Below are 54,696 nucleotides of genomic sequence, written 5' to 3'. Positions count from 1 at the left end.
AAAATTACTGGGGATCCCTCTCCCGGTGGGAGAGGGTTAGGGTGAGGGCATCAGGCCGCAGAGCCTGATTGTCGGGTGGCGGCTTCGCCTTACCCGACCTACAAAACCTACTTCCGGTGAATGAATTCGACCGCTTTATCCGGGAAATCCGTAAACAATCCGTCCACATCCGCCTGGTTATACAGCACGTCGTAAAGCTGATTCACGTCCGTCGCATAATCCGGCAGCTGGTCTGCACGCACGGTATACGGATGCACCTGCATCTTGTTCGCATGCGCCTCTTTCACCATCGCCGTCAGCTTCACGTGGCCCGGCGTTGAGCCTTCCGCCACCAGCATGTGGTAATCCGGCCCGATGCCGTCGGCGTACTGCGCAATCTGCTTCATCGCGCCCGGCTTAAACATCCAGTCGTAGCTGTAGTTCACCCACTTCCCGTCCGGCTGTTTTTCCTGAGTTTCATTCCAGTCGGTATAGGCAATCAGCTGCACCAGATTGAGATCCATCCCCATCTTCGGCTCCAGCTCAGTTTTGATGCGCTTCAGTTCCGCGGCATCGAAACATTGCAGGAAAATCTTATCCTTCTTGCTGGTGTAGCCGTACTTTTTCAGTACCTCCAGCGTCTTCGCGGCAATGTCTTTTCCTTCCTGATGGTGGAACCACGGCGCTTTGATTTCCGGGTAGATACCGATATTTTTGCCCGTCGAGTGGTTCAGCCCCTGAACAAACTCGATCTCCTCTTCGAAGGTGTGAATACGGAAGTCAGACTTGCCCATCGGGAAACGCCCCGGATAGACCTGCACCTTCTTACCGTTCTCAATCTCGAAGCCCTCGGTAAACTTCAGCGAGCGGATCTCCGCCAGCGTGAAGTCGATGGCGTAGTAGCGGCCATCTTTACGGGCGCGGTTCGGGAAACGCTCCGCCACGTCCGTCACGCGGTCAAGATAGTGGTCATGCAGAACGACCAGCTGGTCGTCCTTCGTCATCACCAGATCCTGCTCCAGATAATCCGCGCCCTGGGCATAGGCCATCGCTTTTGCCGGCAGCGTATGCTCCGGCAGATAACCGCTGGCGCCACGGTGGGCGATCACGATTTTATCCGCCGCCAGCGCGGAGCCTGTCATCAGACCCGCCAGCAGCAGGCCTGTCGCTAACTGAGTTAATTTCATCGCAATGCTCCTTACTGACGACGCGCCAGCACCTCGGCATGGTGACGTTTTTCACCAATCATCACGACGATCAACAGCAGAACCGCCAGCACGCTGCCGCCAATCATCACCATAAAGCCACCGTCCCAGCCGAAGAAATCGACGGTGTAACCGACGATGGCACTTGCCGCCACTGAACCGCCGAGGTAGCCAAACAGACCGGTAAAGCCTGCCGCCGTGCCTGCCGCTTTCTTCGGCGCCAGCTCCAGCGCGTGCAGGCCGATCAGCATAACCGGACCATAAATCAGGAAGCCGATTACGATCATACAGGCCATATCCACACCCGGATTACCCGGTGGGTTAAGCCAGTAAACGACCGTCGCGATGGTAACCAGCGTCATAAAGAACACGCCTGTCGCCCCACGGTTGCCCTTAAACACTTTGTCCGACATCCAGCCGCAGATCAGCGTGCCGGGAATGCCCGCGTATTCATACAGGAAATAGGCCCAGGAGGATTTATCCAGCGCGAAGTGCTTCACCTCTTTCAGGTAAGTCGGGGACCAGTCGAGGATGCCGTAACGCAGCAGGTAGACAAACACGTTCGCCACCGCGATGTACCACAGCAGCTTGTTTGGCAGCACATACTTCATGAAGATCTGTTTCGCGGTCAGCTCTTCTTCGTGCTTCTCGCTGTAATCATCCGGGTAGTCGTTTTTGTACTCTTCAATCGGCGGCAGGCCGCAGGACTGCGGCGTGTCGCGCATCAGGGCGAAGGCGATAATCGCCACCAGAATGGCGCCAAAGGCAGGCATATAGAGCGCCGCGTGCCAGTCGTTGAACCAGGCCATCCCCAGCAGGAACAGCAGCGGCGGAAGCCCGCCCCCGACGTTATGCGCGCAGTTCCAGACCGATACAATCCCACCGCGCTCTTTCTGTGACCACCAGTGCACCATGGTACGTCCGCATGGCGGCCACCCCATCCCCTGGAACCAGCCGCAGAGGAACAGCAGTACGAACATGACGGCAATGCTGGAGGTCGCCCATGGCACAAAGCCCATGAACAGCATCACCGCTGCCGCGAGGATCAGACCGGCGGGCAGGAACACGCGCGGATTCGAGCGATCCGACACCGACCCCATAATGAACTTCGAAAAACCGTACGCGATGGAGATCCCCGACAGCGCAAAGCCCAGATCGCCGCGGGAGAAGCCTTGTTCCACCAGGTACGGCATGGCGAGCGCAAAGTTTTTACGTACCAGATAGTACGCCGCATACCCGAAGAAGATCCCGAGGAAGATTTGCCAACGCAGACGGCGGTAGAGAGGATCAATCTCTGCCTCTGGCAGTCGCGCCCGGTGTGGCGCAGGTTTAAAGATACTGAGCATAACAGCCTCCGTGGCCTTTCAAAAAATGACCGGGCATCTCGCGCCCGGCTACAGAGGCGGCGATGTTAAGAAATCACGGTGAATGTTACTGTGAATCAACGCACAGATTGTTACAGAAATATGACAGAATGCGCAAAAAAGCGCATGAAATCACGTTTCACTTTCGAATTTCGCGCGTTTATGTTCGAAATCAAACAAACCACACGATCAATGTGGCTAAATGCTAAAAAACGAACATAGAGGAAAGGCAATGACAATTCACGATCCACGCTTCAGCGATGTGATTATCATTGGCGGTGGCGCGACGGGTGCCGGCATCGCACGCGACTGCGCCCTGCGGGGATTGAGCGTCACGCTTCTGGAACGCCACGACATCGCCACCGGCGCAACGGGGCGTAACCACGGTCTGTTGCACAGCGGTGCCCGCTATGCGGTCACTGACGCTGAGTCCGCGCGCGAGTGTATTGCTGAAAACCAGATCCTCAGGCGCATCGCCCGCCACTGCGTTGAACCGACCAACGGCCTTTTTATCACCCTTCCCGAAGATGATTTCGGCTTTCAGCAAACCTTTATCACCGCCTGCACGGCGGCAGGCATTCAGGCCGAGGCGCTCGATCCTGCACAGGCGCGCCGTCTTGAACCCTCGGTAAACCCGGCGTTACTGGGCGCGGTAAAAGTGCCTGACGGAACCGTTGATCCTTTCCGCCTGACCGCCGCCAATATGCTCGACGCGCGGGAACACGGCGCACAGATCCTGACCGGGCATCACGTCACCGGGCTTATTCGTGAAGGTAATACCGTGCGCGGGGTGCGCGTGTGTGATACGCAGTACAATGAACACCGCGAGCTGTATGCCACCGTCGTGGTCAACGCGGCGGGGATCTGGGGCCAGCGCATCGCGGAATACGCCGATTTATCCGTCCGCATGTTCCCGGCCAAAGGCTCGCTGCTGATCCTCGACCATCGCATCAATAACCATGTCATCAACCGCTGCCGTAAACCGTCTGACGCCGACATCCTCGTGCCGGGGGACACCATTTCGTTGATCGGCACGACCTCAATGCATGTGGACTACAGCGAAATTGATTACAACCGCGTTACCGCCGAAGAGGTGGATATCCTGCTGCGCGAAGGGGAAAAGCTGGCCCCGGTGATGGCGCAGACGCGTATTCTGCGTGCCTACGCGGGCGTGCGTCCCCTCGTCGCCAGCGACAACGATCCGAGCGGGCGTAACGTCAGCCGCGGCATCGTGCTGCTCGATCACGCCGAACGCGACGGCATGGACGGGTTTATCACCATTACCGGCGGCAAGCTGATGACCTACCGGCTGATGGCGGAGTGGGCCACCGATGCCGTCTGCCGTAAGCTCGGTAACACCGCGCCGTGCGTGACGGCGGAGCGGGCCCTGCCCGGCTCGCAGCAATCGACAGAAAAAACGCTGCACAAAATCATTTCACTTCCTGCCCCGCTTCGCGGTTCGGCGATTTACCGCCACGGCGACCGCACCCCGACCTGGCTTGGTGAAGGGCGACTCAGCCGCAGCCTGGTGTGCGAATGCGAAGCCGTGACCGCAGGCGAGGTGCAATATGCCGTGGAAAACCTGACGGTGAACAACCTGCTTGATTTACGCCGCCGCACGCGAGTCGGGATGGGCACCTGTCAGGGGGAGCTGTGCGCCTGCCGTGCCGCCGGGCTGCTGCAACGTTTTCATGCCACCTCCTCAACCCAGTCGCTCGCCCAGCTCAGCGATTTTTTAAATGAGCGCTGGAAAGGCATTCAGCCCGTCGCCTGGGGCGATGCCCTGCGCGAAAGTGAGTTTACCCGCTGGGTCTATCAGGGACTTTGCGGTCTGGAGAAGGAGCACAACCATGAAATTTGATACCGTGATTGTGGGTGGAGGGCTGGCGGGCCTGCTGTGCGGTCTCAAACTGACGCAGCGGGGTCTGCGCTGCGCCATTGTCACTCGCGGTCAAAGTGCCCTGCACTTCTCCTCCGGCTCGCTGGATTTACTGGGCGCGCTATCGTTCGCCGATCTGCCGCCTGAACATCCCTACCGCCTGACGGGCGCAGAGAATATGGCCCGCTTTGCCTGCGAAACCGAACACCTGCTGACCGCCTGCGGCGCACGCATGCAGGGTGACGCCGAGCAAAATCATCAGCGCGTCACGCCGCTCGGCACTCTGCGCGCCGCCTGGCTTAGCCCGGAAGAGGTGCCTGTCGCCCCCATCGCTGTCGGGCACGTGCGGGTGGTGGGGATCAGCGGTTTCCTTGATTTCCAGCCGCATCTTGCCGCCGCGTCTCTCAGACAGCAGGGCATTCAGGTGGATACGGCGGAGATTGATCTCCCCGAGCTCGACGTGCTGCGCGAAAACCCCAGCGAGTTTCGTGCGGTGAACATTGCCCGCCTGCTGGATAATGAACGCTACTGGCCGCAGCTGTACGCGGCGCTTCAACCGCTCGGCGAGAGCTGCGACGCCCTGTTTATGCCCGCCTGTTTTGGCTTAACGGACAACCGGCTCTGGCGCTGGCTCTCGGCGCGCCTGCCCTGTACGCTCGGTTTACTGCCGACGCTCCCCCCTTCCGTGCCCGGCATTCGTCTGCATACCCAGCTTCAACGTCAGTTTGTCGCCCAGGGTGGCGTCTGGTTGGCAGGCGACGAGGTGAAAAAAATCACCCTGGCAGAGGGCGCGGTAAGCGAAATCTGGACCCGCAACCACGGCGACATCCCGCTTCGTGCACGCTATACGGTGCTGGCAAGCGGCAGCTTCTTCAGTAACGGTCTGCTGAGCAGCCGGGATGGCGTGCGTGAGGCAATTCTCGGGCTGGATGTCCGGCAAAGCGCTTCCCGCGCGGACTGGTATCAAAGCGATTTCTTCACCCCGCAGCCCTGGCAGCAGTTCGGCGTGATCGTCGATACCCAGCTGCGCCCGCAGCTGGGCGGGGAACCGGTTGAAAATCTTTACGCCATCGGCTCGGTTCTGGGCGGGTACGATCCCGTGGCACAGGGCTGCGGTGGCGGCGTCTGCGCCGTCACCGCGCTGCATGTCGCGGAGCAGATTATCCAGCGCAGGGAGGGAGCACAATGAACGACACCCGATTTGAAAGCTGTATCAAATGCACGGTCTGCACCACGGTTTGCCCGGTCAGCGGCGTCGATCCGCGCTATCCCGGCCCGAAACAGGCCGGCCCCGACGGGGAGCGTCTGCGCCTGAAGGACGGCGCGCTCTACGACGAGGCGCTGAAATACTGTATCAACTGTAAACGCTGCGAAGTTGCCTGCCCGTCGGACGTGAAAATAGGCGATATCATCCAGCGCGCCCGCGCCCGCTACAGTACGCAAAAACCGACGCTGCGCGACGCGATACTGAGCCACACCGATCTGATGGGCAGCCTCTCGACGCCTTTCGCGCCGGTCGTCAATGCCGCCACCGCCCTGAAGCCGGTGCGCAGGCTGCTGGATGCGACGCTCAAAATCGACCATCACCGCAGTCTGCCGAAATATTCTCACGGCACCTTCCGCCGCTGGTATAAATCCGTGGCGGCAGAACAGGCGCAGTTCGCTGAGCAGGTTGCCTTCTTCCACGGCTGCTACGTGAACTACAACCATCCGCAGCTGGGGAAAGACCTGCTGAAAGTGCTGAACGCCATGGGGACGGGCGTTCAGCTGCTGAGCAAAGAGAAGTGCTGCGGCGTTCCGCTGATTGCCAACGGTTTTACTGACAAAGCGCGCAGGCAGGCGAAAAGCAACGTCACCTCTTTGCGCGAGGCGATCGTCGACAACGGGATCCCGGTACTGGCGACGTCGTCAACCTGTACCTTCACGCTGCGCGATGAATATCCGCATCTGCTGGATGTGGATAACACCGGCCTGCGCGAGCACATTGAGCTGGCGACCCGTTTTCTCTGGCGCAAACTTGACAGTGGGCAGACGTTACCGCTGGGCAAATTGCCGCTGAAGGTGGTGTATCACACGCCATGTCATATGGAGAAGATGGGCTGGTCGATCTATACGCTGGAGCTGCTGCGGCTGATCCCGGGGCTGGAGCTGACGGTGCTGGACTCACGCTGCTGCGGCATCGCTGGCACCTACGGATTCAAGCGTGAAAACTACCCAACGTCACAGGCCATTGGCGCGCCGCTGTTCCGGCAGATTGAAGAGAGCGGCGCAAATATCGTGGTGACGGATTGTGAAACCTGCAAGTGGCAGATCGAGATGTCCACCAGCAAACGCTGTGAACATCCCATTACCTTGCTGGCAAACGCACTGGCGTAACCGTTGCCGGGGACACTCCCCCGGCACATTCTCACTCTACAAACAGCGATTCCACGACGTTGATCCAGCCGTGCTCGCTGGCGACCTCTTTCCCGTTCAGCCAGCGGCGCAGCATGTTCAGCGCCATCATCGCGCACACCTCCTGACGCACGGCCAGGCTGTGGCGGGTAATACTCATCTTCACCCGCAGGGCGTGGGTCCCTTCCGGCGTTGCCAGGGCAAAGTTGAGGTGCTCCTCATCCAGCCCGCCCACAAACAGCGCCAGTCCGGCGAAATGCTTCACTCTGCGCTCGGATGCCCAGCGCGCCGTCTGCGCCAGCGTCTCCTGCTGGAACGGCACCACTTCACTGGCCAGCAGCGGCGCACCCGCCCGGGTAAGCTGAAGCGCCAGAAGCCCACCGGTAAACTGCTCGCTTAACGTCACGCTTAGCTGGCGGGACTGCAAATGCGCTGCGATCTGCGCCGGCAGCCCTTCCGTTCCTTCGAAAATCAGGCTTTCCCCGGCGACGCGCTGCACTTCCGGCCACAGTGCCAGCATAGCGGCTTTCTCTGACGCCGGTCCGGTCAGCTTCAGTTCAATAATCGGCATGGAGGAGCGATAGCCCATCGACACGCCGGGAGGCAGTTGCAGGTGATCGAGGCTCTGAGCCAGATCGCTTTCCGAGCGGCCAAAGGTGGTCAGACGCAGGCACAGCGGCGGTTCAGGCAGCGTGAAGCGCGCGCGCAGGCGCGGCAGGATCTGCTGCTCGACCATCACTTTAAATTCCGACGGCACGCCCGGGGTGAAGAACATCAGGCAGCGGTTCAGCTGAACGGCAAACCCGCAGGCGGTGCCGACCGGGTTATCAATCAGTTCCGCGCTGGCGGGAATTTCAGCCTGCTTGCGGTTGCTGGGGGCCATCATGCGGCCACGCTCGGAGAAAAATCGCTCCATCTGTGCCAGCCACGCCTCGTGCAGGACCAGGCCTTCACCTCTGGCCGTGGCGGCGGCCAGCGCGCTGAGATCGTCGCTGGTGGGCCCAAGCCCGCCGTTCACAATCAGCACGTCGCAGCGTTCGCTGCGCTCGCGCAGAACGTTGACCAGCGACTCAAGATTGTCACCCACGGTGTTGCGGCGCGTTAACGGTAATCCTTGCTCAAAGAAGAGATCGGCGAGCCAGGCGGCATTGGTATCAATGATTTGCCCATGCAGCACTTCGTCGCCAGTGGATAACATTTCCACGTTTATCATTGTGTTCTCCCATTTCAATGGTCAAAACACTATAGCGCAATCGAAGACCGGGGGAAGAGAGAAACTGGCGCGACTGAACGCCGCGCCGAAAGGATTAGAAACCTGCGCTCACACCGATGTAGGGACCATCTGCCAGCGCGTTGTCGCGGTGGCCGTCTTTACCCGCCAGGTTCAGATAACGATAACCCGCTTCGATGGTGACAGGACGGATGATGGTCCAGCGTCCACCCACGTTGGCTTCCTCATAGCTATCGATACCGCTGGAGAGGGAATCCGGAGAGTAGTAGTACTCACCGAACAGGCCAAAGCTGTCGCCGATTTTCCACTGCAAACCGCCGCCCACTGCCGCCGCGTAACCTTCGTCGCCGTCGTTCGGGTTGGTGTAAATCCCTTTACCGCCGACTGTCGCCAGGAAAGGACCCAAAGGTACGTTGAAGCCCAGCCCCAGGCTTGCCGCATCCCCATCGTCGTCGTTATGCGTCCAGCCGCCGGTCATCGCCAGGCCTGCGCTATCCGTGCCAAGACCAAAGCCCAGGTGGGTATAATCTTCGCCCGCCGAGCCGTTGAAGGAAATAGCGTTGGCTGCTGCCGATACAAACATCAGGCCTAAGCCCATTAATGCCACTTTTTTCATTGTCGTGATCCCGCACAATATATTCAGAGATGTCCAAAAACCGCGAGATTTTAACCTGACTGTCTGTGGGATCAATGCGCTCAGTGGACATCGGGCAATTAGTTTGTAACGATTTGATAATATCGGTATTTATATCATCAATAAAAAACGCATTTTTACGCACAGGCCGCCCAGATTTTCACTGGGCATCAGCTGAAGATGGCTGCGGTGCAGGCGGGCAATATCGTTGGCCAGCGCCAGGCCAATGCCGGACCCGGCGGCATCGCCCACGTTATCCAGCCGATGAAACGGCAGCATGGCCTGGGAGATCTGGTCTTCGGCAATACCCGGTCCGCTGTCCTCCACGCTCAGCTCAACGGCATCGTTATCCATGCGCAGGTATACCGTCACGATGCCCTGCTCCGGCGTGTATTTGATCGCGTTCTCCAGCAGGTTAGCGCAGAGTTCGCCCAGCAGAACGTCATCCCCCTCAATCATTACCGGCTGTTGTACGCCGTCATAACCGAGATCGATACCCTTGCTGCGCGCCTGTGCCAGCCGCGAAAAGCAGCAGTTTTGCACCACCTGCACCAGATCGACAGGGGCAAACTGTCGCTCCCCCTGCTCTTTCCGCTTCACCGCCGAAAGCTGTAACAGCCTTTCCGTCAGCACGATGGTGTTATCCAGCGTAACGTTCATTGCCCGTAAGCTCTCCTGCCACAGCGCCGGATCGTTACGCGTCAGAGCAACGGATACCTGCGTTTTTAGCACCGCCAGCGGCGTTTTGAGCTGGTGTGAGGCATCGGCATTGAAGCGCTCCTGCCGCGAAAGTACGCCGCGCAACCGGTCGATGTAACGGTTAAACGCCACAATCAGCAGCCGCGTTTCCGACCAGGGCAGCAGCTCCGGCAGCGGGGCCAGCAGCCCGGGCTCACGGCGCACCATCAGCGAAGAGAGTTGCCGCATTGGGCGCAGCACGCGGCGCAGCAGCCAGGCGGTCAGGACCAGCGTCAGCAGCACCAGCAGCCCCTGCGACACGAGTGAGGAAAACAGCAGCTGTGTGGCCAGATAGCGCCGCGACTGCAACGTTTCTGCGACGTAAATTTCCGCCATCCCGAACACGTTATCTTCGTTAACCGGCTGGAGCAGCTTCGCCACGCGGATCGCCTGCCCGCGATACTCGGTATGATAAAACCACGCCAGCGCCGGATAGTGAGTGGTGCGCGACGTGGAGGGAGGCATATTTGGCAGATCGTCATAGCCGGAGATCGTCCGCCCGTCAGGGTCAACCACCTTGTAGTAGAGGCGATCGTTCATGTTCAGCTCAAAGCTGTCGAGCACGACCCAGGGCACGTTCACCAGCAGCTTGCCCTTGTGCACCACCAGCCGCTCAGACACGGTGCGCGCCGAGGATAACAGCGTACGGTCATAGGCCTGCGTCGCCGCCTGTAGCGCGCTAACGTAGCTGTTAAAGGCTGACAGCCCCCATAACAGCAGCAGCGGCAAACCCAGAAAGAGCAAAAGTTGCAGGTAAAGCGACTGCGGCTTAACCCACTTCATCGCCGCACTCCAGCACGTAGCCCAGTCCCCGGAGGGTGGTGATCCGCACGCCGCTGCCGGTCAGCTTCTTACGCAGGCGGTGAATATAGAGATCGATACTCTCGGGGCTGACGTCGTCGTTCAGGCTGAACACCTGGTCGAAGAGCTGTTGCCGGGAGACGGGACGGGTCCGGCGGTGCATCAGCACCTTCAGTAAAGAGAGCTCGCGCGGCGTGAGGGAAAGAGGTTCATCGCGCAGCAGAAAAAAGCCTTCATCATCGTACTCCAGCTCTCCCAGCCGCTGGCGCTCCTGGGTTCGTCCTTCACTGCGGCGCAGCAGCGCACGCAGGCGGGCATCAAGCTCCTCCAGCTCGAACGGCTTCGGCAGATAGTCATCCGCCCCGGCATTCAGCCCTTTCACCCTGTCTGCCACGTTGCTGCGGGCGGTGAGAAACAGCACCGGCAGCGTCTGCCCGCGCTTTCTCAGACGATGCACCACTTCCAGCCCGTCGAAGCCGGGCATGCCGATATCAAGGATCGCGACGGCATAGTTTTCCCCCTGTAAAAGGTGATCGGCCGCCCGTCCATCGTTGACGCAATCCACGGCAAATCCGTTTTGTACCAGCGCTTTTTCCAGCCAGTGAGCCAGCTCACGATTATCTTCCGCCAGTAAGAGACGCATATCACATCCTGTAAAGTTGGTGTCGCAGTGAAAGGGAAATGAAAGGTTATTGTTTTAACAATCACGCAACGGAACCGCTACAAGGTGGTTCACATAATCAGAAAAAAGACACCCGTACCCGTACTCCCGGTTCTCCGGCGTGAGGATAAACGATGAAAAAACAACTACTTTCTACCCTTGCTGCAAGCGTATTGCTGTTGAGTGCCTCTGTCGTCCAGGCGCAGGACACCCCGTCCCGCACCGAGTGTATCGCCCCGGCCAAACCCGGCGGCGGCTTTGACCTGACCTGTAAGCTGATTCAGGTCAGCCTGCTGGAGACGAAGGCCATTGAGAAACCGATGCGCGTCACCTACATGCCCGGCGGCGTGGGCGCGGTAGCCTATAACGCCATCGTCGCCCAGCGCCCTGCTGAACCCGGCACCGTGGTGGCCTTCTCCGGCGGCTCGCTGCTGAACCTGTCGCAGGGGAAATTTGGTCGTTATGACGTAAATGACGTGCGCTGGCTCGCCACCGTAGGCACCGATTACGGCATGATCGCCGTTCGCGCGGACTCCCCGTGGAAATCCCTGAAAGATCTGCTGACCGCCATGGAAAAAGATCCGAACAGCGTGGTGATTGGCGCAGGCGCCTCTATCGGCAGCCAGGACTGGATGAAAGCCGCGCTGCTGGCGCAGCAGGCCAAAGTGGATCCGCACAAAATGCGTTACGTGGCCTTTGAAGGCGGCGGTGAGCCGGTGACGGCGCTGATGGGCAATCACGTGCAGGCAGTATCGGGCGATCTCAGCGAAATGGTGCCCTACCTGAGCGGGGATAAGATCCGCGTGCTGGCGGTCTTCTCGGAAAACCGTCTGCCGGGCCAGCTTGCAGACGTCCCAACCGCCAAAGAGCAGGGTTATAACCTGGTCTGGCCGATCATCCGTGGCTTCTTCGTCGGGCCAAAAGTGACCGACGCCGAGTACCAGTGGTGGGTGGATACCTTCGCAAAACTTCAGCAAACCGAGGAGTTCAAAAAACAGCGCGATCTGCGCGGGCTGTTTGAGTTCAACCTGAACGGCAAGCAGCTGGACGAGTATGTGAAAAAACAGGTGAATGACTACCGCGAACAGGCGAAAGCCTTTGGTCTGGCGAAATAACCGGAGGCGCTATGAGCGATCGCATTTTTGCCGGGATATGGCTGCTGCTCTGCATTGGCGGCCTGTTCGTCGCCTGGCAGATCCACAGCGAATACAGCTATGAACCCGTGGGGCCACGCCCCTTTCCCGTAGGCATTGTTGGCCTGATGCTGCTCTGTTCGGTGGCCCTGCTGCTGCGCCATCCGGACACCGTGGAGTGGCCGCCACGCCGCACGCTGCAACGTCTGCTGGTAATGGTGATTGTTCTGCTGATGTACGCGTGGGGCTTTGAGTGGCTCGGCTTCCCGATCGCCACCGCCCTGCTGACGATGGTGATTGGCATACTGTTTAACGCCTCGCTGCCTGCGGCGGGGATCTCCGGGGTCGTACTGGGCATTTTACTCTGGTACGCCTTCGACCGCCTGCTGGACGTGACCCTGCCGCTCGGCGCATGGTTTAACTAACGGAGCACGCTATGGATACCTGGATCTATCTCTCTCAGGGGTTCGCGGTAGCGATGACCCCGGAAAACCTGGTGATCGCCCTGATCGGCTGTTTCGTCGGGACGATCGTTGGCCTGCTGCCGGGCCTTGGGCCTATCAACGGCGTGGCGATTTTACTGCCGCTGGCCTTTGCGCTGCACCTGCCTGCGGAATCGGCGTTGATCCTGCTGGCGACGGTTTATATCGGCTGCGAATACGGGGGGCGTATTTCCTCGATACTGCTTAACGTGCCCGGCGATGCCGCTGCCATTATGACCGCGCTGGATGGTTATCCGATGGCGCAGCAGGGACGCGGCGGCGTGGCGCTCTCTATTTCCGCCGTCAGCTCGTTCTTTGGCTCCCTGATCGCCATTGGCGGCATCATCCTCTTCGCCCCGGCGCTGGCCCAGTGGTCGCTGGCATTTGGTCCGGCCGAGTATTTTGCCCTGATGGTATTCGCCATCGCCTGTCTCGGCAGCATGATGGCGCAGAATCCGCTGAAGTCGTTTTTGTCTGCGTTGATTGGCCTCAGTCTGGCCACCGTCGGCGTGGATGCCAACACCGGAGTTTATCGCTTTACCTTCGACAGCGTCCACCTGTCTGACGGCGTGCAGTTTATCGTCGTGGTGATTGGTCTGTTCTCTGTCTCAGAAATCTTACTGATGCTGGAACATACCAGCAGCGGGCAGACGCTGGTGCGTAAAACCGGACGTATGCTCTTTAATGCCAAAGAGGGGGCGCAGTGTGTGGGTGCCACCCTGCGTTCGGCGGTGATCGGTTTCTTCGTCGGCATTCTGCCAGGCGCGGGGGCGACTATCGCCAGCGCCATCACCTACATGACCGAGAAAAAGCTGAGCGGTAACAGCGACAGCTTCGGCAAAGGCGATATCCGCGGCGTGGCGGCGCCGGAGGCGGCGAATAACGCCTCGGCCTGCGGCTCGTTTATCCCGATGCTGACCCTCGGCGTGCCGGGCTCCGGCACCACGGCGGTGATGATGGGCGCGCTGACGCTCTATAACATCACTCCGGGCCCGGCGATGTTCACCGAGCAGCCGGACATCGTCTGGGGCCTGATTGCGGCGCTGCTGATCGCCAACGTGATGCTGCTGGTGATGAACATCCCGCTGATCGGGCTATTCACCCGTATGCTGACCATTCCCCTGTGGTTCCTGGTCCCGGCCATCGCCGCCGTCTCTGCGGTTGGGGTGTACGCGGTGCACAGCACCACCTTCGACCTGGTGTTAATGGTGCTGCTCGGCGTGCTGGGCTACATTCTGCGCAAGATGCACTTCCCGATGTCGCCGCTGATTTTAGGGTTTGTATTGGGGGAAATGCTGGAGCAGAACCTGCGCCGCGCCCTCTCCATCAGCAATGGCAACATGGCGATCCTGTGGGAGAGCAGCGTGACGAAGATCCTGCTGGCGATGGCGATCATGGTGATTGTCGTGCCGCCGGTGCTGCGCTGGATGCGTCGACGCCAGCAGAAACCGCAGCCGGATATCGGCTGATTAGCCCCTCAACAGAGCATTGACCCACTGCCTTAACGCCTGGCGGGAGATCTTTATCCCGCCATTTTTCAGTTCTGACGGCAGCGCCAGCCAGTGTACCGGCTGCTCAAAGCGCGCCAGCCTGCCCTGAACCCACTCCGGCAACAGCGTGATATCCGTGCCCGGCTCACATTCCACTACCGCCACCGGGCGTTGCCCGTATTCGGCGTCATCCAGCGGGACGATAAACACCTGGCTTACCTGCGGATGTGTGACGATAACGCGCTCCAGCGCTTCCGGCTGGATCCCTTCTCCGCCGCTGAAAAAGAGATTGTCCATTCGGCCCAGAATGGTCAGGCGTCCGTCATGCCACTCGCCGCGATCGCGGGTGGCGAACCAGCCCTGCTCGTTGACAAGCGGCAGTAAGGCGCCGTCTCGCCAGTAGCCCGCCGCCATGCTTTCCGCCCGGATCCAGACTTCACCGTTCACCACCTGAAGGTCTCTGCCCGGCAGCGCGCTGCCCACGTCCGGCGCGCCGTCGGCCTCTTTGGCGCAGACGGTGGAGGCGAACTCGGTCAGACCGTAGCCGCAGAACGTGCGGATCCCCTGCTTGCGCGCCTGTTCGGTCAGCTCAACGGGGATTTCCGCCCCGCCGAGCAGCACGGCTTTCAGCGCGACGGGATGGTGTGAATTGAGCAGCCGCCACAGTTGCGTCGGCACCAGCGAGGCGTGGGTACAGCCCTGCAGGGCCTGCTCCAGCGGCTGTTTTTCACGCACGGTGAGACGGCCTCCGCCCTGCAACCAGCGCCACAAAATCCCCTGACCGGAGACGTGAAACAGCGGCAAGGACAGCAGCCAGTCGTCATCACCGCCATAAGGCATCAGCGACAACACGCCTTTTGCGCTGGCAAGGTGGGCGGCACAGGTGTGCACCGCCGCTTTTGGCAAGCCGGTGGAGCCGGAGGTGAGCGTCATCGAGGCCAGCCGTTCTGCCCGCCACGTCACGCCACCCTGCCCCTCTCCCTCTCTTAATACCAGCCCAGGCAGACCGTCATACTCACCGTTAAGCACCAGCGCAAAGCGCAGGGTCATCTGCGGCAGGAGGACGTCCAGCAGCGGACGGGGAAGCTGAGGGTTCACCGGCAAAATGCGGGCGCCGCACTGAAGCAGCGCCAGCCAGGCCAGCAGGGTCTGCGGATGGTTGTGGGCGAGCAGCATGACGCCGTCCCCGTCCCTGACACCCTGAGACTGAAAACCGGCTGCCAGACGATCGATACGCTCGCCCAACTGTGACCAGTTGAGCGTTATATCGTCTAAACGCAGCGCGGGTGTATCGGCACTCCTGGAGCGCCAGTGCCGCCACGGCCAGTCGGTAAAAGTCATTGCAGCGGCTCCAGCGTCCCGACATCGAGGCACGGCAAGGTGCTGTCCGGCCACTGACGAATCAGCTGGGCCTGCATCAGGTTTAGCGTATCAAGACCGGGAACGGTGTCCGGCGTTAACCATGCAGCGATGCGCGCCAGTTGCGTCAGCCCGAGGCTGGATTCGATGGATGAACTGATCACCGCCGTCAGCCCTGCGGCATGGGCCGCCGCAACCTGCTCGCGCACCTTGTCGAGGCTGCCGGTCAGCGTTGGCTTAATGACCACGGCCCCGACGCCCGGCTCGGCGGCAAACGTAAAACCGGCTTCGCGCAGGCTCTCATCCCAGGCAATGGCAATGCCGGTTTCCCGGGCGAAGGCGCGAGAGTCGTCGCGCGTTTTGCACGGCTCTTCGAGAAACGCGATGCGGTTGCGGTACGCCGGGTTGACGTACTTCGCAAACTGCTGCGCCCTGAGCGGCGTCCAGGCGCGGTTGGCGTCCAGGCGCAGGTGCAGATCGGGAATGGCTTCCAGTAACAGGTTAACCACCATCCCGTCGCGCACCGCTTCGTACAGGCCGACCTTAATTTTCGCCACCTTCTCGCCAGGCATCCCGGAGAGCAGCGCGAAAAGTTCATCCGGATCGCCGGAACAGAGCGGCGCGGCGCGATAATTCGCCGCATCCGGCAAACGGCCGTCCAGCTCTGCCAGCGCGCAGCTGATGCCGAACGCGACGGAAGGAACGTCCGGCAGCGACGGATCTGCCCCCTCACGCCATTCGTGCGTCCAGGCCATCAGCGCCGCCTGCGCCTCATCCAGCGTTTCCAGGCTAAAGCCCGGAAGCGGGGCGATTTCACCCCACCCTTCCCGCTCGCCCTGCCGGAGATGCACGAAAAAGCCATCACGGGTTTTTAACCGCCTTTCACGCAGTACCACGCCCGCGTCCATCGGTATCTGCCAGCGGTAAACCTGCGCGCGACGCATTACGGGTTCCGTTTGTATTTGCTGAAGTCTGGCTGGCGTTTTTCGTTGAACGCGTTGCGCCCTTCCTGACCCTCTTCGGTCATATAGAACAGCATGGTGGCGTTACCCGCCAGCTCCTGAAGTCCCGCCTGACCGTCACAGTCGGCGTTGAGGGCCGCTTTCAGGCAGCGCAGCGCCATTGGGCTGTTTTGCAGCATTTCGCGACACCAGCGCACGGTCTCTTTTTCCAGATCGGCGATCGGCACCACGGTGTTAACCAGCCCCATGTCCAGCGCTTCCTGGGCGTTGTACTGACGGCACAGGAACCAGATTTCGCGGGCTTTTTTCTGGCCGACGATGCGCGCCATGTAGGATGCCCCCCAGCCGCCGTCGAAGGAGCCAACTTTCGGGCCAGTCTGGCCGAAAATGGCATTTTCCGCCGCGATAGTCAGGTCACACATCATGTGCAGCACGTGACCGCCGCCGATGGAATAACCTGCTACCATCGCAACCACTGGTTTTGGACAGGTGCGGATCTGGCGCTGGAAATCCAGCACGTTCAGGTGGTGCGTGCCGGCATCATCCTGGTATCCGCCGTAGTCGCCGCGGACTTTCTGATCGCCGCCCGAGCAGAAGGCTTTCTCCCCTTCCCCGGTGAGGACGATGACGCCGATGTTGTCGTCGTAGCGTGCATCCGCCAGCGCCTGGATCATCTCTTTTACGGTCAGCGGACGAAACGCGTTGCGTACCTGTGGACGATTGATGGTGATTTTGGCGATACCATCGGTGGATTTGTGGTAGCGAATGTCGGTGTAGCCTTCGGAGCAGTCCTGCCATTCAACCGGCGCGTAAAGCATGTTTTCATCAGGATAGATCATAGCGTGTCCTTTGTTCGATAACGCAGTATCTGAGCCAGACTCGCGGCAACCGCTTCCGGGTTGTCCCGGTGGGCGTTGTGTCCGGCATGAGGGATAGCATGACGCATGGCGTTAAGTTCAGCAGCGATGGCTGCAAACTTCCCGTCACGTTCGCCATAGAGATAGTCGAAAGAAAAATCACGCGCGGTGAGCGCGGGACGTAAATCAGGCTGAACGGCAAGCGAGGTGGCTTCCAGCATCTCAGCCAGCCTCGGGCCGTTGTTCCGGCTACGCAGCGCGATCAGCGCGTTGCGCTGTTCATCCGTAAGGGAGGTAAAGACCGGCTGTTGATACCAGTCGGCAAAGACGGCTTCAAGCGGCTCACTGCGAAAACGTGACGCCCAGCGGCGGTCCGAGGTCAGCCGCGCCTGGCGCGCCTCGACGTCTTGCAGCCCAGGGTGTCCACCTTCCACAATCACCCCGTCTAACCCCGCAGGATGCTGGCAGGCATGGAACATCGCAATGCGGCCACCGAGTGAGTACCCTACCAGCCAGTAATTTAGTATGTTGTAACTAATTAAGGTATACGTGAGCAATTCACTTACCTCTGCAAACCCCGTCACGCCCGTATCCGCTGAACCACCGTGCCCGGGCAGGTCAAGGTAGAGCCTGGGGTAGTCATGCAGCGACGCCCCAACGGTCTGCCACTCACGACAGTCGCCGGAAAAACCGTGCAGGAAAACCAGCCAGGGGTAGCCTGGTTTTCCGGGCTGAGTGACGCCAGCGAGGATCACAGGTGACTCACCTGCGCCAGCAGATGTTGCAGCTTCTGCGCACCGTCAGAATCGTTTACCACCAGCTCAATCAGCGTCGCGCCAGGCTGCCGCCAGGCGGTGTTCAGCGCCGTCTCCAGCGCGTCCCAGTTTTCCGGGCGATGGTACTTCAGGCTGAACATGGCGGCGGCGTGTTCGAACTGCACGTTTTGCGGCATCAGATAGAAGCGCTCACGTTCGCTTTGCGGCGTCGGCAGCAGGGAGAAAATCTGTCCGCCGTTATTGTTAACAACAATCAGCACGAACGGAGCCGACGCCTGACGCAGGAGCGCCAGCGCGTTGAGATCGTAGAGGGCTGAGAGATCCCCCACAATCGCCAGCGTGGATTTTGCGCTGGCCCGCTGTACGCCAGCGGCGGTGGAGATCAGTCCGTCAATGCCGCTCGCGCCCCGGTTGCTGTATACCGGATAACCCGCGGGCAGCTGCGAAAAGGCGTCAATCAGGCGCACCACCAGGCTGTTACCGACAAAAAGTTGCCCCTGCTCGGGAAGATATTTGCGGATACGGTGCGCCAGCCCGGCTTCACTGAACTCCTCGCACTGCGCTTTGGTGAGTTCCCACGCCTGACGCGACAGCGCCGGGATCTCCACCGCCCAGGGTTTGCGTTTTTCCGCCGGATGCAATTCCAGCCAGCTGTCAATATCGCTCACCAGGCGGCGACCGCGATGGTGCGCCGGGTCAAGGCGTCCTTCGAGCGGATCCACCAGCCAGTACTCTTCTGGCGTACAGGTGGCCTGCCACTGGAGCAGTCGCTTGCCCGTCAGGCTCGAGCCCAGCTGGACGACAATTTGCGCCTGCGCCAGCTCGGTGACCGCTTTCGCGTTCCCCAGCCAGAGGTCAGCGCAGGGCAGCGGCTGGCCCGTCTGGGAAAGCACGTCACCAATCAGCGGCCAGCCAAGCGTTTGTGCCCACTCCGCCGCCAGCTTGCCTTCCGCCGCACTCATCCGCCCGGCAATCACCACCCCGCGCTTCTGGCGCCAGAAGAACCAGTCGCGCTGCTTAGCGCTTTCCAGATGCGTCTGCTCACGCAGCCAGGGCTTTTCGCTCTCCCACCATTCTCCCAGCTGCTGTTGCCAGGCTAGGCCGGTCTCGTTCATTTCGCCGTACAGCGGTTCGGCAAACGGGCAGTTAATGTGCAGCCCGCCGCTGCGCAGTGCGTTCATGGCGTGGTCGAGAGTTGAGACCAGCCAGCTGGCGGGAATATCCTGGGTGGGGCGCGGCAACGAGACCGTCTGTGAAGGATGCGAGGCAAAAATGCCAGGCTGACGAATCGCCTGGTTCGCGCCGCAGTCAATAAGTTCCGGAGGACGATCGGCGGTGAGTAAAATCAGCTTTTCGCCGGTTAACCCCGCTTCAATCAGCGCGGGATAGAGGTTTGCCACCGCCGTGCCGGAAGTCACTATCACCGCCACGGGCGCGTTGCTGACTTTCGCCAGCCCGAGCGCCAGGTGGCCGAGACCACGCTCGTCAAAATGGGTGTGATGAATAAAAGCCCTGTTTTCCGCCGCAGCAAGGGTGAGCGGCGTGGAGCGAGAGCCCGGAGCAATACACACATGCCTGACACCATGGCGGGTCAGGGCTTCAAGGATCACCGTCGCCCAGCGTCGGTTAAAAGAACTTACTGACATGAGATTGTCCAGTATCAAGAATGCGACACAGTATAGATAATAGAAAAAGTCAGAATTTTGATATGAATCGGGATTGCACGAATCAGTATTAATCCCTCAGGAGGAGGGAACGCAGCCCGGCGGCCTTATTTTCAATCTCCTGCCACTCCTGCTCTGGATCGGAGCCGCTGACGATGCCCGCCCCCGCATAAAGACGCAGCGCGTCGTCATGAACGCGGGCGGAGCGTAATGCCACGCAGAACTCGCTTTGATCGCGCGATAAATAGCCCGCCGATCCGGCGTACCACTCCCGGTCAAACGGCTCCACTTTCGCAATAAATTCTCGCGCCGCCTGACGCGGCAGCCCGGCTACCGCCGCCGTCGGTTGCAGAATATGCAGACACTGCTCGTCATCAGACTGTTTGAGTTCGGTCCAGATACAGCGGCGTAAATGCTGCACCTTGCGCAGACGCAGCACCTGCGCTGGGAGGATCTCCAGCGTCCGGGTATGGTGCTGAAGACGCTGGCAGATATCTTCCACCACCAGCATATTTTCCCGCTGATTTTTGTCGTCGTTCATCAGCCAGTCGCCCAGACGCTGGGCCTGCTTATCGTCAGTATGGCTGGCGACGGTGCCTGCCAGCGCTTCAGTGCGCAGCAGCATGCCGCGTCGCCGCCAAAGTCGCTCGGGCGTCGAGCCGAGGAACGCGTTGCAGGCGTCAAAGACCATACAAAAATGATAGCAGTTGAGGTTCAGCGCGCGGCTGGCGGCCATTAGCGCGATGGCGTTCACGGGCTGCTGGCACTGCACGTCTGTAGCACGTGCGAGCACCACTTTCTCAAAATCGCCGCGAGCAAGGGTATCCGTCGCCTGACGAATCAACGCCAGCCATTCCGGTTTTTCCGGATGATGGGTTTCCTGCACAATCTGCACGGACAACGGGCGGATCGGCGCGGCGTCGCGCAGGTTATCAATAAACTTCAGTGCGTCACCGGCATCATCACACAGCGACGTTTCGCTCCACAGTTGCAGGCGCAGCGTGGCGACCCCGCCAGACCGTCGCCAGAGAAGGCGCGGTAAAAACAGCTTTCCCTGTGCCGGGTTGAAGGCGTTCAGGCCGCAGATACGGGTATCATTGGCTACGTCATGGGTGTGCAAAAACCGGGAGGCCGAGGCCAGAGAGTCAAAATGGGCGAGGCTTCCGAGCGCGGCAAGTTCTTCATCACCGCTCCGCTGTTGCCAGTAAAACTGGGGATAGCATCGCTGCACACCCAGCCAGGCCAGCGGATCGAAGGCGTCGTTTAACGGGAAAGAGACATCGAAATGGCGTGAACCGGGTGTAGCGGGTAACGCTTGCGCAAGCTGAGTGCGCAGGCGTTCCAGCGCGATGGAAATCGAATGCACGCGAACCTCTCCCTGTTAAAACCTTACATTATACGGGGTACTGATGATAAATAGCAGTACCCACGTGTAGGGAGGGGTTTACCGGCTTAACGACGGGCTAACAGCAGGCCCAGCACCAGCCCTACGGCCGCACCGACCCCAATGCCCTGCCACGGCTTTTCGTGCACATAATCGTCGGCACGATAAACCGCCTGTTTGGCGCGGTAGTAGTAATTGTCGGATGCGTTGCTGACGCGGTTTTTCACGTCATGCAGCGCCTGCTCGGCGCGGGCTTTGAGCTCAATGTACTTCTGATCGGCAGGATCGCCTGAAGAGCGCAGTACTTCTTCCAGCGTTTCGCTTAACAGCGTTAAATCGTCGTCTGCTCGGGTATCCCAGGATTGAAATGACATATTTTTCTCCATGTTAGTACACCAGTCCGATAACTATAGACAACGTCTCGCTATTGCGCCTGTTTCGCTTCGCGCGCCATACCGATGTGTGGGATGCCATCTTCATCGTAAATGTCCGTGACCGGGGTAAAACCAAAATGGCCATAGAATGATTGCAAATGCGCCTGCGCGCCCAGGTATAACGCCTTGTCTGGCCACCGTTTCAGGCATGCGTCCAGCGTTTTTTCCATCAGCTGATAGCCCAGCTTTTCACCGCGCGCGCTTCCGCTGATAATGACGCGGCCAATGACGACAGGGTCAAAATCCTCTTCGCTTTTCAGAATCCTCGCATACGCCACCAGCTCGTTATCGCGCCAGCCGAGGATGTGCCGGTTCTCGCCGACCAGGTCATCGCCGTCGATATCCTGATACGGGCAGGTTTGTTCAACCACAAAAACTTCGCAGCGCAGTTTGAGCAGGGCGTAGAGTGACTGAATAGTCAGTTCGCTGTGGTGTAGATCTTGCCACTGGATCATGTGTTTCTCCTTCCTGGGGTTCATCACGTTATACTAAACCCCTTCCCATTCGGCAAAGGGCTGATTGCGTTATGGAACTGATTTTTCTGGGTACGTCCGCGGGCGTGCCAACCCGCTCACGCAACGTGACGGCGATTCTGCTGGATCTTAAGCATCCTACCCGCGGCGGGCTGTGGCTGTTTGACTGCGGCGAAGGTACGCAGCATCAGTTGCTGCATACCTCATACCACCCGGGGAAAGTGGATAAAATATTTATCACCCATCTGCACGGCGACCATCTGTTTGGCCTGCCGGGCCTGCTGTGTAGCCGTTCGATGGCCGGTAACGCTAACCCGCTGACCATTTATGGCCCTGCGGGTATTCAGGCATTCGTTGAGACCACGCTGCGCCTGAGCGGCTCGTGGACCGATTATCCGCTGGAGGTGGTTGAGATCGGCGAAGGTCTGGTGTTCGACGACGGAGATTACCAGGTGCGCGCTTACCCGCTTAACCATCCGGTGGAATGCTACGGCTATCGCGTTGAGGAGCATGACAAGCCCGGCGCGCTGAACGCCGCCGCGTTGCAGGCCGATGGGGTGAAACCTGGCCCGCTGTTCCAGCGTCTGAAGCACGGCGAGACCGTCACGCTGGAAGACGGGCGCGTCATCAACGGTCAGGATTACCTTGCGCCGCCGCAGCCGGGCAAAAAACTGGCTATTTTTGGGGATACCGCCCCCTGCCCTTCGGCGCTCCGGCTTGCCGGGGGTGTGGATGTGATGGTGCATGAGGCAACGCTGGAAGCGGCGATGGAAGAAAAAGCCAATAGCCGGGGGCACAGCTCAACGCGTCAGGCCGCGCAGCTGGCGCGCGAGGCTGGCGTCCGGAAACTGATTGTCACTCACGTCAGCTCACGCTATGACGTCCGCGGCTGTGAAAGCCTGCTGGCAGAGTGTCGGGAGGTGTTCCCGGCATGCGAGCTGGCGGAAGATTTTGCTCAGGTCAGCGTTTAGTCCTTCATTTTTCCCTCAGGGTGCCGATAACGATTAAAAGGCCAGCATTTCTCTTGAGGGTAGAATGGATAATTTCCAGAAAGATATTGATGACAGGGCGAACCTGACCCAGTCCAACCGTTTTGAACTGTTGCTGTTCCGTCTTGGCACCTCTCTGAACGAAAATAAATCCGAGCTGTTCGGCATCAACGTGTTCAAACTGCGCGAAATTGTGCCGATGCCGACCTTCACCAAACCAGCGGGAATGAAGTCTCCGCTGATGGGGATGGTAAATATTCGCGACCAGGTGATCCCGGTGATCGATCTGGCCGCCGTCGCCGGCTGCAAGCCAGCCACCGGGCTAAACATTTTGCTGATCACCGAATATGCCCGCAGCGTGCAGGCGTTTGCTGTAGAATCGGTGGAAAACATCATGCGTCTCGACTGGAAGCAGGTGCACGCCGCGGAAACCGCCGTCAGCGGTCGCTACATCACCAGCATTGCCTGTCTGGACGAAAAGACCGATACCAACGATCTGGCAATGGTGCTCGACGTGGAGCAGATCCTGTATGACATCACCCCGGCGAACCACGATCTGCACGCCACCCATCTGGAAACCACCAAATTCAACATCAAGCCTGGCTCTGTCGCGATTGTTGCTGAAGACTCGAAAGTAGCGCGCTCAATGCTGGAGAAGGGATTGCAGGCAATGGAGATCCCGGCTCAGCTGCATATCACCGGCAAAGACGCATGGGAGAAAATCACTCAGCTGGCCGCGCAGGCTCAGGCTGAGGGCGTCCCCGTTACCGATAAGATTGCCCTGGTATTAACCGACCTCGAAATGCCGGAGATGGACGGCTTTACGCTGACGCGCAAAATCAAAACTGACCCGGTACTGAAAGATATTCCGGTGGTGATCCACTCGTCTCTTTCCGGCAACGCGAACGAAGATCATATACGCAAAGTGAAGGCTGACGGCTATGTGGCGAAGTTTGAGCTGAATGAGCTGTCGTCGGTGATTGAAGAGGTGCTGGACCGCTCGATGAAGAAGATTGACGGGCCGCTTATAAGCAGGAAGCAGTTAGCTTAGTCGGGTGGCGCTTCGCTTACCCGACCTACAAGACCTGTAGGCCCTGCAAGCGTAGCGCCGCTGGGCAATAAAAAACCCGCCGAGGCGGGTTTTTTGCTTTTACATCAGCGGCATCGCGCGCTGCACAATCTCAATCAGCGGCTGCGGATAGATACCGAAGATTAGCACCAGAAGCGCGGAGATCAGCACCACGATCCCCCCGGCGCTGTACTGCCAGTTGGACGGCGCATCACGGTTGAGCTGCTGAGGCGCGCTCAGGTACAGGCTCACAGCCACACGCAGGTAGTAGTAAAGACCAATCGCGGAGCCGATAACGACACCGGCAGTCAGCCACCACAGACCCGCCTGCACACCGACGGCCAGCACGTAGAACTTACCGATAAAGCCCAGCGTCATCGGGATACCCGCCAGAGAGAGCATCATCACGGTCATTACCGCAGACAGAATCGGACGGTGCCAGAACAGACCACGGTAGGAGAACAGGGAATCTGCATCCGGGCCACGGTACGGGCTGGACATCAGGCTCACCACGCCGAACGCGCCGAGGCTGCTGAACAGGTAACCGGCCAGATACACACCCACGGTTTCCATCGACATCTCACCGCTTTGCAGCGCAATCAGCGCCACCAGCAGGTAGCCCAGATGGGAAATAGAGGAGTAGCCCAGCAGACGCTTAATGTTGGTCTGGCTCAGCGCCATCAGGTTACCGAAGATGATGGAAACGAACGCGATAATGCCCAGCACCACGCGAACCGCTTCGCTGTCACCCACCGGGGCGTACAGGAACAGACGCATGACCACGCCAAAGATAGCGATTTTACTCGCCGTCGCCAGGAAGGTAGAGACCGGCGCTGGCGCACCCTGATAAACGTCTGGCGTCCACAGGTGGAACGGCACCAGAGAGAGTTTAAAGCCAAGGCCAACAATCATCATGCCCAGACCCGCCAGCAGCAGCGGCTCGTGCATCATACCGTCGCCGAGGCTCTTACCGAGCGCCAGGAAGGAGAGGTTACCCGTCTGTGCATACAGCAGCGCGATACCGAACAGCAGGAACGACGACGCAGCAGCGGACAAGATGGTGTACTTGATAGCCGCTTCCAGTGAGCGTTTCTGGCGGAAGGCGTAACCAATCAGGCCGAACAGCGGCAGTGAGATCAGCTCAATACCGAGGAACAGCGCGGCCATGTGGTTCGCGTTCGCCAGCAGAATGCCGCCGAGCGCGGCAATCAGTACCAGCAGGTAAAACTCTTCTTTGTTGTCGTTGTAACCTTCGAGCCACGGGTACGCAAAGGTACAGGTTGCCAGGCTCGCCAGCAGCACCAGACCGGTGTAGAGCATGGCGTAGCCGTCAACGCGCATCAGCGGCGTGACGTCCATTGCGCCCGCCTGGCCAACAAACCAGAGGGAGACTAACGCAGCGTTCAGACCCAGAACGGACAGGGTCGCATTCAGGAAGTGATTGCGTCGCCACGCAATGGAGAGCATCACAACCACCACCGTCAATCCGACGATCAGCAGCGGTAGCAGCGCGATCAGTTGTTGTGGAGTTATTGTCATGGCGAATTACGGCCTTGTAGTAGAAGCAGAATTAACAAACCACTGCTGGATGTTACCCATCGCGGAGTGCGAGGTATCCAGAATCGGCTGCGGATAGAAGCCCAGCAGCACCAGCAGTACGACCAGCAGCAGGATGATGGACAGCTCACGCAGCGACATCCCCGGCAGTTCTTTAGCAGCAATTTCGCTCTTCGCTTTACCGAAGTAGGCGCGGTGCAGCATCGCCAGCGAGTACACGGAGGCGAACACCAGACCAAAGGTGGAGATGACGGTAATCATCGGAACCACTTTGAAGCTGCCGAACAGAATCATAAATTCGCCAACGAAGTTACCGGTACCTGGCATACCCAGGGTGGCAACCGCGAAGAACATGGAGAGTGCAGGCAGCCATTTCATTTTGCCCCACAGGCCGCCCATCATACGCATGTCGCGGGTATGCAGACGTTCGTACAGCTGACCGCACAGGATGAAGAGACCGGCTGCGGACAGACCGTGCGCAATCATCTGGATCACCGCGCCCTGGTACGCCAGCTGGCTACCGGTGTAGATGGCAATCAGTACGAAGCCCATGTGGGAAACGGAGGTGTAAGCAATCAGACGTTTGATGTCGTACTGCGTGAAAGCCATCCATGCACCGTAGAAGATACCGATCACGCCAAGCCACATGGCAATCGGCGCAAACTCTGCGGAGGCGTTCGGGAACAGCGGCAGGGAGAAACGCAGCAGACCGTAGGCCGCCGTTTTCAGCAAGATACCCGCCAGGTCAACGGAACCCGCCGTTGGCGCCTGAGAGTGCGCGTCCGGCAGCCAGCCGTGCAGCGGAACTACCGGCATTTTCACCGCGAAGGCGATGAAGAAGCCCAGCATCAGCAGGTATTCCACACCGTGGGACATCGGGGTCTTCAGCAGATCTTCATAGTTGAAGGTCCAGACGCCGGTGGCGTTGTAATGCACAAACACCAGCGCCAGGATGGCAATCAACATCACCAGACCACTCGCCTGGGTGTAGATGAAGAACTTGGTGGCCGCCGTGATACGCGTTTTACCGTCGGATGCCTTGTGGCCCCACAGCGCGATCAGGAAGTACATCGGCACCAGCATCATCTCCCAGAAGAAGAAGAACAGGAACATGTCGATGGCCAGGAACACGCCGATAACGCCGCCCAGGATCCACATCAGGTTCAGGTGGAAGAAGCCCTGGTATTTTTCGATTTCTCGCCAGGAGCAGAGTACCGCCAGAACGCCGAGCAGACCGGTCAGCACGACCATCAGCAGCGACAGACCGTCAATCGCAAGGTGGATTGTGATACCGAAACGTGGGATCCACGGCAGAATGAACTCAGACTGCCACTGCGGAAGGCCCGCAGACTGGGTCAATGAGTAGCCACCCTGCAACCACAGTTGCAGGCCAAGCGCGAGCGTCAATCCCATGGTGATCAGCGCGATCCAGCGCGGCATCTTCACGCCAAAGCGTTCAGTCTGCCAGCACAGGAAGCCGCCGATGAAGGGAATTAATATTAGCCAGGGTAATAACATGGCGATTTTTATTCCTTGTTAAAGTCCCTCAGGGACCGATTTTCAACGAATTCGACAAAATTCACGTGTTAGTGCGGTTTGTGGTGTCGGGTGACGCTCACGCTTACCCGACCTACGGTCTCGTAGGCCCGGTAAGCGCAGCGCCACCGGGCAAAAACCACTATCGCAACACCATCAGCAGCGCCAGCACGACAACCGCACCGATGCTCATGGATGCCACATACCAGCGCAGATAGCCGTTCTCGCTGTACAGCAGGCCTTTACCTGCAAAGCGAGAGAGGATCGCCGGGATATTCATCAGGCTGTTCAGCGGATCGCGCTTCAACAGCCACGCAATGCCCAGGAACGGCTTCACGAAGATCATGTCGTACAGCCAGTCGAAGCCCCATGCGTTGTACCACCAGGTGCCCAGCAGACGGCCCGGCGCGCTGTTGGCAACGGCAGTCACCAGCGTGCGTTTGCCCAGCCACAGCCATGCGGCAATCAGGATGCCCGCGATAGCCACAACGCCCGAGGTGATTTCAAGCGTCAGAACGCGACCGTGCTCAAGCTCGGTTGTTGCCGGCAGTACGCCCTGCAACGGTGGCACAATCATCGCGCCAACGAAGGTGGAGAGTACCAGCAGCACAATCAGCGGCAGGTGGTGGGTAATCCCCTTCCCTGCGTGGGCGTGAATTTGTTCTTTACCGTGGAAGACGATGAAAATCATACGGAAGGTGTACAGGGAGGTCATAAACGCACCGACCAGACCCGCAACCATCAGATTGATATGACCATTCGCCATGGCGCCCGCCAGGATTTCATCCTTACTGAAGAAGCCTGCGGTAATCAGCGGCAGTGCCGCCAGCGCCGCGCCGCCTACCAGGAAGCAGACATAGACCAGCGGGATGGACTTACGCAGTCCGCCCATTTTGAAGATATTCTGCTCGTGGTGGCAGGCCAGGATCACCGAACCGGATGAGAGGAACAGCAGCGCTTTAAAGAACGCGTGCGTCATCAGGTGGAAAATGGCTGCGTCCCACGCCTGAACGCCCAGCGCCAGGAACATGTAACCAATCTGGCTCATGGTGGAGTACGCGAGAACGCGTTTGATGTCGGTCTGCACCAGCGCGGCAAAGCCTGCCAGCACCAGCGTAACCGCACCGACGATACCCACCAGATGCAGAATTTCCGGGGTCATCAGGAACAGGCCATGGGTACGCGCAATCAGGTAGACACCGGCGGTGACCATGGTCGCGGCGTGGATCAGCGCGGAGACAGGGGTTGGACCCGCCATCGCGTCGGCAAGCCATGTCTGCAACGGCAGCTGTGCGGATTTACCCACAGCACCACCCAGCAGCATCAGCGTTGCCCACCACAGCATGTTGTTGCCTACTTCGAAGTGCGCTGGCGCCAGTTCCACCATTTCGCGGAAGTTCAGCGTGCCCAGTTCGTTGTAGAGAATGAACAGCGCGAAAGCGAGGAAGACGTCACCCACACGGGTCACGACGAACGCTTTCATGGCCGCTGCGCCATTCTTCGGATCGGTGTAGTAGAAACCGATCAGCAGGTAAGAGCACAGACCCACGCCTTCCCAGCCCAGATACATCAGCAGCAGGTTATCGGCCAGCACCAGAACCACCATGCTGGCGATAAACAGGTTGGTGTAGGCGAAGAAGCGGGAGTATCCCTCTTCACCGCGCATATACCAGGAGGCGAACATATGGATCAGGAAGCCGACGCCGGTGACCACGGAGAGCATGGTCAGAGACAGACCATCCAGCACCAGGTTGAAACCGATGTTGAAGTTACCGACCGACATCCAGTTCCACAGCGGCACGCTGTAGGCCTGACGTCCATTGTTAAAGAAATCGATACCCGCATACGCTGTCACCAGCGCAGCCAGACCGATTGAGCCAATGCCCACGGTGGCAGACAGATTCTCAGACCAGCGGCCGCGAGAAAATGCCAGCAGCACGAAGCCAATCAGCGGAAAAATAATGGTTAAGGCAAGCATGTTCATCCACGCAACTCACTTACTGAATCGATGTTCAGGTTCTGGCGGCGACGATGGAGCTGCAGCAACAGCGCCAGGCCAATACTCGCTTCGGCAGCCGCGAGGCTGATGGCGAGAATGTACATCACCTGACCGTCGGCCTGGCCCCAGTAGCTACCGGCGACCACAAAGGCCAGCGCGGAAGCGTTGATCATGATTTCCAGACCGATCAGCATAAACAGCAGATTGCGGCGGATAACCAGACCGGTTAAGCCCAGAACGAACAAAATCGCAGCGAGGATCAGTCCATGTGTTAAGGGGATCATGCGCGCTCCTCCGTTTTTCTTTTCGCACGGTCATCAGTGCGGTTGCTCAGCACCTCACCAACACGTTCTTCGCGACCGACGTGGAAGGCAACAACCAGGCCCGCCAGCAGCAGCATAGAGGCCAGTTCAACCGCCAGAACGTACGGACCAAACAGCGCAATACCAACAGCCTTGGCGCTGATTGGCGTGCCGTCAATGCCCTGGTCGTTAACGCCCAGAATAGCGTAAACAATCACCACCAGCATGATGGCCGACAAAATTGCCGGGCCAATCCACACCTGCGGTTTTAACCATTGACGTTCCTGCTCAATTTCAGAGCCGCCCAGGTTGAGCATCATCACCACGAACACGAACAGCACCATAATGGCACCCGCGTAGACGATAATTTCCAGCGCACCGGCAAAATGCGCGCCCAGCGCAAAGAACACCCCGGAAATAGCCAGCAGCGAAATGATTAAATACAGCAACGCATGCACCGGATTGGTGTGCGTGATCACTCGCAGCGTAGCCAGGATGGCGATAAGGCCACAGATATAAAAAGCGAATTCCATTGCCCTCTCCTTACGGTAACAGGCTCTTGACGTCGATAGGCTTAGCTTCGTTCTCTGCTTCGCCCTTATCTTTGCCGTCGATTGCCATACCCGCCATCCGGTAGAAGTTATATTCCGGGTATTTGCCCGGACCGGAAATCAGCAGATCCTCTTTCTCGTACACCAGGTCCTGACGCTTGTACTCACCCAGCTCGAAGTCTGGAGTCAGCTGAATCGCCGTGGTTGGGCACGCTTCTTCACACAGACCGCAGAAAATGCAGCGTGAGAAGTTGATGCGGAAGAACTCAGGGTACCAGCGGCCGTCTACCGTCTCGGCTTTCTGCAGAGAGATACAGCCTACCGGACACGCTACCGCACACAGGTTACAGGCTACGCAGCGCTCGGAACCGTCCGGGTCGCGCGTCAGCACGATACGGCCACGGTAGCGCGGCGGCAGATATACCGGCTCTTCCGGATACATCCGGGTTTCGCGTTTGGCAAACGCGTGCAGGCCGATCATCCAGATACTGCGTACCTGGGTGCCAAAGCCTACGAGTAATTCTTTTAAGGTCATGATCTCAAAGCCCCTTATGGCTGCTGCCAGAGAATGACAGCCGCCGTTACCAACAAGTTGACGAGCGTCAGCGGCAGGCACACTTTCCAGCCGAAGGACATTACCTGGTCATAACGCGGACGCGGTAAGGACGCACGAATCAAAATGAACATCATCATGAAGAACGCGGTTTTCAGCGCGAACCAGATGAACGGCGGTAAGAACGGGCCATGCCAGCCACCAAAGAACAGCGTTACCATCAACGCGGAAATGGTGACGATACCGATGTACTCGCCCACGAAGAACAGACCGAATTTCATACCGGAATATTCAATGTGGTAACCGTCGGCCAGTTCCTGTTCGGCTTCTGGCTGGTCAAACGGGTGACGGTGACACACCGCCACGCCCGCGATAGCAAAGGTCACAAAACCAAAGAACTGCGGGATAACGTTCCAGATGTCGGCCTGGTTGTTGACGATGTCGGTCATGTTGAATGAACCGGCCTGCGCCACCACGCCCATCAGGGAGAGCCCCAGGAACACTTCGTAGCTCAGCGTCTGCGCGGAAGCACGCATCGCACCCAGCAGCGAGTATTTGTTGTTACTGGACCAGCCTGCGAACAGCACCGCGTACACCGCGAGGCCTGCCATCATCAGGAAGAACAGAATGCCGATGTTCAGGTCAGCCACCACCCAGGTCGGGCTGACGGGAACGATAGCAAACGCCAGCAGCAGCGAGGTAAAGGCGATCATCGGCGCCAGCGTAAAGATCACGCGGTCCGAGAAGCGCGGAACCCAGTCCTCTTTAAAGAACATCTTGATCATGTCCGCCACCAGCTGGAGTGAACCACCCCAGCCCACGCGGTTCGGTCCGTAACGGTTCTGGAACAGACCGAGCAGACGACGTTCACCGAAGCTCATGAACGCGCCGCAGGTGACGACCACCAGCAGAATGACGACCGCTTTCAGAATGCTCAGCAGGATGTCGATAAGATCCGGCGTTAACCAACTCATGCTTTTGCCTCCTGAAGGTTATCAAGATGCGCACCCGCCAGGACCGGCGCGATGCCAGGCATACCCATCGGCAGACCCACCTGCCCTGCTGACAGGCTTTCAGAAATAATCAGCGGCAGGCTGATTGTCTGGCCGTCGTAGCTAAAGGCAATGTTCGCACCCGCGTTAACGCCAAGCTTCGCGGCATCCGCCGGGTTGAGCTTGATGTACGGCTGCGGCATACGCTGCTGGAATACCGGAGAACGCTGGGACATTTCGTCGCTACCGAACAGATGGTAGTACGGCGCAATACGCCAGTGGCCTTCCTGAGCCTGGAAACGTTCCGGAACGGTAGAGAAGAAGTCCAGATCGGTTTCGGAGGCTTCAATCAGACGCACGCCCGGATCGCCGTGGCGCAGATGACCACCCACTTCAGCCTGGAATTTGTTCCATGCCTGCGGGGAGTTCCAGCCCGGTGCCCATGCAAACGGGATTTGCGAACGCGGCGCAGACGGCTGGTTGTTCCCTTCCATCGAGAAGGCGAACATGGTGTCTTTATCCTGCGGCTGACGCGGTTCGTGCACGCTGATGTTGGCACGCATCGCAGTACGACCGCTGTAGCGGTGCGGCTCACGCGCCAGTTTCTGGCCGCGAATACGGAAGCTTGCGTCAGGCGCGGCGTCTTTAATGCCCGCCAGCTGAGGCAGTTTCTCAACAACCGCGTCGATTACGTGGTCGAGCTGCGTCCAGTCCACTTCACGACTCTGCACGGTGCTGTGCAGAGAGTGCAGCCAGCGCCAGCTTTCCAGCATCACGGTGTTGCTGTCGTAGTAGGCCGGGTCATAAACCTGGAAGAAGCGCTGTGCGCGGCCTTCGTTGTTGATCACCGTCCCGTCGCTTTCTGCGAAGCTTGCAGCAGAGAGCACCAGGTGTGCTTTGTCCATGATCGCGGTGCGCTGATGGTCGATAACCATCACCAGCGGTGCTTTGGAGAGCGCGGCGTCAACGCGAGCGGCGGAAGCGTGGCGATGCAGGTCATTTTCCAGCACTACCACCGCATCAGCAGAACCGGATTCCAGTTCGCTTAACGCTTCTTCCAGCGAGCCGCCGCCAATCATGCCCAGTCCGATGCTGTTCACCGCACGGGCAATCATGGTCACACCGACGTCAGCGCCACGGCCCTTCAGGGCTTTGGCAACGTTCGCTGCGGCCTGAATGATTTCAGCGCTACCGGCGTTGGTACCGGAAATGATCAGTGGTTTCTTCGCCCCCGCCAGCGCCTGAACAATCACGTCGACCTTGTTCTGCAGGTCGCGATCCAGTTCAACGGCCGGCGAGTTGCTGTCCAGCGCGTGGGCAATGGCAAAGCCGAGGCGCGCCTGATCTTCAACCGGTGCGCAGTAGGTCCACGCGGCGATATCGTCCAGACGGGTGTTGTCGACGTTAGTCACAAACAGAGGATGCTTCGCGCGCTGGCCGATGTTGAGGATCGCCGCAATCTGCCAGTCAGCCACTTTCTGCGCCGCTGCCATTTCACGTGCTTTACCCTTCACCGCCTGACGAACCGCCAGAGCCGCGCGTGCGCCGGTCTGCGTCAGGTCTTCCCCGAGCACCAGAACCGCATCATAGGATTCGATTTCGCGCAGCGCAGGCGTGTGTACACCGCCTTCACGCAGCACTTTCAGCACCAGTTGTAGACGTTCCTGCTCGCCATGGGCGATACCGGTATAGAAGTTTTCCGCCCCAACCAGCTCGCGCAGCGCGAAGTTGCTTTCGATGCTGGCGCGCGGGGAGCCGATGCCGATCACTTTCTTCGACTGACGCAGAATATCTGCCGCGCCCTGCATCGCCTGTTCAGCGTTGAGGGTAATGACGTCGTCGCCACGGCGCTGAACCGGCTGACGCGGACGGTCTTTCAGGTTCACATAGCCATAGCCAAAACGACCGCGATCGCAGAGGAAGTAGTGGTTAACGGTACCGTTGTAACGGTTTTCGATACGACGCAGTTCACCGTAACGTTCACCCGGGCTGGTGTTACAGCCGAGGGAGCACTGCTGGCAGATGCTTGGCGCAAACTGCATGTCCCATTTACGGTTGTAACGCTCGGAGTGGGTTTTATCCGTGAACACGCCGGTCGGGCAGATTTCTACCAGGTTACCGGAGAATTCGCTTTCAAGCGTACCGTCTTCCGGACGACCGAAGTAAACGTTGTCATGCGCGCCATACACGCCCAGATCCTGACCGTCTGCATAATCTTTGTAGTAACGCACGCAGCGGTAGCAGGCGATGCAGCGGTTCATTTCGTGAGAGATGAACGGCCCCAGATCCTGATTTCGGTGGGTACGCTTGGTAAAGCGATAGCGACGGAAGCTGTGACCGGTCATGACGGTCATATCCTGAAGGTGGCAGTTACCACCCTCCTCACACACCGGACAGTCGTGTGGGTGGTTGGTCATCAACCACTCCACTACGCTTTCGCGGAACTGTTTGGCTTCTTCGTCATCAATCGAAATAAAAGTGCCTTCGGTGGCTGGCGTCATACAGGACATCACCAGTCGACCACGCGTGTCTTCCGCGTTTTGATATTGCTTCACCGCACACTGGCGGCAAGCACCGACGCTGCCCAGCGCCGGATGCCAGCAAAAGTACGGAATATCGAGGCCAAGAGACAGACAAGCTTCCAGCAGGTTGTCCGCCCCGTTGACTTCGTATTCTTTGCCGTCTACATGAATCGTAGCCATTAGCATGCTTCCAGTTGGCTCGGCCGAAACCGAGCGTTAATCAAAATTCTGTTTTTACCAGCGTGCTTTCAGCAGGTTCGGCTGAATACCATTGATAGAATGGGTATTGCTGAACGGCTGCTTGATGCCTGCTTCGAATTCGTCGCGGAAATATTTAATCGCGCTCTGCAGCGGCTCGACGGCACCCGGTGCGTGGGCACAGAAGGTTTTACCTGGCCCTAAGAATCGACACAGTTGCTCAAGTGTCTCGATATCGCCAGGCTGGCCTTCGCCACGTTCGATAGCGCGCAGGATCTTCACGCTCCACGGCAGACCGTCACGGCATGGTGTACACCAGCCGCAGGACTCGCGGGCGAAGAACTCTTCCAGGTTACGCACCAGGGATACCATGCCGATCTCGTGGTCGACGGCCATCGCCAGCGCGGTACCCAGACGGCTGCCTGCTTTACCAATGCTTTCGAACTCCATTGGCAGGTCAAGGTGGGCTTCGGTTAAGAAGTCTGTCCCTGCCCCACCCGGCTGCCAGGCTTTGAATTTCAGGCCATCGCGCATGCCGCCGGCGTAGTCTTCAAGAATTTCACGTGCGGTGGTGCCGAACGGCAGCTCCCAGACGCCGGGATTCTTCACGCGACCGGAGAAGCCCATCAGCTTGGTACCGGCATCTTTACTTGATGAGATGCCCTGATACCACTCCACGCCGTTCGCAAGGATAGCCGGAACGTTACACAGGGTTTCGACGTTGTTTACACAGGTCGGTTTACCCCACACGCCGGAGCTTGCCGGGAACGGTGGCTTGGAGCGCGGGTTCGCGCGGCGGCCTTCCAGGGAGTTAATTAGCGCGGTTTCTTCACCGCAGATATAACGCCCGGCACCGGTGTGCACGAACAGCTCGAAGTCAAACCCGGTGCCCAGGATGTTTTTACCCAGCAGTCCGGCTTCAGTGGCTTCGGCAATCGCGCGACGCAGGTTTTCAGCCGCTTCGATGTATTCGCCGCGCAGGAAGATGTAGCCACGGTACGCTTTCAGCGCGAACGCGGAGATCAGCATGCCTTCCACCAGCAGGTGCGGCAGCTGTTCCATCAGCAGGCGGTCTTTATAGGTACCCGGCTCCATTTCATCGGCGTTACACAGCAGGTAACGGATGTTCATGGATTCATCTTTCGGCATCAGGCTCCACTTCAGACCGGTGGAGAAGCCCGCACCGCCGCGCCCTTTCAGGCCAGACTCTTTCACCGCATTAACGATGTCGTCTGGCGCCATGCCGCCGAGGGCTTTACGCGCACCGGCATAGCCGTTTTTGCTCTGATATTCGTCGAGCCAGACCGGCTGTTTGTCATCACGCAGACGCCAGGTCAGCGGATGCGTCTCAGCAGTACGAATTACAGTTTTCATTTGTACTGCTCCAGCAGGTCAGGAATCGCTTCCGGCGTCAGATGGCTGTGAGTGTCCTCATCAATCATCATGGTCGGTCCCTTGTCGCAGTTACCCAGGCAGCAGGTTGGCAGCAGGGTAAAGCGTCCGTCGAACGTGGTCTGGCCCGGCTTAATATTAAGTTTCTTCTCAATCGCAGCCTGAATGCCCTGATAACCGGTAATGTGGCAGACAACGCTGTCACAGTAGCGGATCACATGGCGGCCGACCGGCTGACGGAAGATCTGGCTGTAGAACGTGGCTACGCCTTCTACGTCACTTGCCGGAATGCCCAGCACTTTTGCGATCTCATAGATCGCCCCATCCGGCACCCAACCACGCTGTTTCTGTACGATTTTCAGCGCTTCAATGGACGCCGCACGCGGGTCTTCGTAGTGGTGCATCTCGTGCTCAATGGCGGCACGCTCTGCTTCACTCAGCTCAAAAGCCTCGGTTTGTGGTTGTTGATTCTCGTGCATAATTAGCGGTCCACATCTGACATAACAAAATCGATACTACCCAGATACACAATCAGGTCGGAGACCAGACTGCCGCGAATGGCGGCCGGGATCTGCTGCAGGTGCGCAAAGCTTGGCGTACGCACGCGGGTACGGTAGCTCATGGTGCTGCCGTCGCTGGTGAGGTAGTAGCTGTTGATACCCTTGGTCGCTTCAATCATCTGGAAGGATTCTTGTGCCGGCATGACCGGGCCCCAGGAAACCTGCAAGAAGTGGGTGATCAGGGTTTCGATATGTTGCAGCGTGCGCTCTTTCGGTGGCGGCGTCGTCAGCGGGTGATCCGCCTTGAACGGGCCTTCCGGCATGTTGTTGAGGCACTGCTCAAGGATGCGCAGGCTCTGGCGCAGCTCTTCCACTTTCAGCATCACGCGGGTGTAGCAGTCGGAAACGCCGCCGCCAACCGGGACTTCAAAGTCGAAGTTCTCGTAGCCAGAGTAAGGACGGGCTTTACGCACGTCGAAATCAATACCGGTTGCGCGCAGGCCAGCACCTGTGGTTCCCCACTCCAGCGCCTCTTTCGCGCCGTAGGCAGCAACGCCCTGGGAGCGGCCTTTCAGGATGGAGTTACGCAGCGCGGCTTTCTCGTAAGACGCCAGACGTTTCGGCATCCAGTCGAGGAATTCACGCAGCAGGCGGTCCCAGCCGCGCGGCAGATCGTGCGCCACGCCGCCGATGCGGAACCAGGCCGGGTGCATACGGAAACCGGTAATCGCTTCCACCAGATCGTAGATTTTCTGACGGTCGGTAAAGGCGAAGAAGACCGGCGTCATCGCGCCGACGTCCTGAATGAACGTGGAGATGTACAGCAGGTGGCTGTTAATACGGAACAGTTCAGACAGCATCACGCGAATCACGTTAACGCGATCCGGGACGGTGATGCCTGCCAGTTTCTCAACGGCCAGCACGTATGGCATCTCGTTTACGCAGCCGCCGAGGTATTCGATACGGTCGGTATACGGAATGTAGCTGTGCCAGGACTGACGCTCGCCCATCTTCTCAGCACCACGGTGGTGGTAGCCAATGTCAGGCACGCAGTCGACAATCTCTTCGCCGTCAAGCTGAAGAATAATACGGAATGCACCGTGCGCAGAGGGGTGGTTTGGACCGAGGTTAAGGAACATGAAGTCCTCGTTTTCGGTGCCGCGCTTCATGCCCCAGTCTTCCGGCTTGAAGGTCAGCGCTTCCATCTCCAGATCCTGCTTGGCTTTGGTCAGCTCAAACGGGTCGAATTCGGTGGCGCGTGCCGGGTAGTCTTTACGCAGCGGGTGGCCGGTCCAGGTCTGCGGCATCATGATGCGCGTCAGATGCGGGTGGCCGTCGAATGTCATGCCGAACATTTCCCAGGTTTCACGCTCGTACCAGTTAGCGTTTGGGAAAAGTTTTGTGATCGTCGGCAGATGCATGTCGTTTTCAGACAATGCCACCTTGAGCATGATATCCGTGTTGCGGTCTATTGAGATCAGGTGGTAGAAAACGGAAAAATCCGCAGCAGGGAGACCCTGGCGGTGCGTTCTCAGACGTTCGTCCATGCCGTGTAAGTCAAACAGCATGACGTAAGGTTTTGGCAATTTCTTGAGGAAATCGACAACTTCCAGTAATTGCTCACGCTTCACCCAAACAACGGGTACCCCGGTGCGGGTGGCCTGAACAGTAAAGGCATCCGGCCCAAAACGGTTGCGCAGTTCGCCAATGACGGGGTCATCGAGATGATCCCGGGTCTGCCAGGCGGCTTCTTGCGCGGTTAAGTCGGTCATATTGTTCACCATTGCAAATGGTCCGTGGTGACTGTTAAGCCTGGCTTCGCGCTATTTGAGTAGTGATATGCGAAGGTGTTCTCCAGGCCCACAGGCGCAAATTAAATTTCGTCAGGCGTACGCAGGTTGGTGACGGCAATACGTTCACCACGTTTACGCTCGCGCTCAGACTGCATGTTCGCGCGATAGACACCTTGATCGCCAACAACCCAGGAGAGCGGACGGCGTTCTTTACCGATTGACTCCTGCAGCAGCATCAGCGCCTGCATATAGGCCTCTGGACGCGGCGGGCAGCCCGGGATGTACACATCCACCGGAATGAACTTATCAACGCCCTGCACAACGGAATAAATGTCGTACATACCGCCGGAGTTTGCACATGCGCCCATGGAGATAACCCATTTTGGCTCCAGCATCTGGTCATAAAGACGCTGAATAACCGGTGCCATCTTGGTAAAGCAGGTTCCGGCCACCACCATCAGGTCAGCCTGACGTGGAGAAGCACGCAGTACCTCGGCCCCAAAACGCGCAACGTCATGCACCGCAGTGAATGACGTCACCATTTCAACGTAGCAGCAAGAAAGGCCAAAGTTGTATGGCCAGATGGAGTTCTTACGACCCCAGTTGACCATATCGTGCATGGCATGTTCGAGCTTGCCCATGTACACGCTTTTGTTGACTTCTTGCTCCAGGGGGTCGGTTACGATCTCCTGTTTTTGCAGGGGGTAACGGTCATTCTCACCGTTAGGATCTATGCGGGTGAGCGTATAATCCATCTTATTGCCTCGCTGTTACTGCTGACGATTAGAGATACTGTTTTCCGGGTTGATGTGTTCACGGCGTGAACGCACAGGTGTCCAGTCCAGCGCGCCAATACGCACCAGATAAACCAGACCGGCCAGTAACACTAAAATGAAAATTGCGGCCTCGACAAAGCCCACCCAACCACTTTCGCGAATGGAGGTAGACCACGCGAAGAGGTAAAGCGCTTCCACGTCGAAAATGACGAAGAACATGGCTACCAGGTAGAACTTGGCAGACAGGCGTAAGCGAGCGGTACCTACTGAATCAATACCTGATTCGAAAGGTGTGTTTTTGTGCCTTGCGCGGGCGCGACCGCCCAGGAACCAGCCGCCGACTAACATCAGGCAGCACAGGCCAATGGCTACAATAAGAAAGATTGCGAATGCCCAGTGATGAGCGATGACTTCTGTGGATGTTGACATACTCATTGCTTACTCATCAAAAGTGATACCGACGACACTGCTCTTGCTGGCAGATGGGCATCACATCGATTCATGGGGAGGAACAAAATAACCTTACACTAACTGTCAGAAATGAGACATAGACAGCAAAATGATGGGGTTTTTTACTCCTTTCTATAACCTTTTGTCAACTTTAACAAAGGTTTCTTCACATTAAATTACAACGTGCGATTCTCATTAACATTTGGTGCCCTTTAACCCTGGTGGGTACATGACTTTACGTCAAATGCATCTTGTTGAATCGTGTCCGTTTTGGAAGTAAAAAAAATAACCCTCCTATTTTGACAGGATTTGCCAACGATTCCTCCCCCCAAATGGGAGTATTTTCTTGATCTGAGACACGCTTTTGTTAATTCAATCAAAAAAACAGCAACATATTTCCTGTTTTTTTAACATCGGCGGGGTATTAGGCAAGTTAGAAGAGGTATCGTTTACAACTTAACCAAAAGCATTTTCTGCATTGATAAATAAGCGGTATTTGCTTTAACCCTGCTCCGTTCGCGGTTATGAATAGCAAAAAAAACCACTCGCAGGAAAAAATCATGCGAGTGGCTCTTTTTTGCACTTACATTTTGTTACGAGAATTTTGGGGGAATGATCACTCAAAATCCCTTTCCACAATCAGGGAGTCATCCCCTCCTTCCGGAGTAACAGGCGCGTACTGCCATGGATTGTGGTAGTTTTCCATTGCCTCGAATACCACTTTCGCTAGCTCGTTGTTGCTGGCGGCATTATGGCACAGCAGGTACTCCGTATCCGGCAACGACGGGAGTCCCTCAGATTGACCCAGCACACGCAGATCGGGGCTCATCATCTCCACCGGACGGGCTGTTACGCCAAGTCCGGCCTTCACTGCCGCTCGTACCGCAGGCAACGTTGACGCAACGTACGCCAGGCGCCACGGAATACTGGCTTCGTTGAGCGCAGTCAGCACCATATCGCGGAACGGACTAGGATCGTCCAGCAGGACCAGGGGTATTGGCTCACCTTTTTGCAATACGTACTCCGCGGCACAGTACCAGTGCGTAGGAGAAGTACGCAGCGTCAGGCAGTCATACTGGCCAGGTCGATGCGTGGTGACCACCAGGTCAACCTCGTTTTCTTTCAGCATCTCAACCATGAAGGCATTGCGTTTAACGCTAACGTCCAGGGCAAGCTTCGGATAAACCGAGCTAATTCGGTTGAGAAGGAAGGGCAAAATGGTATCTGCTGATTCATCTGACGCCCCTAATGTTAACACTCCCTGAAGGTTGCTAAACATTAATGACATACAGGCTTCATCATTAAAGCGCAGTATCTTTCTGGCATAACCCAGAAGCTGAATACCATGTTCTGTTAAAAGCTTATTACGTCCATGACGCGCAAAAAGCTCTTTACCAACCAGTTGTTCCAGCCGCTGCATTTGCTGACTCACGGCGGACTGGGTACGGCAAACGGCGGCAGCAGCTGCTGCAAAAGTGTTGAGATCGGCGACCGCAACAAACGTTCTCAGCAGATCGAGGTCGAGATTCATTATCGGACGATTTGCATTTATCATATCTTTTCACTTTCAGGTTGCTCGTGCGGAGCTGCCCGGGTTGAAGCTGTGTGTAACAGTTAAGCAATTCCTTCTGAAGAGTTTCCCTCGCGTCCCGGCCCGGCAGACTGCCTGACAGATAGTTATTGTACTTTGGTATATCAACAGTCAGAAATCACGTTTCATGACGTTATTTTTATTCTCTTGCGTTCAGGATATTTCGTTATCTGAAGGTAGATGTAAATTCCATTAAGAGTAAGACATGTTTTCTGCCATCTATATCGCAGCGTTGCCAGCGTAGCAAGATGTGACTTACCCAATCAGCCAGAGATTACTTTAACAATAACAATCGATTAATACAGGAAGGCAGAAGCTGATATACGTAACAGGCCTATCGCTACGCTGCATTCCCAAAACACATCTTAACCCAAATCCACTATATTTATAAGTCTTATTGCAATATAACGGATTTAACGCCAATGATAAGCAACTACACTCTTTTTATTAAAATTAACGAAAGTTGCATTTTCGTCGTTAATAATAAATAAAGTTTAATTTAGATTCAGGCCATTCATTAATAACACTTAACATTAATTTCACATGAGTAACTTTTAACCTGGCTTTGCTAATAGAGCAAACTGTATCTCAGCATTCAGGTTTTACGAATGGTCACTCAGGGGGACTAACGCTTCAGCCCGGATCGTCTTTTTATTTAAATCAGAATAATATTAATATTTATGTGAAACTTTCAGCATAAAAAACCCAACATTAAGCGTTTTCACGGTAATTTCAGGCGCAAAATCACTCCATCATTAGATTAAGCAATCACAGCAGTGCTGCCTGGTTGGACAAAATCTTCTTCTGTGCGCCCTTCAAAACGAAGCGCGGTGGGAGTACATTGTTCCGTGCTGCTTCCACGGCAGGAAGTTGCAATAATAGCGAAAAGGTTAAAGGTTCATGTCCCCTATCGAAAAATCCAGCAAGCTCGACAACGTCTGTTACGACATCCGTGGCCCGGTACTCAAAGAGGCAAAACGCCTTGAAGAGGAAGGCAATAAGGTTCTGAAACTCAACATCGGCAACCCCGCGCCATTTGGTTTTGAAGCGCCGGATGAGATCCTGGTGGATGTGATCCGTAACCTGCCCACTGCACAAGGCTACTGCGATTCAAAAGGGCTCTACTCCGCCCGTAAAGCCATCATGCAGCACTATCAGGCTCGCGGTATGCGCGACGTCACCGTTGAAGATATCTACATTGGCAACGGTGTCTCGGAGTTGATCGTTCAGGCGATGCAGGCGCTCCTGAACAGCGGCGATGAAATGCTGGTTCCCGCTCCAGACTATCCGCTGTGGACGGCTGCGGTATCGCTCTCCAGCGGTAAAGCGGTGCACTATCTTTGCGATGAATCGTCGGACTGGTTCCCGGATCTGGATGACATTCGCGCCAAAATAACACCGCGCACCCGGGGAATCGTGATCATTAACCCGAATAACCCGACGGGCGCGGTCTATTCAAAAGAGCTGCTGATGGAGATCGTCGAGATCGCCCGCCTGCACAACCTGATCATCTTTGCCGACGAGATTTACGACAAGATCCTGTACGACGCGGCGCAGCACCACTCTATCGCCGCGCTGGCGCCCGATCTGCTGACGGTCACCTTTAACGGACTGTCTAAAACTTACCGCGTTGCCGGTTTCCGTCAGGGCTGGATGGTACTGAACGGTCCAAAAAAACATGCGAAAGGCTACATTGAAGGGCTGGAGATGCTGGCATCCATGCGTCTGTGCGCCAACGTACCGGCGCAACATGCGATCCAGACAGCACTCGGGGGCTATCAAAGCATCAGCGAGTTTATCGTTCCAGGCGGCCGCCTCTATGAACAGCGCAACCGTGCATGGGAATTAATTAATGATATTCCGGGCGTCTCCTGCGTGAAGCCTAACGGCGCGCTGTATATGTTCCCGAAAATCGACGCGAAGCGCTTCAATATTCACGACGACCAGAAAATGGTGCTCGACTTCCTGTTGCAGGAAAAAGTGCTGCTGGTTCAGGGGACGGCGTTTAACTGGCCGTGGCCGGATCACGTGCGTATTGTAACCCTGCCGCGCGAAGACGATCTCGAAATGGCCATCAGCCGCTTCGGGCGATTCCTCTCGGGGTACCATCAGTAACGCTGACTTTCCGCCGGGTGGCGCTGCGCTTACCCGGCCTGTAACATCTGCAAATTTGCATCTTCCCTCCCCTCCCCGCACAATGAAGTCCGTCGCAGTGAAGACATAAGGTAACCTATGAGTCAGAGTCATTTCTTTGCCCACCTCTCCCGCCTGAAACTCATCAACCGCTGGCCGCTGATGCGCAACGTGCGCACTGAAAATGTGTCTGAGCACAGTTTGCAGGTTGCTATGGTCGCTCATGCGCTGGCAGCAATTAAAAACCGCAAATTCAACGGGCAGGTTAATGCCGAACGTATCGCCCTGCTGGCGTTGTACCACGATGCATCGGAAGTGCTGACCGGGGATCTGCCTACGCCGGTGAAATATTTCAACTCGCAGATTGCCCAGGAATATAAGGCCATTGAGAAGATTGCCCAGCAGAAGCTGATCGACATGGTGCCTGATGAGCTGCGCGATATCTTCGGGCCGCTGATCGACGAGCATCAGTATACGGAAGAGGAGAAATCCCTGGTTAAGCAGGCCGATGCGCTGTGCGCCTACCTGAAATGTCTGGAAGAGTTATCCGCGGGGAATAACGAGTTCCTGCTGGCGAAAACGCGCCTGGAGAAAACGCTCGACTCCCGCCGTAGCGAAGAGATGGATTACTTTATGCAGGTGTTTGTGCCGAGCTTCCATTTGTCTCTGGATGAGATCAGTCAGGATTCACCGCTGTAGTTTTTCGCCCAGCGGCGCTGCGCTTGCAGGGCCTACGAATCACGTAGGCCGGGTAAGGCGTAGCCGCCACCCGGCGATGTTCTCAGAACGGGAATAACACCGGAATCAGCACCACGCATACCAGCATCACCAGCACGGTGAACGGCACGCCCAGCTTTACAAAATCGCTGAATCGATAGTTTCCCGGCCCCAGCACCAGGGTATTGACCGGGGAAGATACCGGCGTCATAAATGCCGCGGACGCCGCCATCGCTACCACCATCGCAAACGGATAGGGCGAAACGCCCATCGATTTTGCCATCGCCAGCGCAATAGGCGCCATCAGCACCGCCGTTGCGGTATTGGAGATGAACAAACCAATGGTGGCGCACATGACGAACAGGCAAACCATCATCAGGTACGGACCATATCCCCCGCCCGCGTCCATTAAGCCTTTTACGATCAAATCCACCCCGCCGGTTTTCTGTAGCGCCAGGGCGAAGGGCATCATCCCAACGATGAGAATGATGCTTGGCCAGTGAATCGCTTTGTAAGCGCTTTCGGCGTCGATACAGCGGAATTTGCCCATTAACAGACAGGCGATTATCGCCGCCACCGGGTTAGGGATCTCGTCCGTCAGCATCAACGCGACCATCAACACCAGGCAAAAAATCGCATGGGGCGCCTGACTGTGCGCCGGTGACGCGTCGCTCTCTTCAATCGGCATATTCAGCACCACAAAATCGCGGCCTTTCTGCCCGAGCTGGCTAATCAGTTTCCAGTTGCCGACCACGAGGAAGATATCCCCCAGCAGGATCGGCTCATCCACCACCGCCCCTTCAAGGGCTACGCCATCGCGCTTCAGGCCCACCACGTTGAGGCCATAGCGGGTACGAAAGCCGATTTCGCGCACGGTTTTGCCCAATAACTCCGATTCCGGGATCAGCGACACCTCGGCCATTCCCACATCCAGCGCCCGGTCGGAGAAATACTCGCCGCGCAGCACCATCGGCTCCAGCAGCTGCTCGCTACAAAACTCTCGCAGATCCACGTCCGCAGTGGACATATCAATCAGCAGGACGTCACGCGCGCGAAACTCTGACACCCCATTCACGTTAACGATTACCCGACGAAAACGACGCCAGCGCTCAACCCCGATGACGTTCGCGCCATAGCGTTCGCGTAGCTTAAGGTCGTCCAGCCGCTGGCCTATCATCGGCGAACCGGGGCGGATAGCCAGCCGACGGGCGCGCCCGGTCAGACGGTACTCTTTGATCAAATCGCGAAAAGTTCGCCGCTTCCAGCCCTCTTTGGCTTTGTCCTGCTTCTCCCCTTTCAGCGCGAAACGGGTCAACAGCATATAGATAATGCCCATCACCAGTACAACCAGCCCGATCGGCGTGACGCTGAAAAAGCTAAACCCCTCAAGCCCCTCACGGATCAGTTCGCTGTTCACGACGAGGTTCGGCGGGGTCGCGACCAGCGTCATCATGCCGCTGATGAGCCCGGCAAAGCTCAACGGCATCATCAGCCGCGACGGGGAGATCTGCATCCTCATGCAGACGCTCAGCACAACCGGAATAAAGATGGCCACGACCCCCGTCGAGCTCATAAACGCACCCAGTCCGGCGACCGTCAGCATCAGGTAAATCAGCATTTTGGTTTCGCTGCTGCCCGCCACTTTAACCAGCCACGACCCCATCATCGTCGCCACGCCGGTGCGTACCAGCCCGTCGCCAATAATAAACAGGGCGGCAATCAAAATAACGTTGGGATCGCTAAACCCGGAAAAGGCTTCTGGCAGGGAAAGGGTACCGCTCAGAACGAACGCGACAATCACAAACAGGGCGACGGCATCCATGCGCACCTTGCCCGTGGCAAAAAGAATGATGGCGATTAACAGCAGGCTCAGGACCCAAATCAGTTCACCGTTCACAACATGTCCTTGTCAGTGGAGGAGAAGCAATTCTGCCATAAAAAAGCCCCGGTAATGCGGGGCTATATCATGGGATTACATTTTTAGCGAGACGGTTACAACGCCGTCTGATGCCTTCGAGACGTCGATGGCGGTCAGAGTATTAAGCACAAAATCCGCCTCCTCCAGCCGGGGGGACCCCGCCGGGACGTTAACGGCAATGACGTGGCTTCCGGCGTTCAGCCCGGCCAGCACGCCTGCCGCCGCGTCTTCCACCACCACGCACTCCGCTGGCGCAAGGCCGAGCAGTTCAGCGCCGAGCAGAAACGCATCCGGTTCGGGCTTGCCGCGCTTTACGCGCTCAGCGGTAATGAAGACGTCCGGCGTCGGTAAACCGGCCGCCTTATGGCGGGCATGCGCGACAGGAACCGAGCCGGAGGTGACGATAGCCCACGGGATCTGCGCTTCATTCAGATGCTCAAGCAGTTCGCGCGCACCGGGCAGCGCGGTGATGCCCTCAGTGTCGGTAGCTTCAATCTGCTCCAGATATTTGAACTCCGCCTGAATCTCTTCCTCAGGACGTCCCGCCAGGAAGTGCCGCAATGAGGTAATGGCCTGTTTGCCATGGATGAAATTCAGTACATCCTGATGGTCAATGCCGTGCCTGTCGGCCCAATGACACCAGGAACGCTCCACTACCGGCAGCGAATCCACCAGCGTACCGTCCAGATCAAACAGAAAACCTTTACACTGCACACGCACCTCCGTCAGGCATTAATGATTTGTTGAATTTCGTTGCTGCTTAAATGGTACTGACGCGGACAGGCGTGCCACGCGCTCAGCATACGTTGATACTTATCCCACATTGGGGTCTGGGCGTTGAAGCCGTGCGTACCCGCATCAAAATGAGTGTAGCGCCCTTCGGTGTTCACCATAAAGCGCACATAGCTCAGATAGCGCGCTTCTGTCGCGGCATCAAAGCCCAGGAACGTTACGCGGCGCTCGTCAATGGACTGCTGGTCTTTCAGATTGGTCCAGGACACATGCAGCGCATGGTACATCTCCATGATGTCGATAACGATACGGCAGGTTTCCTCTTTCAGTTCGCCAAATTCGCGATCCAGTTCGCGCATCTGCAAGCCAAAACCACGTTCAACAATGGTTTGCAGGCGGCTGTAGCGCGCAGCGTTATCGGGATCAAGCATAGTCATCATCTTGTACTGGTTAGACAAAATCAGACGTTGAGCATGGGTCATTTCCATCTTTCGACTCCTGTAGCGCATTGCACTGTAAAAAAAAGACACGGTAACTGATTGTTACTGTGCCTTCTTTTGGTCGTCGTTTCGATGATCAATCACAAGTCATCGAGGAATGTTTTATCAAGCTGTTTAAACGCGCGCTTGAGGGTGTCCGCCAGCGCCTGATAATCCGGCTTGCCTTCAACCGGGGCGAGCGCCTGGCCGGCCTCCTCCAGTTTTCCACGCACTTCATAAAACCAGTGTAAAATAGAAGGCGGAAGTGGCGTGACGGAACGTTTACCTAACCACCACAATCCCTGCATCGGCAGGCTTAACGCAAAGAGCGCCGTCGCGACGGCAGGTCCAAGCTGTCCACCCAGCGCAATTTGCCAGCAAAGAGTAAAGACGGCGATCGGGGGCATAAAGCGAATCGCATAGCGCGTGGCGCGAATAGTGCGATTTTCAATAAACATGGGCGCGAGGCGCTTTTCCATCGGCCATGTCTTTGCGTAATGCTGTCCCCGACGAAACAGACTAAAAAAGTTCACGGACGGGATTTCAGGTGTTGACATGGCTGTACCTCAACTTCACATATAAAAATTAAAATTTTCGTGCAAAACCACAACAGGCTATGACAACGTTCAAAATATTTTGTCATCGCTACCCCGTATCGGGTATCCTGTGCCAGCCTGATAGGCCGTAGACGAGAAGCGTTAACTCGTCAAATTATCGCATATTATGCCATTGTCTGAAAAATGTTCAAAATGGCTTAAAATCATAGGTATTTCTTCCATCCTGCCAGAATGTTCGTTTGGCATGATGTTAATCATAAATGTCTGAGTCAGCATGCGTTACGCTTTAGACTCATTGACGTTTTTTTAGCCACGTATCAATTATAGGTACTTCCATGTCGAGTAAGTTAGTACTGGTTCTGAACTGCGGTAGCTCTTCACTGAAATTCGCCATCATCGATGCGCTCAACGGTGATGAGTACCTCTCTGGTTTGGCCGAATGTTTCCATCTGCCTGAAGCACGTATCAAGTGGAAGATGGACGGCAGCAAACAAGAAGCGGCTTTAGGTGCAGGCGCCGCTCACAGTGAAGCGCTGAACTTTATCGTTAACACTATTCTGGCACAAAAACCAGAACTGTCTGCTCAGCTGACTGCGATTGGTCACCGTATCGTCCACGGCGGCGAAAAATACACCAGCTCCGTGGTAATCGACGACTCTGTGATTCAGGGCATCAAAGACTCTGCGTCTTTCGCACCGCTGCACAACCCGGCTCACCTGATCGGTATCGCTGAAGCACTGAAATCCTTCCCGAATCTGAAAGATAAAAACGTGGCCGTGTTTGACACCGCGTTCCATCAGACCATGCCGGAAGAGTCTTACCTCTATGCCCTGCCATACAGCCTGTACAAAGAGCACGGCGTACGTCGCTACGGCGCACACGGCACCAGCCACTTCTATGTGACTCAGGAAGCCGCAAAAGTACTGAACAAGCCGGTTGAAGAAGTCAACATCATCACCTGCCACCTGGGCAACGGTGGTTCTGTTTCTGCTATCCGCAACGGTAAGTGTGTTGATACCTCTATGGGTCTGACCCCGCTGGAAGGTCTGGTGATGGGTACCCGTTCCGGTGATATCGACCCGGCGATCATCTTCCACCTGCACGACACCCTGGGCATGAGCGTTGACGACATCAACAAAATGCTGACCAAAGAGTCTGGCCTGCTGGGTCTGACCGAAGTCACCAGCGACTGCCGTTACGTTGAAGACAACTACGCAGAAAAAGCTGACGCTAAACGTGCAATGGACGTTTACTGCCACCGTCTGGCGAAGTACATCGGTTCTTACACCGCGCTGATGGACGGTCGTCTGGACGCGGTTATCTTCACCGGCGGCATCGGTGAGAACGCGGCAATGGTACGTGAGCTGTCCCTGGGCAAACTGGGCGTACTGGGCTTCGAAGTCGATCACGAGCGTAACCTGGCTGCCCGCTTCGGCAAGTCTGGCTTCATCAACAAAGAAGGCACCCGCCCGGCTATCGTTATCCCAACTAACGAAGAGCTGGTCATCGCGCAAGACGCGTGCCGCCTGACTGCCTGATTCCACACCGCCAGCAATGCTGGCGGTGCTGTTTTGTAGCCCGCCCAACGCGGCGGTAACGAAAGAGGATAAACCGTGTCCCGTACTATTATGCTGATCCCTACCGGAACCAGCGTCGGCCTGACCAGCGTCAGCCTCGGCGTGATCCGCGCTATGGAACGCAAAGGCGTTCGTCTGAGTGTCTTTAAGCCTATCGCCCAGCCACGTGCCGGTGGCGATGCGCCAGACCAGACCACCTCCATCGTTCGTAAGAACTCCAATCTGCCAGCGGCTGAACCGCTGAAGATGAGCCACGTTGAATCTCTGCTCTCCAGCAACCAGAAAGACGTGCTGATGGAAGAGATCATCGCCAACTACCACGCAAACGCGCAGGACGCTGAAGTGGTGCTGGTTGAAGGCCTGGTCCCGACCCGTAAACACCAGTTTGCCCAGTCTCTGAACTTTGAAATCGCGAAAACCCTGAACGCAGAGATTGTTTTCGTGATGTCTCAGGGCACGGACACCCCAGAGCAGCTGAAAGAGCGTATCGAACTGACGCGCAGCAGCTTCGGCGGTGCGAAAAACACCAGCATCACCGGCGTGATTGTTAACAAGCTGAACGCACCGGTTGATGAGCAGGGCCGTACGCGTCCTGACCTGTCCGAAATCTTCGACGACTCTTCCAAAGCGAAAGTCATCAAAGTTGACCCGGCTAAGCTGCAGGATTCCAGCCCACTGCCGGTGCTGGGTGCGGTGCCATGGAGCTTCGATCTGATTGCCACCCGTGCAATCGATATGGCGCGTCACCTGAATGCCACCATCGTTAACGAAGGCGATATCAACACCCGCCGCGTGAAGTCCGTGACCTTCTGCGCGCGCAGCATTCCGCACATGCTGGAACACTTCCGCGCAGGTTCCCTGCTGGTGACCTCTGCTGACCGTCCAGACGTGCTGGTTGCAGCGTGCCTGGCTGCGATGAACGGCGTGGAAATCGGTGCGATCCTGCTGACCGGTGCCTACGAGATGGACCCGCGCGTCAGCAAGCTGTGCGAACGTGCGTTCGCCACTGGCCTGCCAGTCTTCATGGTGAACACCAACACCTGGCAGACCTCCCTGAGCCTGCAAAGCTTCAACCTCGAAGTGCCGGTTGATGACCACGAGCGTATCGAGAAAGTTCAGGAATACGTTGCGGGCTACATCAACGCAGACTGGATCGAATCCCTGACGGCGACGTCCGAGCGCAGCCGTCGTCTGTCTCCTCCAGCCTTCCGTTACCAGCTGACCGAGCTGGCGCGTAAAGCGGGCAAACGCGTGGTTCTGCCAGAAGGTGACGAACCACGTACCGTTAAAGCGGCGGCCATCTGTGCAGAGCGCGGTATCGCGACCTGTGTGCTGCTGGGTAACCCGGATGAGATCAACCGCGTTGCGGCGTCTCAGGGCGTTGAGCTGGGCGCTGGCATTGAGATCGTTGACCCGGAAGTGGTTCGCGAAAGCTACGTTGCCCGCCTGGTTGAGCTGCGTAAGAACAAGGGCATGACCGAAGCCGTTGCGCGCGAGCAGCTGGAAGACAACGTCGTGCTGGGTACGCTGATGCTGGAGCAGGACGAAGTTGACGGCCTGGTTTCCGGTGCGGTTCACACCACCGCGAACACCATCCGTCCACCGTTGCAGCTGATCAAAACCGCACCGGGCAGCTCTCTGGTCTCCTCCGTGTTCTTCATGCTGCTGCCTGAACAAGTTTACGTTTACGGCGACTGCGCGATCAACCCGGACCCAACCGCAGAGCAGCTGGCAGAAATCGCTATCCAGTCTGCGGACTCCGCGACTGCCTTCGGTATCGAACCGCGCGTCGCGATGCTCTCCTACTCCACCGGTACCTCTGGTGCAGGCAGCGACGTAGAGAAAGTCCGTGAAGCGACCCGCATTGCGCAGGAAAAACGTCCGGATCTGATGATCGACGGCCCGCTCCAGTACGATGCCGCGGTAATGGCTGACGTTGCGAAATCTAAAGCGCCTAACTCGCCGGTTGCAGGTCGCGCTACCGTGTTCATCTTCCCGGATCTGAACACCGGTAACACCACCTATAAAGCGGTACAGCGTTCAGCAGACCTGATCTCCATCGGGCCAATGCTGCAAGGTATGCGCAAGCCTGTGAACGACCTGTCTCGTGGTGCGCTGGTTGACGATATCGTCTACACCATCGCGCTGACGGCGATTCAGTCTTCGCAGCAGCAGTAAGCTAAAAAGCCCGGTAGCGCTAGCGCTTACCGGGCCCAGGGTTTTGTAGGCCGGATAAGCGAAGCGCCATCCGGCAAAAAAGGCGACCATTCAACGGTCGCCTTTTTTATTACAGCAACTCTCGTGCCGCCGACACAATGTCATGTGCCGTCAGGCCATACTCCTTCTGCAGGAAGTCCTGCGTGCCTACCTGACCGTAACGCTCCTTCACCCCAACCCGCCGCATCGGCACCGGACAGGTTTCCACCAGCACTTCCGCCACCGCCGACCCCAGCCCGTTGTGAATGCTGTGGTTTTCGCAGGTCACAATACGCCTGGTTTTCTCGGCATAATTTTTCACCAGCATCCGATCGATGGGCTTCAGGGTAAACATGTCGATGACCGCTGCGCTTACCCCCTCCTGCTCCAGCTGGCGCGCCGCCTCCAGCGCTTCCGCCACCATAATGCCGTTAGCAATCAGGGTAATATCGGTTCCCTCGTGCAGCACGTTGCCCTTGCCGATGGTGAAGGTTGACCCCGGGGCATAGACGCTCGGCGCCTGTTTACGGATGGTCCGCACCCAGTAGAAGCCTTCCAGGTCGATAAGCTGACGCAGCACATCTTCGAACATCACCGCATCGGTCACCTCCAGCACTACTGAATGCGCCAGACCGCGCACGATGCCCATATCCTCAAACGACATATGCGTCCCGCCGTTGTGGCAGGCCGTCACGCCCGCATCCGAGGCAATCACCTTCACGTTATTGCGCTGGTAGTCCAGGGACATAAACAGCTGGTCGAAGCAGCGACGGCTGGCAAAGGCGGTAAAGGTATGGACGAACGGCTTACGTCCGGTGAGCGACAGCCCGGCGGCCGTCCCAATCACGTTGGCCTCCATAATGCCGCAGTTGATGACGTGCTGTGGATAATCACGCGCTACGCCGTCCATCGCCATCGAACTCATCAGATCCGCTTCGAGCGCAATAATCTCGCTCCCGGCCTCAATCTGTTTTGCCACAAAACCCGCATAGACCTTACGCATCTCAACCGAATCTTTCTGTCCTGTCGGTGCAACCTTAATCATGTGAAGCCTCCAGTTGGCGAATCGTCTCGTTGAGCGCCGCTTTGCTCTCCTCAGTTAATCGCAGGTGATGCGAGTTGCTGAGCTGTTCCAGGTATGGCACCCCCTGCCCTTTGATGCTGTCGAGGATCACCACCCGCGGACGCGCATCGGTCGCAGGGATCGGCGCGGTCACCTCCAGCAGCGCCGGAATGTCATCCCCCTTCACCGTCACTACGTCAAAACCAAAGGCCCGGAATTTGCCTTCCAGATCGAAGGCGCTGATGATTTCGTCCAGCTCGCCGTCGAGCTGCTGTTTGTTCCAGTCCACGAACACCGTCAGATTGTTCAGTCGATGGTGAGCAATAAACTGGAAGGCTTCCCAGCACTGCCCTTCGTTCAGCTCCCCGTCGCCAACGATGCAAAACACCCGGTTTGGCCTTTCTGCCAGCTTGTGCGACAGCGCCATGCCGCCTGCAATGGAGATCCCCTGCCCCAGCGATCCGGTGGTGGCATCCACGCCGCGTGTTTTCAGGCGATCCGGGTGGCTTGGCAGACGCGTTCCGTTCTGGTTTAGCGTGCTCAGCTCTTCAATCGGGAAGTAGCCCTTAATCGCCAGCGTGCTGTACAGCGCCGGGCCCGCATGTCCCTTCGACAGCACAAAGTAATCGCGCTCTGGCCAGTCCGGATCGGCCGGGTCAATTTTCATTACCGCGCCGTACAGAACGGCCAGTGTTTCAACGACTGACATGCTGCCGCCGTAGTGACCAAAACCCAGCTGCGTCAGGGATTTCAGCGTCTCAAGGCGGATCTGACGCGCCAGTTCGGTTATTTCATTTTCATTCATGATTTGGCTCCGGGGTTTTCCTGCGCGTTACCGCTGGCAGGTTTGTTTTTAGCGAAGACGTTGTAGGCCACCAGCAGCGCAAACAACACAACAACCAGTCCGGTGATGGCAAGCGGCGACAGGAAGCGCGCCAGGTTGCCGAGCACAATCCCGACGGCGCCAAAGTCGGCGTCCGAGAAGGTCGTATTCGCAAAGCCAATCGCGCCCAGAACAGGCAGCAGCAGGACCGGCAGGAAGGTGATCAGCAGGCCGTTAGCAAAGGCGCCAATCATCGCCCCGCGACGTCCGCCGGTGGCGTTCCCAAACACGCCCGCCGTTGCACCGGTGAAGAAATGCGGCACGACGCCCGGCAGGATCAGCACCCAGCTAAACTGACCGCAGATGAACAAGCCTACAATCCCGCCGAGGAAGCTGAACAGGAAGCCAATCAGCACCGCGTTTGGCGCATACGGGTAGACCACCGGGCAGTCCAGCGCAGGTCGCGCATTGGGCACCAGTTTTTCCGAGAAGCCGGTAAAGGCCGGGACAATTTCCGCCAGAATCAGGCGCACACCCTGCAAGATGATAAACACGCCTGCCGCGAAGGTGATGGCCATAATGATGGCGTACACCAGGTAGTTCTGGCCGCCGCTGAAGGTGGCCTCCACGTACTCACGCCCGGCGCTCACCGCCATAATCAGGTAGATAATCATCATGGTCAGTGAGATGGAGATCGAACTGTCGCGCAGGAAGCTGAGGTTCTTCGGCAGGTTCATCTCTTCGGTGGAGCGCGAGCCTTTACCGACCTTGCTGCCAATCCAGCCGGACAGCACGTAGCCCAGCGTGCCGAAATGACCGAAGGCAATCTCATCGTTGCCGGTAATACGCTTCATATAGCGCTGCGCAATCGCCGGGAAGAAGGCCATAATCAGGCCGAGGATCAACGAACCGGTGAAGACCAGCCCTACCCCTTCGAAGCCTGCGACCGTCAGGATCACGCCAATCATGCACGCCATGTAGAAGGTGTGATGCCCGGTCAGGAAGATGTACTTCAGGCGGGTAAAGCGCGCGACAATAATATTCGCCACCATCCCGAAAGCCATAATGAGCGCGGTGGAGGCACCATATTTTTCCAGGGCAATCGACACAATAGCTTCATTGTTGGGAATAATGCCCTGAATATTAAAGGCGTGCTCAAACATACCGCCGAGCGGATTTAAAGAGCCCACCAGCACGGTTGCGCCGCCGCCCAGTACAATAAAGCCGAGAATGGTTTTAATTGTGCCTTTTACCACATCTGAAAAGGCTTTTTTCTGCGCCACCAGACCAATCAGGGCAATTAACCCGACCAGGACGGAAGGGACTTTTAAAATATCAACAACGAAATTCAGCGTTTCAAGGATAAACATATCCACCTCGCCTTTTCAGGATTATTGTCTTTCGAACCAGGCGCGCAGCTGCGCTTCGAGTTCGTTGATATCGATAATATTGTTGATCACCACCAGCTGGCTTTCCGGCACGCTGGCGCTGGCGGCAATGTCTTTCGCCATTACAAACAGGTCCGCCGCGCCCGGCGTGGCCGAGGAGAGATCGGAGTGTTCAACCTCTGCCTCAATTTCCAGTTTTTTGAGCACCTTTTTAATATTCATTTCGACCATAAAACTGCTGCCCAGGCCGGAGCCGCAAATAGCCATAATTTTCATTGTTATCCCCTTTTTTGAGTAGAGTACGCCCCATCACGCTGACGCGTAATGTTGAGATGAATCGGATTAAATAATTAAATCAGAAGCGATTGATAACGGTTTTTATCTCCTCCAGCGTATTCGCCCGATGTAATTCAGCCATATCTTCGTCGCTGGAAAATAATTCT

General features: G+C 57.4%; 49 protein-coding genes (1 of these 49 running past the window's edge). 12 read left to right on the top strand and 37 right to left on the bottom strand.

Annotation, left to right across the window (positions count from 1 at the left end):
* Window positions 1–107 precede the first annotated feature (107 nt).
* Together glpQ and glpT are read right to left on the bottom strand one after the other, a co-directional pair.
* Window positions 108–1,166 (bottom strand): glycerophosphodiester phosphodiesterase, encoded by a 1,059-nt coding sequence (gene glpQ, locus INF86_RS21205; protein ID WP_193543904.1) that lies wholly within the window; start codon window positions 1,164–1,166, stop codon window positions 108–110.
* Window positions 1,167–1,177: 11 nt separating this feature from the next.
* The gene (glpT, locus tag INF86_RS21200; protein ID WP_022648804.1) at window positions 1,178–2,530 is read right to left on the bottom strand and encodes a glycerol-3-phosphate transporter; all 1,353 of its coding nucleotides are present in this window, start codon (window positions 2,528–2,530) and stop codon (window positions 1,178–1,180) included.
* Window positions 2,531–2,780: 250 nt separating this feature from the next.
* Here glpT and glpA point away from each other — a divergent pair, with 250 nt between their 5' ends.
* The 3 genes from glpA to glpC are packed head-to-tail and all read left to right on the top strand — an operon-like array spanning window position 2,781 to window position 6,803.
* On the top strand, window positions 2,781–4,409 hold the full coding sequence (glpA, locus tag INF86_RS21195; protein ID WP_154051456.1) for an anaerobic glycerol-3-phosphate dehydrogenase subunit A: 1,629 nt from the start codon (window positions 2,781–2,783) through the stop codon (window positions 4,407–4,409).
* A complete protein-coding gene (gene glpB / locus INF86_RS21190; protein ID WP_154051457.1) occupies window positions 4,399–5,616 on the top strand; it encodes a glycerol-3-phosphate dehydrogenase subunit GlpB in 1,218 nt (405 codons plus the stop codon). Before glpA ends, glpB begins: the two co-directional genes overlap by 11 nt.
* On the top strand, window positions 5,613–6,803 hold the full coding sequence (glpC, locus tag INF86_RS21185; RefSeq protein ID WP_154051458.1) for an anaerobic glycerol-3-phosphate dehydrogenase subunit GlpC: 1,191 nt from the start codon (window positions 5,613–5,615) through the stop codon (window positions 6,801–6,803). Before glpB ends, glpC begins: the two co-directional genes overlap by 4 nt.
* Before the next feature lie 31 nt (window positions 6,804–6,834).
* On the opposite strand, the gene INF86_RS21180 is transcribed toward glpC, so the two are convergent.
* The 4 genes from INF86_RS21180 to tctD form a co-directional block, all read right to left on the bottom strand.
* Window positions 6,835–8,034, bottom strand: a complete 1,200-nt coding sequence (locus INF86_RS21180) for a nicotinamide mononucleotide deamidase-related protein YfaY (protein WP_154051459.1) — start codon at window positions 8,032–8,034, stop codon at window positions 6,835–6,837.
* A 94-nt stretch (window positions 8,035–8,128) separates the two neighbouring features.
* On the bottom strand, window positions 8,129–8,668 hold the full coding sequence (locus INF86_RS21175) for a YfaZ family outer membrane protein (protein ID WP_022648809.1): 540 nt from the start codon (window positions 8,666–8,668) through the stop codon (window positions 8,129–8,131).
* Window positions 8,669–8,797: 129 nt separating this feature from the next.
* Window positions 8,798–10,207 (bottom strand): sensor histidine kinase, encoded by a 1,410-nt coding sequence (locus INF86_RS21170; RefSeq protein WP_023306632.1) that lies wholly within the window; start codon window positions 10,205–10,207, stop codon window positions 8,798–8,800.
* Entirely contained in the window at window positions 10,194–10,868 is a 675-nt protein-coding gene (gene tctD, locus INF86_RS21165) for a transcriptional regulator TctD (protein ID WP_017693014.1), read from the bottom strand. Before tctD ends, INF86_RS21170 begins: the two co-directional genes overlap by 14 nt.
* Before the next feature lie 152 nt (window positions 10,869–11,020).
* Here tctD and INF86_RS21160 point away from each other — a divergent pair, with 152 nt between their 5' ends.
* The 3 genes from INF86_RS21160 to INF86_RS21150 are packed head-to-tail and all read left to right on the top strand — an operon-like array spanning window position 11,021 to window position 13,970.
* Window positions 11,021–12,001, top strand: coding sequence for a tripartite tricarboxylate transporter substrate binding protein (locus tag INF86_RS21160; RefSeq protein WP_038416442.1), 981 nt, complete (start codon window positions 11,021–11,023; stop codon window positions 11,999–12,001).
* 11 nt (window positions 12,002–12,012) lie between these two features.
* Entirely contained in the window at window positions 12,013–12,444 is a 432-nt protein-coding gene (locus INF86_RS21155) for a tripartite tricarboxylate transporter TctB family protein (RefSeq protein ID WP_022648813.1), read from the top strand.
* A gap of 11 nt (window positions 12,445–12,455) precedes the next feature.
* Window positions 12,456–13,970, top strand: coding sequence for a tripartite tricarboxylate transporter permease (locus tag INF86_RS21150; protein WP_022648814.1), 1,515 nt, complete (start codon window positions 12,456–12,458; stop codon window positions 13,968–13,970).
* On the opposite strand, the gene menE is transcribed toward INF86_RS21150, so the two are convergent.
* The 8 genes from menE to INF86_RS21110 form a co-directional block, all read right to left on the bottom strand.
* Window positions 13,971–15,332 (bottom strand): o-succinylbenzoate--CoA ligase, encoded by a 1,362-nt coding sequence (gene menE, locus INF86_RS21145; protein ID WP_063854239.1) that lies wholly within the window; start codon window positions 15,330–15,332, stop codon window positions 13,971–13,973.
* The gene (menC, locus tag INF86_RS21140; protein WP_023300619.1) at window positions 15,329–16,294 is read right to left on the bottom strand and encodes an o-succinylbenzoate synthase; all 966 of its coding nucleotides are present in this window, start codon (window positions 16,292–16,294) and stop codon (window positions 15,329–15,331) included. Before menC ends, menE begins: the two co-directional genes overlap by 4 nt.
* Complete coding sequence (gene menB, locus INF86_RS21135; RefSeq protein ID WP_014832749.1) at window positions 16,294–17,151, bottom strand: 1,4-dihydroxy-2-naphthoyl-CoA synthase; 858 nt, start codon at window positions 17,149–17,151, stop codon at window positions 16,294–16,296. The genes menC and menB overlap by 1 nt, the downstream gene beginning before the upstream one ends.
* Window positions 17,148–17,924 carry a 2-succinyl-6-hydroxy-2,4-cyclohexadiene-1-carboxylate synthase gene (gene menH / locus INF86_RS21130; RefSeq protein ID WP_063150336.1) on the bottom strand — a complete coding sequence of 259 codons (777 nt, stop codon included), beginning with the start codon at window positions 17,922–17,924 and terminating at the stop codon, window positions 17,148–17,150. The genes menB and menH overlap by 4 nt, the downstream gene beginning before the upstream one ends.
* A complete protein-coding gene (menD, locus tag INF86_RS21125) occupies window positions 17,921–19,591 on the bottom strand; it encodes a 2-succinyl-5-enolpyruvyl-6-hydroxy-3-cyclohexene-1-carboxylic-acid synthase (protein WP_022648819.1) in 1,671 nt (556 codons plus the stop codon). Before menD ends, menH begins: the two co-directional genes overlap by 4 nt.
* Before the next feature lie 88 nt (window positions 19,592–19,679).
* Window positions 19,680–20,975 (bottom strand): isochorismate synthase MenF, encoded by a 1,296-nt coding sequence (menF, locus tag INF86_RS21120; RefSeq protein ID WP_193543903.1) that lies wholly within the window; start codon window positions 20,973–20,975, stop codon window positions 19,680–19,682.
* 86 nt (window positions 20,976–21,061) lie between these two features.
* Entirely contained in the window at window positions 21,062–21,367 is a 306-nt protein-coding gene (gene elaB / locus INF86_RS21115; protein ID WP_022648821.1) for a stress response protein ElaB, read from the bottom strand.
* Between the two features lie 50 nt (window positions 21,368–21,417).
* Entirely contained in the window at window positions 21,418–21,882 is a 465-nt protein-coding gene (locus INF86_RS21110) for a GNAT family N-acetyltransferase (RefSeq protein ID WP_023300622.1), read from the bottom strand.
* 71 nt (window positions 21,883–21,953) lie between these two features.
* Between INF86_RS21110 and rbn the strand changes: the two genes are divergently transcribed.
* Both rbn and INF86_RS21100 read left to right on the top strand, forming a co-directional pair.
* Window positions 21,954–22,871, top strand: coding sequence for a ribonuclease BN (rbn, locus tag INF86_RS21105; RefSeq protein ID WP_022648823.1), 918 nt, complete (start codon window positions 21,954–21,956; stop codon window positions 22,869–22,871).
* Window positions 22,872–22,935: 64 nt separating this feature from the next.
* A complete protein-coding gene (locus INF86_RS21100; protein ID WP_022648824.1) occupies window positions 22,936–23,940 on the top strand; it encodes a chemotaxis protein in 1,005 nt (334 codons plus the stop codon).
* A gap of 99 nt (window positions 23,941–24,039) precedes the next feature.
* Here INF86_RS21100 and nuoN read toward each other — a convergent pair whose 3' ends face one another.
* From nuoN to lrhA, 14 genes are all read right to left on the bottom strand, one after another.
* Window positions 24,040–25,497 carry an NADH-quinone oxidoreductase subunit NuoN gene (gene nuoN / locus INF86_RS21095; RefSeq protein WP_022648825.1) on the bottom strand — a complete coding sequence of 486 codons (1,458 nt, stop codon included), beginning with the start codon at window positions 25,495–25,497 and terminating at the stop codon, window positions 24,040–24,042.
* A gap of 6 nt (window positions 25,498–25,503) precedes the next feature.
* Window positions 25,504–27,033, bottom strand: coding sequence for an NADH-quinone oxidoreductase subunit M (gene nuoM / locus INF86_RS21090; RefSeq protein ID WP_023300624.1), 1,530 nt, complete (start codon window positions 27,031–27,033; stop codon window positions 25,504–25,506).
* A gap of 160 nt (window positions 27,034–27,193) precedes the next feature.
* Window positions 27,194–29,035: an NADH-quinone oxidoreductase subunit L gene (gene nuoL, locus INF86_RS21085; RefSeq protein ID WP_193543902.1), complete on the bottom strand. Its 1,842-nt coding sequence runs from the start codon at window positions 29,033–29,035 to the stop codon at window positions 27,194–27,196.
* Window positions 29,032–29,334 carry an NADH-quinone oxidoreductase subunit NuoK gene (gene nuoK, locus INF86_RS21080; protein WP_006176506.1) on the bottom strand — a complete coding sequence of 101 codons (303 nt, stop codon included), beginning with the start codon at window positions 29,332–29,334 and terminating at the stop codon, window positions 29,032–29,034. Before nuoK ends, nuoL begins: the two co-directional genes overlap by 4 nt.
* Complete coding sequence (nuoJ, locus tag INF86_RS21075) at window positions 29,331–29,885, bottom strand: NADH-quinone oxidoreductase subunit J (RefSeq protein ID WP_006176507.1); 555 nt, start codon at window positions 29,883–29,885, stop codon at window positions 29,331–29,333. The genes nuoK and nuoJ overlap by 4 nt, the downstream gene beginning before the upstream one ends.
* 10 nt (window positions 29,886–29,895) lie before the next feature.
* Window positions 29,896–30,438: an NADH-quinone oxidoreductase subunit NuoI gene (gene nuoI, locus INF86_RS21070; protein WP_003861491.1), complete on the bottom strand. Its 543-nt coding sequence runs from the start codon at window positions 30,436–30,438 to the stop codon at window positions 29,896–29,898.
* A gap of 14 nt (window positions 30,439–30,452) precedes the next feature.
* Window positions 30,453–31,430 carry an NADH-quinone oxidoreductase subunit NuoH gene (nuoH, locus tag INF86_RS21065; RefSeq protein ID WP_022648828.1) on the bottom strand — a complete coding sequence of 326 codons (978 nt, stop codon included), beginning with the start codon at window positions 31,428–31,430 and terminating at the stop codon, window positions 30,453–30,455.
* Entirely contained in the window at window positions 31,427–34,150 is a 2,724-nt protein-coding gene (gene nuoG / locus INF86_RS21060) for an NADH-quinone oxidoreductase subunit NuoG (protein ID WP_023300626.1), read from the bottom strand. The genes nuoH and nuoG overlap by 4 nt, the downstream gene beginning before the upstream one ends.
* Before the next feature lie 54 nt (window positions 34,151–34,204).
* Entirely contained in the window at window positions 34,205–35,542 is a 1,338-nt protein-coding gene (nuoF, locus tag INF86_RS21055; RefSeq protein ID WP_003861487.1) for an NADH-quinone oxidoreductase subunit NuoF, read from the bottom strand.
* Window positions 35,539–36,039, bottom strand: coding sequence for an NADH-quinone oxidoreductase subunit NuoE (nuoE, locus tag INF86_RS21050; protein WP_006176513.1), 501 nt, complete (start codon window positions 36,037–36,039; stop codon window positions 35,539–35,541). The genes nuoF and nuoE overlap by 4 nt, the downstream gene beginning before the upstream one ends.
* Window positions 36,040–36,041: 2 nt before the next feature.
* Window positions 36,042–37,844, bottom strand: coding sequence for an NADH-quinone oxidoreductase subunit C/D (nuoC, locus tag INF86_RS21045; protein ID WP_003861484.1), 1,803 nt, complete (start codon window positions 37,842–37,844; stop codon window positions 36,042–36,044).
* A gap of 89 nt (window positions 37,845–37,933) precedes the next feature.
* Window positions 37,934–38,608 (bottom strand): NADH-quinone oxidoreductase subunit NuoB, encoded by a 675-nt coding sequence (gene nuoB / locus INF86_RS21040; protein ID WP_003861482.1) that lies wholly within the window; start codon window positions 38,606–38,608, stop codon window positions 37,934–37,936.
* Window positions 38,609–38,623: 15 nt separating this feature from the next.
* Window positions 38,624–39,064 carry an NADH-quinone oxidoreductase subunit NuoA gene (gene nuoA, locus INF86_RS21035; protein WP_003861475.1) on the bottom strand — a complete coding sequence of 147 codons (441 nt, stop codon included), beginning with the start codon at window positions 39,062–39,064 and terminating at the stop codon, window positions 38,624–38,626.
* Window positions 39,065–39,695: 631 nt separating this feature from the next.
* On the bottom strand, window positions 39,696–40,634 hold the full coding sequence (lrhA, locus tag INF86_RS21030) for a transcriptional regulator LrhA (RefSeq protein ID WP_032622483.1): 939 nt from the start codon (window positions 40,632–40,634) through the stop codon (window positions 39,696–39,698).
* Window positions 40,635–41,570: 936 nt separating this feature from the next.
* Between lrhA and alaA the strand changes: the two genes are divergently transcribed.
* Both alaA and yfbR read left to right on the top strand, forming a co-directional pair.
* On the top strand, window positions 41,571–42,785 hold the full coding sequence (gene alaA / locus INF86_RS21025) for an alanine transaminase AlaA (RefSeq protein ID WP_022648831.1): 1,215 nt from the start codon (window positions 41,571–41,573) through the stop codon (window positions 42,783–42,785).
* Between the two features lie 117 nt (window positions 42,786–42,902).
* Entirely contained in the window at window positions 42,903–43,502 is a 600-nt protein-coding gene (yfbR, locus tag INF86_RS21020; protein WP_022648832.1) for a 5'-deoxynucleotidase, read from the top strand.
* A gap of 82 nt (window positions 43,503–43,584) precedes the next feature.
* Here yfbR and INF86_RS21015 read toward each other — a convergent pair whose 3' ends face one another.
* The 4 genes from INF86_RS21015 to yfbV all read right to left on the bottom strand — a co-directional run bounded on the left by INF86_RS21015 (window position 43,585) and on the right by yfbV (window position 47,206).
* A complete protein-coding gene (locus INF86_RS21015) occupies window positions 43,585–45,417 on the bottom strand; it encodes an SLC13 family permease (protein ID WP_022648833.1) in 1,833 nt (610 codons plus the stop codon).
* Window positions 45,418–45,492: 75 nt separating this feature from the next.
* Window positions 45,493–46,152, bottom strand: coding sequence for a sugar phosphatase (locus INF86_RS21010; protein ID WP_022648834.1), 660 nt, complete (start codon window positions 46,150–46,152; stop codon window positions 45,493–45,495).
* Between the two features lie 11 nt (window positions 46,153–46,163).
* Window positions 46,164–46,658, bottom strand: coding sequence for a YfbU family protein (locus tag INF86_RS21005; protein WP_008502874.1), 495 nt, complete (start codon window positions 46,656–46,658; stop codon window positions 46,164–46,166).
* 92 nt (window positions 46,659–46,750) lie between these two features.
* A complete protein-coding gene (yfbV, locus tag INF86_RS21000; RefSeq protein ID WP_003861459.1) occupies window positions 46,751–47,206 on the bottom strand; it encodes a terminus macrodomain insulation protein YfbV in 456 nt (151 codons plus the stop codon).
* Window positions 47,207–47,541: 335 nt separating this feature from the next.
* Between yfbV and ackA the strand changes: the two genes are divergently transcribed.
* Window positions 47,542–48,744, top strand: a complete 1,203-nt coding sequence (gene ackA, locus INF86_RS20995) for an acetate kinase (RefSeq protein ID WP_022648835.1) — start codon at window positions 47,542–47,544, stop codon at window positions 48,742–48,744.
* Window positions 48,745–48,819: 75 nt separating this feature from the next.
* The gene (gene pta / locus INF86_RS20990) at window positions 48,820–50,961 is read left to right on the top strand and encodes a phosphate acetyltransferase (RefSeq protein ID WP_022648836.1); all 2,142 of its coding nucleotides are present in this window, start codon (window positions 48,820–48,822) and stop codon (window positions 50,959–50,961) included.
* A 109-nt stretch (window positions 50,962–51,070) separates the two neighbouring features.
* On the opposite strand, the gene INF86_RS20985 is transcribed toward pta, so the two are convergent.
* The 5 genes from INF86_RS20985 to INF86_RS20965 all read right to left on the bottom strand — a co-directional run.
* Window positions 51,071–52,024 (bottom strand): transketolase family protein, encoded by a 954-nt coding sequence (locus INF86_RS20985; RefSeq protein ID WP_193543901.1) that lies wholly within the window; start codon window positions 52,022–52,024, stop codon window positions 51,071–51,073.
* A complete protein-coding gene (locus tag INF86_RS20980; RefSeq protein WP_023300630.1) occupies window positions 52,017–52,847 on the bottom strand; it encodes a transketolase in 831 nt (276 codons plus the stop codon). Before INF86_RS20980 ends, INF86_RS20985 begins: the two co-directional genes overlap by 8 nt.
* Complete coding sequence (locus INF86_RS20975) at window positions 52,844–54,235, bottom strand: PTS ascorbate transporter subunit IIC (protein ID WP_017383437.1); 1,392 nt, start codon at window positions 54,233–54,235, stop codon at window positions 52,844–52,846. Before INF86_RS20975 ends, INF86_RS20980 begins: the two co-directional genes overlap by 4 nt.
* A gap of 21 nt (window positions 54,236–54,256) precedes the next feature.
* Window positions 54,257–54,529, bottom strand: a complete 273-nt coding sequence (locus INF86_RS20970; RefSeq protein WP_003861447.1) for a PTS sugar transporter subunit IIB — start codon at window positions 54,527–54,529, stop codon at window positions 54,257–54,259.
* A 79-nt stretch (window positions 54,530–54,608) separates the two neighbouring features.
* Window positions 54,609–54,696 carry the end of a PTS sugar transporter subunit IIA gene (locus tag INF86_RS20965; protein WP_063147687.1) on the bottom strand. It continues 356 nt past the right edge of the window, so the window shows 88 of its 444 coding nt (coding positions 357–444); the start codon falls outside the window, past its right edge; its stop codon occupies window positions 54,609–54,611.

The organism is Enterobacter cloacae complex sp. I1M, from assembly GCF_014982425.1.
GTDB classification, from domain to species: Bacteria; Pseudomonadota; Gammaproteobacteria; order Enterobacterales; family Enterobacteriaceae; genus Enterobacter; species Enterobacter intestinihominis.
This window is presented reverse-complemented; position numbering and strand designations above follow the sequence as displayed.

Bases quoted from the DNA above. Each gene is read 5' to 3' on its own strand.
- INF86_RS20970 (WP_003861447.1), bottom strand. From the start codon at position 54,529: ATGAAAATTATGGCTATTTGCGGCTCCGGCCTGGGCAGCAGTTTTATG.
- menD (WP_022648819.1), bottom strand. From the start codon at position 19,591: ATGTCAGTAAGTTCTTTTAACCGACGCTGGGCGACGGTGATCCTTGAA.
- tctD (WP_017693014.1), bottom strand. From the start codon at position 10,868: ATGCGTCTCTTACTGGCGGAAGATAATCGTGAGCTGGCTCACTGGCTG.
- glpB (WP_154051457.1), top strand. From the start codon at position 4,399: ATGAAATTTGATACCGTGATTGTGGGTGGAGGGCTGGCGGGCCTGCTG.
- nuoA (WP_003861475.1), bottom strand. From the start codon at position 39,064: ATGAGTATGTCAACATCCACAGAAGTCATCGCTCATCACTGGGCATTC.
- INF86_RS21170 (WP_023306632.1), bottom strand. From the start codon at position 10,207: ATGAAGTGGGTTAAGCCGCAGTCGCTTTACCTGCAACTTTTGCTCTTT.
- glpA (WP_154051456.1), top strand. From the start codon at position 2,781: ATGACAATTCACGATCCACGCTTCAGCGATGTGATTATCATTGGCGGT.
- yfbV (WP_003861459.1), bottom strand. From the start codon at position 47,206: ATGTCAACACCTGAAATCCCGTCCGTGAACTTTTTTAGTCTGTTTCGT.
- menE (WP_063854239.1), bottom strand. From the start codon at position 15,332: ATGACTTTTACCGACTGGCCGTGGCGGCACTGGCGCTCCAGGAGTGCC.
- glpC (WP_154051458.1), top strand. From the start codon at position 5,613: ATGAACGACACCCGATTTGAAAGCTGTATCAAATGCACGGTCTGCACC.
- elaB (WP_022648821.1), bottom strand. From the start codon at position 21,367: ATGTCATTTCAATCCTGGGATACCCGAGCAGACGACGATTTAACGCTG.
- INF86_RS21110 (WP_023300622.1), bottom strand. From the start codon at position 21,882: ATGATCCAGTGGCAAGATCTACACCACAGCGAACTGACTATTCAGTCA.
- INF86_RS20975 (WP_017383437.1), bottom strand. From the start codon at position 54,235: ATGTTTATCCTTGAAACGCTGAATTTCGTTGTTGATATTTTAAAAGTC.
- INF86_RS20980 (WP_023300630.1), bottom strand. From the start codon at position 52,847: ATGAATGAAAATGAAATAACCGAACTGGCGCGTCAGATCCGCCTTGAG.
- glpQ (WP_193543904.1), bottom strand. From the start codon at position 1,166: ATGAAATTAACTCAGTTAGCGACAGGCCTGCTGCTGGCGGGTCTGATG.
- nuoL (WP_193543902.1), bottom strand. From the start codon at position 29,035: ATGAACATGCTTGCCTTAACCATTATTTTTCCGCTGATTGGCTTCGTG.
- nuoH (WP_022648828.1), bottom strand. From the start codon at position 31,430: ATGAGTTGGTTAACGCCGGATCTTATCGACATCCTGCTGAGCATTCTG.
- INF86_RS21005 (WP_008502874.1), bottom strand. From the start codon at position 46,658: ATGGAAATGACCCATGCTCAACGTCTGATTTTGTCTAACCAGTACAAG.
- glpT (WP_022648804.1), bottom strand. From the start codon at position 2,530: ATGCTCAGTATCTTTAAACCTGCGCCACACCGGGCGCGACTGCCAGAG.
- nuoC (WP_003861484.1), bottom strand. From the start codon at position 37,844: ATGGTGAACAATATGACCGACTTAACCGCGCAAGAAGCCGCCTGGCAG.
- rbn (WP_022648823.1), top strand. From the start codon at position 21,954: ATGGAACTGATTTTTCTGGGTACGTCCGCGGGCGTGCCAACCCGCTCA.
- yfbR (WP_022648832.1), top strand. From the start codon at position 42,903: ATGAGTCAGAGTCATTTCTTTGCCCACCTCTCCCGCCTGAAACTCATC.
- INF86_RS21175 (WP_022648809.1), bottom strand. From the start codon at position 8,668: ATGAAAAAAGTGGCATTAATGGGCTTAGGCCTGATGTTTGTATCGGCA.
- nuoG (WP_023300626.1), bottom strand. From the start codon at position 34,150: ATGGCTACGATTCATGTAGACGGCAAAGAATACGAAGTCAACGGGGCG.
- INF86_RS21100 (WP_022648824.1), top strand. From the start codon at position 22,936: ATGGATAATTTCCAGAAAGATATTGATGACAGGGCGAACCTGACCCAG.
- menB (WP_014832749.1), bottom strand. From the start codon at position 17,151: ATGATCTATCCTGATGAAAACATGCTTTACGCGCCGGTTGAATGGCAG.
- INF86_RS20985 (WP_193543901.1), bottom strand. From the start codon at position 52,024: ATGATTAAGGTTGCACCGACAGGACAGAAAGATTCGGTTGAGATGCGT.
- lrhA (WP_032622483.1), bottom strand. From the start codon at position 40,634: ATGATAAATGCAAATCGTCCGATAATGAATCTCGACCTCGATCTGCTG.
- nuoF (WP_003861487.1), bottom strand. From the start codon at position 35,542: ATGAAAACTGTAATTCGTACTGCTGAGACGCATCCGCTGACCTGGCGT.
- INF86_RS21155 (WP_022648813.1), top strand. From the start codon at position 12,013: ATGAGCGATCGCATTTTTGCCGGGATATGGCTGCTGCTCTGCATTGGC.
- ackA (WP_022648835.1), top strand. From the start codon at position 47,542: ATGTCGAGTAAGTTAGTACTGGTTCTGAACTGCGGTAGCTCTTCACTG.
- nuoB (WP_003861482.1), bottom strand. From the start codon at position 38,608: ATGGATTATACGCTCACCCGCATAGATCCTAACGGTGAGAATGACCGT.
- nuoK (WP_006176506.1), bottom strand. From the start codon at position 29,334: ATGATCCCCTTAACACATGGACTGATCCTCGCTGCGATTTTGTTCGTT.
- INF86_RS21180 (WP_154051459.1), bottom strand. From the start codon at position 8,034: ATGATAAACGTGGAAATGTTATCCACTGGCGACGAAGTGCTGCATGGG.
- alaA (WP_022648831.1), top strand. From the start codon at position 41,571: ATGTCCCCTATCGAAAAATCCAGCAAGCTCGACAACGTCTGTTACGAC.
- menC (WP_023300619.1), bottom strand. From the start codon at position 16,294: ATGCGTCGCGCGCAGGTTTACCGCTGGCAGATACCGATGGACGCGGGC.
- nuoI (WP_003861491.1), bottom strand. From the start codon at position 30,438: ATGACCTTAAAAGAATTACTCGTAGGCTTTGGCACCCAGGTACGCAGT.
- nuoE (WP_006176513.1), bottom strand. From the start codon at position 36,039: ATGCACGAGAATCAACAACCACAAACCGAGGCTTTTGAGCTGAGTGAA.
- INF86_RS21160 (WP_038416442.1), top strand. From the start codon at position 11,021: ATGAAAAAACAACTACTTTCTACCCTTGCTGCAAGCGTATTGCTGTTG.
- nuoM (WP_023300624.1), bottom strand. From the start codon at position 27,033: ATGTTATTACCCTGGCTAATATTAATTCCCTTCATCGGCGGCTTCCTG.
- INF86_RS21150 (WP_022648814.1), top strand. From the start codon at position 12,456: ATGGATACCTGGATCTATCTCTCTCAGGGGTTCGCGGTAGCGATGACC.
- nuoN (WP_022648825.1), bottom strand. From the start codon at position 25,497: ATGACAATAACTCCACAACAACTGATCGCGCTGCTACCGCTGCTGATC.
- nuoJ (WP_006176507.1), bottom strand. From the start codon at position 29,885: ATGGAATTCGCTTTTTATATCTGTGGCCTTATCGCCATCCTGGCTACG.